Below are 54,474 nucleotides of genomic sequence, written 5' to 3'. Positions count from 1 at the left end.
CAGCTCCTCGGCGAGGAGGTAGCGGTGCGCGTCGGCCTCGGCGCGGTCCTCGTGGACGTCGGCCGCGCCGGCCGGACCGCCGGGCAGCACGACGTAGCTGATGTCGGGGCCGACGGCGAGGGCGAGGTTTGTCGGCAGAGTCCACGGCGTCGTCGTCCACGCGAGAGCGCGCACACCGGTGAGTCCGAGCGACTCGGCCTTGGCGCCCACGAACGGGAAGGTGACGGTTACCGAGGGATCCTGGCGCATCTTGTAGACGTCGTCGTCCATGCGCAGCTCATGGTTCGACAGCGGCGTCTCGTCGCGCCAGCAGTAGGGCAGCACGCGGTGGCCCTCGTACGCGAGGTCCTTGTCCCACAGCTCCTTGAACGCCCAGAGCACCGACTCCATGAAGCCCGTGTCGAGCGTCTTGTATCCGCGCTCGAAGTCGACCCAGCGCGCCTGGCGGGTGACATAGTCCTCCCACTCGCGCGTGTACTCGAGCACGGAGGAACGCGCCTTGTCGTTGAAGGCGGCGATGCCCATCGCCTCGATCTCGCTCTTCTCGGTGATTCCGAGCTGCTTCATCGCTTCGAGCTCAGCCGGGAGACCGTGGGTGTCCCAGCCGAAGACGCGGTCGACCTTCTTTCCGCGCATCGTCTGGAAACGCGGGAAGACGTCCTTGGCGTACCCGGTGAGGAGGTGACCGTAGTGCGGCAGGCCGTTGGCGAAGGGCGGGCCGTCGTAGAAGACCCACTCGGGTGCCCCCTCCCGTCGCGCGATCGAGCTGCGGAAGGTGTCGTCGCGCTCCCAGAACGCGAGCACCTCCCGCTCGACGTCGGGGAAGCGGGGGCTGGGCACGACGCTGTCGGCGGCGGGGCCGAAAGCAGAGGACTTCGGATAGGTCATAGCTTCTCTCGCAGGGTCGGACTTCCTGCGAGGACGATCGTGCGACCGCGGTACCACCCCGCTTGCCCCGGAGGGCCACTCTCCCAGCGGCTGTCACGGGCCTGCCCCGCTCGGTTCTACTGGGCGGATGGCCGCCGTTCTTCCGAGAGCTCCCCGGTGATGGCCGGATCGGTGCTGATGACCCCATCATACCGTCGGCATACGCTGAAGGTATGGCCCGCCCGCGCTCCCGCCCCGCTCCGCCTCGCGCGAGCGACCCCGACCTCCCCCGTCACCTCGAACCTGCCGTCCTGTCTCGGCATGCGGATCTCGTCGGGTCCTCGATCACGGTCGGGGCCGGGCCCGTCGACGGTGCCCACGCACGCGTGAGCGAGAGCGTCGTCGGGCCGGGGACCCCCGACCGGCTCGATCTCACCGGTGCGGTGCTCGCCGACGTCGCGCTCATCGACCTCGCGACGGCCGAGTTCCGCTCGGGCGACGGCAGCTGGCGCACCGTGACACTCAACGGCGGGCGGATCGGCACCCTCGATGCTCAGCGTGCTCGCTGGGACGGCGTCATCCTCCGCGGCATCCGGATCGACTACCTCTCGGTGCCCGCCGCGACGCTGCGGGACGTCCTCATCGTCGATTGCCGCATCGGCACGCTCGACGCCCCGGGTGCGGTGCTCGAGCGCGTCGGTTTCATCGACACCACGGTGGATGAGTTCGACACACGTGCCCTGTCGAGCACGGATCTCGACCTGCGCGGCCTGGAAGCGCTCGCCTTCACCGACATCCGTGCGCTGGCCGGAGCGACGGCCTCCCGTCGGCAGGTCGAGGCGCATGCCCCCGCGTTCGCCGCTGCGCTCGGATGGGACGTGCGCGACGAGGCATCCGCCCCGGAGTCGAACCGATGATCGCCCGCACCGAACGCCTGGTCCTGCGGCTGATGACGGAGGATGACCTGGGCCCGCTCCGCGAGATACTGACCGACCCCATCGCGATGACCGCCTACGAGGGGGCCTTCGACGACGACGAAAGCGCGCAGTGGCTCGCGCGCAATCTTCGTCGCTACGAGGAGGACGGTTTCGGACTCTGGGCCGTCGACCTCCCCGGCGTGGGCATGATCGGGCAGTGCGGCATCACGCGACAGTTCGTCGGCGACGAACAGGTTCTCGAGGTCGGCTACCTGTTCCACAGGGCGCACTGGCATCGGGGATACGCGACAGAGGCCGCGACCGCGGCGCGGGACTGGGGGTTCCGCGAGCTCGGTGCCCCCGCCATCTGGGCCAAGGTCCGTGACACCAACATCGCGTCCATGAACGTGGCCATCCGGCTCGGCATGACCGTTCGCCGCCGATTCATGGTGCACTACCGAGGCGTGGACATGCCTCACCTCGGCTTCGCCGTCGATCGCTGAGCGGCCTCGTCAGATCGCCGACCAGGCCTCGCCACGCACCTCGGCCAGCGGCGAAGCCTGCAGCAGGCGCGAGATCGGGCAACGCGCGTGCGCAGCGACGGCGAGGCTCGAGGCATCGCTCTCGTCCAGCCCCTCGCCCGAGACGAAGGCGGTCACGACGAACTCGTATCCCTCGCGGCCTTCGGCGTCGCGCAAGGCGACCTCGACGCGCACGGCGGTGCGATGCGCTCCCGACACGATCGCCTGCGCCGTGGCGTTCAGGCACGTCGCCCATGCCAGGGCGAGGAGCTGCTCCGGGTTGCTCGCGCGCGTGTCGTGCCCCGGCTGCAACGGGTTGGATACCGCGACCTCCAGACCATCCGGCACACGACTGACCCCCGTCCCGCCGTCGTCGTTCAGAGCTGAGGTGCGGTACCGGGTGGCCATGCGTCGACTATAGTTGAACGTCGTCCAACTATTGGAGGATGCGGCGTGCGCCCGACCGACGATCCGATCTCCCTGAGCGGGGTCGGCGTCACGTACCCTGGCGGCACCCACGCCCTGTCGGGCGTCGATCTCACGGTCGCGCCGGGCGAGATCTTCGGAGTCATCGGCGAGAGCGGCGCGGGGAAGAGCACGCTTCTCGCCCTGCTCACGGGCGAGATCAGCGCGACGGCGGGCGCCGTCCGGGTGCTGGGACAGGACCCGCAGAGACTCAGCCGGGCGGCGCTGCGCACGCTCCGCCGGCGCATCGGAGTGGTGTTCCAGGGCGTGCACCTTCTGGCGAACCGGACCGTGCTTCAGAACGTCTCGATCGCTCTCGATCTGAGTGGCCGCGAACACGCGCGAGAGCGACGGGCCTCGGTCGACGAGGTGCTGCGCTTCGTCGGCCTGGGCGGCCGCGAACACGCGTACCCCGCCGAGCTGAGCGGAGGCCAGCGCCAGCGCGTCGGCATCGCCCGTGCGCTCGTCGCGCGCCCGGACATCCTGCTGTGCGACGAGCCGACCTCGTCTCTCGATGCCAGCACCACCGACGGCGTGCTCGCACTGCTCCGCGCGGCCCGCGACCGGTTCGGCACGACGGTGGTCGTCGTGACACATGATCTCGCCGTCGTCCGGCGGGTCTGCGACCGTGTCGCCCTGTTCGAGGACGGGCGAGTCCACGACATCCTGCGGGTGCAGCCCGAGCCCGACCTCGGCTCGGAGAGCTATCTCGACCGCGCCCGACGGGAGCTCGGCGCATGAGCGGTCTCGCCGACTCGCTCGGCCGCCGGGGCGAAGACCTGCTCGAGGCCCTCGGCGAGACCGGCTACATGCTTCTGGTCTCTCTCGCGGCGGCGGTGCTCCTCGGACTGCCGCTCGGCATGCTCGTATACCTGACCCGCCGGGGCGGCGCCGCACCGAATCGCGCGGTGTGGTGGACCGGGAACCTCTTCATCAACGTCGTCCGCTCGTTCCCGTTCCTGCTGCTCGTCGTGTTCCTCGTGCCGGTGACCCGGCTCGTCTACGGGACGACATTCGGCACGCCCGCGGCGACGTTCTCGCTCTGCTTCGTCGCCGTCGCGATCTACGCGCGTCTGGTGGAGCAGATCTTGCGTGAGATCAGCCCCGGAATCCCGCGGGTCGCTCGCACGATGGGAGCGACGCTTCCGCAGACGATCGTGCGTTTCCTCCTCCCGGAAGCCTTCCCCGGCCTCGTCTACGCCCTGACGTCGGCGACGATCAGTCTGCTGTCGTACTCCACCGTGCTCGGCGTGGTGGGCGGCGGCGGGATCGGCGACTTCGCCCTGCGCTACGGCTACCAGGAGTACGACTATCCGCTGATGTACTTCACGATCGCCGTCATCCTGGTCGTCGTCCTGGTCATCCAATCGATCGGTCACCGCCTGTCGATCCGTCTCGACCACCGTTGACTCCTGCCCATCGACTCTCACAAGGAGAACCCATGTCCTTCCGCTCCGTTCGCGCTCGCCTCGTCACGGCGGCGGTCGCCACGCTGGCGACCGCCGGGCTGCTCGCCGGCTGCGCCGGCTCACCGGGCGACGCCGAGTCCGGCGTCACGACACTGCGCGTGGGCGCAGTGACCGCCCCCGCGACCGACATCGTCGAGGCCGCCGGAGCGGCGATCTCCGACGGGTACGAGATCGAGCTCGTACCGGTGTCGGACTACGTCACGGTCAACAACATGCTCGCCGCCGGCGACATCGACGCGAACTTCTCGCAGCACGAGCCGTACATGCAGGAGTTCAACGAGAAGAACGGGGCCTCACTCGAGGCGGTCCAACCCATCTACAACTTCGTCATCGCGTTCTATTCGAAGACCCTGACCGACATCGATCAGCTCCCCGACGGTGCGACGGTCGCCATCCCGAACGACTCGTCGAACACCGCCCGTGCGCTCAAGCTCCTCGCCGACGCCGGCGTGATCGGACTGACCCCGGGCATCGACCCCTACACCGCGACGCTCGACGATGTCTCAGAGAACCCGAAGAACCTGCAGTTCCTCTCGCTCGAGATCAATCAGCTGAACACGGCGTACGACGAGGCGGACCTGGTCTTCCAGTGGCCGTCGCACATCGCCGCGCTCGGCCTGACCCCTCAGGACGACGGCCTGCTCACCGAGCTCGACGACCGCTTCGCGCTGCAGCTCGTGGTGCCCTCGGCCGAGGCGGACTCCCCCGCCACGAAGGCACTCATCGACGCGTTCACGAGCGACGAGGTGCGCAAGGTCATCGAGGGCAACGAGACCATCGAAGCCGCCTTCTGACCACACGGGTGGGGCACCGATGCGGCGCCCCACCCCCGGTAGACTCGGACGACGCACACTCAGGCACGCTCACACAGTGCCGCACATATCGTCGAGGAGTTCCCATGACAGCGCACATTCCCGAGAAGCCCGCTCTGGAAGGCCTCGAGCAGAAGTGGGACGCCGCCTGGGCCGAGCAGGGCACCTACTTGTTCGATCGCGCGCGCGCCGCTGAGACGGGCCGTGGCGGCGTCTTCTCCGTCGACACGCCTCCCCCGACGGCATCCGGCTCGCTGCACATCGGCCACGTGTTCTCGTTCACGCACACCGATCTGAAGGTGCGGTTCGAGCGCATGCGCGGCAAGAGCGTGTTCTACCCGATGGGCTGGGACGACAACGGTCTTCCCACCGAGCGCCGTGTTCAGAACTACTACGGCGTGCGCTGCGACCCGACCCTCCCGTACGACGAGTCGTTCGTCCCGCCGTTCGAGGGCGGCGACAACAAGTCGAGCCGCGCCGCCGACCAGGTGCCCATCAGCCGTCGCAACTTCATCGAGCTGTGCGAGAAGCTGACCATCGAGGACGAGAAGCAGTTCGAGTCGCTCTTCCGTCAGCTCGGGCTCTCCGTCGACTGGACCCAGACATACCGGACCATCTCCGACGAGACCATCCGCACCAGCCAGCTCGCGTTCCTGCGCAACCTCGAGCGGGGCGAGGCGTATCAGGCGCTCGCTCCCACGCTGTGGGACATCGACTTCCGCTCCGCGATCGCTCAGGCCGAGCTCGAGGATCGCGAGCAGCAGGCGTCGTACCACCGGATCGCGTTCCACAAGACCGACGGCAGCGGCGACATCCACATCGAGACGACGCGCCCGGAGCTGCTGCCGGCGTGCGTCGCCCTCGTCGCGAACCCGGACGACGAGCGCTATCAGCCGTACTTCGGCAAGACCGTGCGCACACCGCTCTTCGACGTCGAGGTGCCGGTTCTCCCGCACCACCTCGCTCAGCCCGACAAAGGCTCGGGAATCGCGATGATCTGCACCTTCGGTGACGTGACGGACATCATCTGGTGGCGCGAGCTCGACCTGCCCAACCGCACGATCCTCGGTCACGACGGCCGCATCGTCGCCGACGCGCCCGACGTCATCGTCGCGGATGCCGCGCGCGCCGCATACGCGGAACTCGCCGGAAAGACCGTCTTCAGCGCCAAGAAGCGCATCGTGGAACTCCTGCAGGAGTCCGGGGAGCTGCTCGAGGTGTCCAAGCCCTTCAGCCACCCGGTGAAGTTCTTCGAGAAGGGCGACCGTCCGCTCGAGATCGTCTCGACGCGCCAGTGGTACCTGCGCAACGGAGCCCGCGACGAAGAGCTGCGGTCGCGCCTCATCTCGCTCGGCCAGGAGATGTCGTGGCACCCCGACTTCATGCGGGTTCGCTACGAGAACTGGACGAACGGACTCACCGGCGACTGGCTCGTGTCGCGTCAGCGGTTCTTCGGCGTGCCCATTCCGATCTGGTACGGACTCGACGAGAACGGCGAACGCGATTACGAGCGCGTCATCACCCCCGATGCCGCTCAGCTCCCGATCGACCCGACCACCGATGTCCCCTCGGGCTACACCGCCGAGCAGCGCGGGGTGCCGGGCGGGTTCGACGCCGAGCGCGACATCTTCGACACCTGGGCGACGTCGTCGCTGACCCCGCAGCTGGCGGGCGGGTGGCAGCGCGACGACGAGCTGTGGCAGCTCGTCGCGCCGTTCGATCTGCGACCGCAGGGGCAGGACATCATCCGCACCTGGCTGTTCTCCACGATGCTCCGCAGCGCTCTCGAGGACGGCCGCGCGCCGTGGTCGGATGCCGCGATCTCCGGATTCATCGTCGACCCCGACCGCAAGAAGATGTCGAAGTCGAAGGGGAACGTGGTCACTCCGGCCGACATCCTCGCGCAGCACGGCACAGACGCGGTCCGCTACTGGGCAGCCTCGAGCCGCCTCGGCTCCGATGCCGCGTTCGACCCGCAGAACCCGACGCAGGTGAAGATCGGCCGCCGTCTGGCCATCAAGGTGCTCAACGCGGCGAAGTTCGTGCTCTCGTTCCCCGTGCCCGACGGCGCGGCCGTGACCCACGACCTCGACGCCGCGATGCTTGCGACGCTCGACCGGGTGATCGTCGACGCCACGCGCGCGTTCGAGGCGTACGATCACGCTCGCGCACTGGAGATCACCGAGGCCTTCTTCTGGACGTTCTGCGACGACTACCTCGAGCTCGTCAAGGAGCGCGCGTACGACCGCTCCGACGCGGGTCAGGCCTCGGCGGCCCTGGCACTGCGCCTCGCGCTGTCCTCGCTGCTGCGTCTGCTGGCCCCGGTCCTCGCCTTCGCTGCGGAGGAAGCATGGTCGTGGTTCGAGGAGGGCTCGGTGCACACCGCATCCTGGCCCGAGGCGAGCGGTATCGCCGGCGATCCCGACGTGCTGACCGCGGCCAGCGCCGCGCTCATCGGGATCCGACGGGCGAAGACCGAGGCGAAGGCCTCGCAGAAGACCCCCGTCTCGGTTCTCTCGCTTCGCGCGGATGCCGCGACGATCGAGCGCCTGCGCCGCGCCGAGGGCGACCTGAAGGCGGTCGGACGCATCACCGAGCTCGAGCTCCTCGACGGCGCGGGCGACCTCGTCGTGGAGCGCGTCGAGCTGGCCCCGCAGGAGGTCTGAGATGCGTCTGGGAACCCGGTGGACCAGCGGCGATGAGCCGCCGGCCTCTCTGCCGGCCGCATTCCGTGATCAGGTCCGCGCCGTGGATCGCGTGCTCGACGTCGATCCGCGTCCGAAGTGGACGCTGACCTGGCTCGAGGGGCGCCCCGTCGCCGAACTGGAGAACGGCGTCGTCGTCTCGCTCGATGCTGCCGGTGTTCCCGTCGTCGGCCAGATAGACGACGACACGTTCTGACGCCCCGCTCTCCCGCCGCTCAGTCCGGGGTGGCGGCGGGAGAGCCCTGTCCGGTCGCGGATCGGATGAGTCGCGTGCAGACCGCCGTCGCGACGATGCACACCGCCCCGGCGGCGATGAAGGGCAGTCGCAGGTCGACGGACGCGACCAGCCCGCCCAGGATCGTCGCCACCGGAAAGAGTCCCCAGGTCAGAGTGCGGATGATGCCGAGAGTGCGCCCGAACAGCGCCGGCGGGATGATCTGCTGCCGCAGCGCACCCCACGGAACGTTCCACAGCGACACCGCGAAAGCCATTCCCGCGTAGGCGATGACCGCGACGACGATGTTCGGCGCGAGCCCGACGGCGACCATGCATGCGGCCGCGGCCAGGTTCGCTCCCCACATCACGTTGCCGCGCCCCCATCGCGCGACGAGACGAGCAGCGACGAGCGAGCCGCCGAGTGCGCCGACTCCGACGCCCGCCGTGACGAACCCGATGGCGATCTCGGGTACCCCGTGGACATCCAGGAAGTAGAGCAGCGTCGGTGCCTGCGCGAAGGCGAAAGCGCATCCGACGACCGAGGTGAACACGACCAGCGCCCGCAGGAACCGGTGTCGCCAGAGGTACCGCAGCGCCTCGCCGGCGGGGACCGTCGCAACGGTCGGAGCGGGCAGTGGCTCCGGCACGGTGCCGGCGACGACCTCGCCCTGGTCGGCGCCGACGACGGTCGAGGCTCGGGACCGCGCCGCCGCGAGCGGAAGGACGAGCGCGAGTGCGATCGGAACGATGTACCCGGCGGCGCCCAGCCACAGCGGGAGCGCGAGCGACACGGCGAACAGGACGCCGGCGACCGGCTGCGCGAGGAAGCTGTCGATAGTGATCTGCGCGGCCTGGATCCGTCCGTTGGCTCGATCCAACTGGTCTCGGCCGACGACGCTCGGGATGACCGCGTTGGTGGCGTTGTCGAAGAGCGTCTCGCCGAAGCCGAAGACCAGAGTGCCGATCAGCAGCCACACGACATCGAGCCCGCCCGTGACAGTGAGCACCGCCAATCCGACCGCGGCCGCCCCGCGCACGGTGTTCGCCAGGGCCATCACGCGACGCCGGTCGAACCGATCGACGATCATGCCGGCCGGCACGCCGAAGACGAGCCACGGAACGAAGGCCGCCGCACCGAGCAACGAGATCAGCAGCGGGTCGCGCGTGAGCGTCGTTGCGATGAGCGGAACCGCGGTGCGGCCCAGTCCGTCCGCCAGATTGCTGAAGGCGGCGGCGGACCACAGTCGGGTGAAGTCCCGCCCGAGGGGCCGCGGGCGCCCGGACCCGCGGGCTTGGGCCGGGGTGTCGGTGACGACGCTCATCATCAGTCGCTCTCTGTCGTGATCGGAAAAGCTTCGGCGCGCAGCGAGACGATGCGGCGGTCGACGGAGGGCGCCGCATCCGCGGCTTCGTCCACGCGGTACTCGTCGACCACATCGTCGATCACACGCTGGATCCTCGCGTTCACCTCGCCGAGCTGCGCGGCCGTCAACGAGACCGTGGCAGACGTGATGAGGGCGTTCTCCGCCCACGGATCGAGCTCATCGCGCAGTGTGGTCCCGACGAAACGCATGAGCTGCTCGTGACGGCGGTCGAGGAACTCGCCCATCACGACCTGCGTCGCGGCACGCCCCGCGGGCGTGCGCAAGGAGTCCGGTCCGGGGAACGAGACGCCCCCCGAGGGTCGCTCCCACCACCGCTCGCGCGCGGTGCCGCGATCCGGGATCTCGCGGATCAGGTCGTGCTTCGCGAGGGCGCGCAGGTGGTAGCTCGTGGAACCGGACGACTCCCCCGTCATGGCCGCCAGCGAGCTCGCCGTCTGAGGGCCTTGCTGACTGAGGATGTCGTACAGCCGCACGCGGACGGGATGCGCAAGGGCACGCAGCGCGCCGGAGTCGAGCGTGCGGACGTCGCGCCGCGTCTTCTCCTCGTCGTTGATCTCGGTCATGAGCACAAAGATAGCTTTGCAAATAGCTCTTTGCAACTACTTCTTTGTGTTGCGCGTAGGCTGAGCACATGCCGGCATCATCGAATCCGCTCCTGACCGCTTCGGCCCTCCCCTGGGGCCTCCCCGACTACCGCGAGATCGAGCCGGATCACTATCTGCCCGCGTTTGAAAAAGCGTTCGCTCAGCAACGCGCCGAGATCGACGCGATCACCGCCGATCCCGAGCCGCCCACCTTCGACAACACCGTTGCGGCATGGGAGAACAGCGGACGGCTCCTCGGTGACGTCGCGCGCACCTTCTTCACGATCAGCTCCGCCGACGCCACCCCGGCAGTCCAGGCAGTCGATGAGAGGCTCGCGCCGATGATGTCTGCGCACTCCGACGCCATCCTTCTCGATCAGCGCCTCTACAGCAGGATCGAGAGTCTGCATGCCGCACGGGAGGAACTCGGACTCACCGCCGAGCAGCGGTATCTGCTGGAGCGGCGGTTCGTGCAGATGACGCACGCCGGCGCCGGGCTCGACGCCGACGCGAAGCGACGCCTGACCGAGCTCAACAGCCGCCTCTCCGTGCTCACCACGACGTTCGAGAAGAACCTCCTGGCGGACACGAACGATCTCGCCGTCGTCTTCGCATCGCGCGAGGAGCTCGACGGTCTGAGCGGGGGCGAGATCTCCGCCGCTGCGCGTGCGGCTGCCGATCGTGGACTGAACGGCGCCTACGTGGTCACGCTCACGCTGTTCACGGGCCACCCGTCGCTCGCTTCGCTCACCGACCCGCAGTCGCGTCGGCGGATCCTCGAGGCGTCGCGTGCGCGCGGTTCACGGCCCGGCCCGCACGACAACCGCCCCGTGCTGCTCGAGATCGTCCGGCTGCGTGCCGAGCGCGCCGAGCTGCTGGGCTTTCCGTCTCACGCGGCCTACGTCACCTCCGATCAGACGGCGGGCAACCCGGAAGCGGTGACGTCGCTGCTGCGCCGACTCGCCGCCCCCGCGGCCCACAACGCGCAGCAGGAGAAGCAGGCACTTCGGGCCGTCCTGGGCGACGAGGTGGGTCCCGCTGACTGGGCGTTCGCGACCGAGCGCGTGCGCGCGACCACGCTGGAGATCGACACGACGGCCCTGCGCCCGTGGTTCGAGGCCGAACGCGTGCTGCGCGACGGTGTCTTCTTCGCCGCGACACAGCTGTACGGCGTCACGTTCCGTGAGCGCGGGGACCTTCCGGCATACCACGAGGACGCACGAGTGTTCGAGGTGTCGAACGCGGACGGCTCGCACCTCGGGCTCTTCATCCTCGACCTCTACACCCGCGACACCAAGCGGGGCGGCGCCTGGATGAACTCCATCGCTTCGCAGTCGGAGCTGCGCGGCACGACGCCGATCGTCGTCAACAACCTCAACGTCCCCCAGCCGGCGCCGGGTACACCGACGCTGCTCACGCTCGATGAGGTGACGACCCTCTTCCACGAGTTCGGGCACGCACTGCACGGGTTGTTCGCCACCGTCACCTATCCGACCTTCGCCGGGACGAACGTGTTCCGAGACTTCGTCGAGTTCCCGAGCCAGGTCAACGAGATGTGGATCTACCGCCCCGAGGTGCTGGCGAACTACGCTCGCCATGTCGAGACCGGCGAGCCGATCGGATCCGACGTCGTCGACCGACTCGAGGCCTCCGGAACGTTCAATCAGGGATTCGCGACGAGCGAGTATCTCGCCGCCGCGTGGCTCGACCTCGCCTGGCACTCGCTCAGCGCAGACGAAGCGGCGGCCGTCACCGACGTGGCCGCCTTCGAAGCCGCAGCGCTCGCGGACATCGGCCTCGACGACCCCGCGGTGCCGCCGCGCTACTCCTCGGCATACTTCGCGCACATCTTCTCCGGCGGGTACAGTGCCGGGTACTACTCCTACATCTGGAGCGAGGTCCTCGACGCCGACACCGTTGAGTGGTTCGCGGAGAACGGCGGCCTGACCCGCACGAACGGCGACCGGTTCCGTCAGCGGCTGCTGGGGGTCGGCGGGTCGAAGGACCCCCTGGAGGCATACCGTGACTTCCGTGGTCGCGATGCCCGCATCGAGCCGCTCCTCGTGCGCCGCGGCCTCAGCGTCTAGGACGCACCCTCCTGAGGGCCACCGTCGGCGGGCGCTATGTCGTACACCAGACGCGCGAAAGCGCCCACCTGCTCCGCGGAACGCAGTGAGAGCCGGTCGGACTCGATGCGGCGCGGGAGCACGGGCGCTCCCCCGCCGAGGGTCGCGGGCGCGACCGATACCGCGATCTGATCGAGCGCGTCGGCGTCGAGAAATTGCCCGGCCAGATCTCCGCCGCCCACGACCCAGACGTCGCGATCACCGGCTGCCTGCCGGATGCGAGGGAGGACGGCCGGCACGGGCCCCGAGACGAACCTGACGTCCGCGCCGGCCGGCCGGGGCAGATCACGAGAGGTGAACACGAACGTCGGTCGATCACCGTGGAACTCCTGCCACCGCTCGGGGTGCGCGAGCAGATCCGACTCCGCGAGGAGCCATTCGTACGTCGTCGACCCCTCGACGAGAACGCCCGCGTCGTCCGGGATCAGACTCGCATCGGGCTCGTCGCCTCCGTCGACCGCGAACAGCCAGGAGAGCGAACCATCGGCGTCGGCGATGAAGCCGTCGAGCGAGGTCGCCGCGTCGTAGATGATGCGTTGCATGTCGGCAGGCTAGCCCGGGCCTCCGACATCACGGTGGACGGCGTCGCGCTGCCTCCGCGCGTCAGGCGCTCTTGCGCTTCTGCCGTAGTACCAGGGTCGGAGCGGCGCCATCGTCGACGGCCGCACGGGTCACGATGACCTTATCGACATCGTCGGCGGACGGGATCTCGAACATGATGGGCCCGAGGACGTCCTCGAGAATCGCGCGAAGGCCGCGGGCACCGGTCTTCCGGGCGACGGCGAGATCGGCGATCGCACGAAGTGCGTCTTCTTCGAACTCCAGCTCGACGCCGTCAAGCTCGAACATCCGCTGATACTGCTTCACGAATGCGTTCTTCGGGCCCGTGAGGATCTCGATGAGCGCCTTCTGGTCGAGCGGCGAGACCGAGGTCACGACGGGAAGACGGCCGATGAACTCGGGGATGAGACCGAACTTGTGCAGGTCTTCGGGTTCGACCTCACGGAAGAGGTCGAGCTCCTTGTCCTTCTCCTGCAGCGGAGCGCCGAAGCCGACGCCGTGCTTTCCGACGCGGGACGAGATGATCTCTTCGAGGCCCGCGAAGGCGCCGGCCACGATGAACAGGACGTTCGTCGTATCGATCTGGATGAACTCCTGGTGAGGGTGCTTGCGCCCTCCCTGCGGCGGAACCGACGCGACCGTGCCCTCGAGGATCTTCAGCAGTGCCTGCTGGACTCCTTCACCGGAGACGTCTCGCGTGATGGAGGGGTTCTCGGCCTTGCGGGCGATCTTGTCGACCTCGTCGATGTAGATGATGCCGGTCTCAGCACGCTTGACGTCGAAGTCGGCCGCCTGCAGCAGTTTGAGGAGGATGTTCTCGACGTCCTCGCCGACGTACCCGGCTTCCGTCAGCGCAGTCGCGTCGGCGACGGCGAAAGGCACGTTGAGTCGCTTTGCGAGCGTCTGCGCGAGATAGGTCTTGCCGCAGCCGGTGGGCCCGAGCAGCAGGATGTTGCTCTTGGCGATCTCGACGTCGTCGGCGCGCTGCTCGGCAGGCTGAAGCGTCGAGTGAGCGCGCACGCGCTTGTAGTGGTTGTACACCGCGACCGAGAGAGCGCGCTTGGCCGGGTCCTGCCCGACGACGTACTCCTCGAGGAAGGAGAAGATCTCTCGGGGCTTGGGAAGGTCGAACTCCGCCACCGACTCGTCGCCGGACTCGGCCATGCGCTCTTCGATGATCTCGTTGCACAGCTCGACGCACTCGTCGCAGATGTAGACGCCGGGTCCTGCGATCAGCTGCTGGACCTGCTTCTGACTCTTTCCGCAGAACGAGCACTTGAACAGGTCGGCACTCTCACCGATGCGAGCCATGTACCCCTCCTGGATGCCGGAAACCGTCGCTCACCTGAGAGCGTGGTGCTCCGAGCCTAACCTCTCCCGCAGACATCCCCGCGGATTTGCGCACGGTTCGGGTCGAACCGCCGCAGTGACGCGTATGGCCCCGGCTGCTCGCCGGGGCCATACGCGATGCACTCGCGCCCGTCAGGACGTGATCGCGGCGGGGGTGCGCTTGCGCGACGTCAGCACCTGGTCGACGATGCCGTACTCCATCGCCTCGTGCGCCGACAGGATCTTGTCGCGGTCGATGTCCTTGTTGACCTGCTCCTGCGTGCGATTGGTGTGGCGCGCCATGGTCTCCTCGAGCCACGTCCGCATGCGCAGGATCTCGGCGGCCTGGATCTCGATGTCCGACGCCTGACCGTGACCGGCCTCGCCCACGGCGGGCTGGTGGATCAGGATGCGGGCGTTCGGAAGGGCCAGGCGCTTGCCGGGAGCGCCCGCCGCGAGAAGCACGGACGCAGCCGACGCGGCCTGACCCAGCACGACCGTCTGGATCTGGGGCGACACGTACTGCATCGTGTCGTAGATCGCCGTCATGGCCGTGAACGAGCCGCCGGGCGAGTTGATGTACATGATGATGTCGCGGTCGGGGTCCTGCGACTCGAGCACGAGCAGCTGAGCCATCACGTCGTCGGCGGACGCGTCGTCCACCTGCACGCCGAGGAAGATCACGCGATCCTCGAACAGCTTGTTGTACGGGTCCTGACGCTTGTAGCCGTAGGCTGTGCGCTCCTCGAACTGCGGCAGGATGTAGCGGCTCGAGGGCATCGCTGCGCCGTGGGGAAGGCCGAAGGCGGGTGTGTTCATCGTTGTCTTTCTCCTTCGGTCGATCAGTTCTCGGTACCGCCGCCGCCGACCACGTCCGTGGCCGACTCGCGGATGTGGTCCACGAAGCCGTACTCGAGCGCCTCCTGAGCGGTGAACCAACGGTCGCGATCGCCGTCCGCGTTGATCTGCTCGACCGACTTGCCGGTCTGCGCCGCGGTGATCTCGGCGAGGCGGCGCTTCATGTCGAGGATCAGCTGCGCCTGCGTCTGGATGTCGCTGGCCGTGCCGCCGAACCCACCGTGCGGCTGGTGCAGAAGCACCCGCGCGTTGGGCGTGATGTAGCGCTTGCCCTTGGTGCCGGCGGTGAGCAGCAGCTGCCCCATCGAGGCCGCCATGCCGATGCCCACGGTGACGATGTCGTTCGGGACGAACTGCATCGTGTCGTAGATCGCCATGCCGGCGGTGATCGAGCCACCCGGCGAGTTGATGTAGAGGTAGATGTCCTTCTCGGAGTCCTCGGCGGCGAGCAGGAGGATCTTCGCGCAGATCTCGTTCGCGTTCTCGTCGCGCACCTCCGACCCGAGCCAGATGATGCGGTCCTTGAGCAGTCTGTCGAAGACGCTTGTTGCGATGAGGGGGTCAGCCATGTGTGCTCCTGATCCGAAGTTTCGTGACGTGTCGAATCTACCGACGCCGCCGCGCGCGTCCGGCCGTGTTCGCCGTGGGCATAGCCCGTGTCACCGCGCCCGTCGAGACGCAGCGTCCTCGCGGATAACAGAAGGGGCGGATGCCGCAGCATCCGCCCCTTCATTCCGGTCAGGCGACCGTCGAGATCAGAAGATCACTCGGCGGCAGCCTCGTCGGCGGCCTTCTTCTTGGCCGGAGCCTTCTTGGCGGGGGCCTTCTTCGCGGGAGCCTTCTCCTCGCCGGCGGGAGCCGCGTCTGCCGCATCCGCCTTCTTCTTGGCGGGAGCCTTCTTCGCGGGAGCCTTCTTCGCGGGCTTCTCCTCCGCCTCGGCGGCGTCGGCGTCGGCGGCCTCGTCGGCGATCTCCTGCGCCTCCTCGACGACCTCGTCAGCGGCGGACTCCTCGCCCTCGACGGTGATGAAGCCGGTCAGGTCGACCGACTTGCCGTCGGTGTCGACGACCGTGACCTTGCCCAGGGCGATAGCGAGCGCCTTGTTGCGGGCGACCTCGCCGACCATCACCGGGAGCTGCCCGTTCTGCTGGAGAGCGTTGACGAAGTCCTGCGGGGCCATGCCGTACTGCGCGGAGGCCTGGATCAGGTACTGGGTCAGCTCGTCCTGCGAGACCTGCACCTCGTGGGTCTCGGCGATCTTGTCGAGGACCATCTGCGTGCGGAACTGCTTCTCGCTCGCCTCGGTGACCTCGGCGCGGTGCACGTCATCCTCCAGACGGCCCTCGCCTTCGAGGTGCGCGTGGACCTCGTCCTCGACGAGTCCGGCCGGAACCGGGATCTCGACCTTCTCGAGGAGGGCGTCGACGAGCTTCTCGCGAGCAGCGGCGCCCTGCGTGAAGACGCTCTGCTGAGAGACCCGCTCCGCGAGGCTGTCGCGCAGCTCGGCGATGGTGTCGAACTCGCTCGCCATCTGGGCGAAGTCGTCGTCGGCCTCGGGAAGCTCGCGCTCCTTGACGGCCTTGACCGTGACGGCGACCTCGGCCTCTTCGCCGGCGTGGTCGCCGCCGACCAGCTTCGAGCGGAAGGTCGTGTCCTCGCCGGCGGTGAGCGACTCGATGGCCTCATCGATGCCCTCGAGCAGCTCGCCGGAGCCGACCTCGTACGACACGCCCTCGGCGCGGTCGATCTCGTTGCCGTCGATCGTCGCGACGAGGTCGAGCTCGACGAAATCGCCCTTCGCAGCGGGACGGTCGACGGTGACGAGCGTGCCGAAACGACCGCGCAGGCGGTCGAGCTCTTCGTCGATCGCGGCGTCGTCGGTGGCGACGGGCTCGACCTCGATGGTGATGTCCTCGTAGGCGGGAAGCTCGAACTCGGGACGGACGTCGACCTCGACCTCGACCTTCAGGTCGCCGGAGAAGTCCTTGTCGCTGGGCCAGTCGACGACCTCGGCCGACGGGCGCCCGAGGACGCGCAGCTCGTTCGCGGTGACGGCTTCGCGGTAGAAGCCGTCGAGGCCCTCGCTGACCGCGTGCTCGATGACCGCACCGCGGCCGACACGCTGGTCGATGATGGGAGCGGGCACCTTGCCCTTGCGGAAGCCGGGGATCTGCACGTCCTGAGCGATGTGCTCGTACGCGTGGGTGATGCTCGGCTTCAGCTCGTCCGGGCTGACCGTGATGTGGAGCTTCACCCGCGTGGGGCTGAGCGTCTCGACGGTGCTGGTGACCATGCCTGTCGTTCTCCTTTATCCGGCCGCGCACACGCGCGGCCGTTCGGTGGTCTGGGTTCGTGGGGCCGTTGTCGGGGCGACAGGATTTGAACCTGCGGCCTCCCGCTCCCAAAGCGGGCGCTCTACCAAGCTGAGCTACGCCCCGGGCGCGCAGCACACGTGCGTCGGAAAACGGCCGTGGTCAGTCTAGCCGACGGAGTCCGCTAGACTGTTCGAGTTGCCAGCGCTGGACACCGTTCTCAGCGCAACGGCGATCCACATCCGATCCAGGTCGGATGCGGGGCTGTAGCTTAGTGGTAAAGCCTCTGTCTTCCAAACAGATGATGCGAGTTCGATTCTCGTCAGCCCCTCTCATACTCCTCCTCGTCTCAGGCGAGGAGGAGTTTCTTCATTCGGCCCTGGCGGCCCCGTGCTCGGCGGCCAGCTCCAGGTAGGTCGCAGCGTTCCATCGGAGCCCGTCCCGCTCGTCCTCCGTCAGAGCACGGCGCACCTTCGCGGGCACGCCGGCCACGAGAGACCCCGGCGGGACGACCGTCCCCTCGAGGACGACAGCTCCCCCGGCGACGAGGGACCCGGCCCCGATCACGGCTCCGCTCAGCACTGTGCTGTTCATACCGATGAGGCAGCCGTCCTCCACCGTGCATCCGTGGACGACGGCGTTGTGACCGATGGAGACGTCATCACCGATCCGGGCGGGCGATCGCGCATCGACATGGATCACGACGCCGTCCTGAACATTGCTGCGGTCACCGATCGCGATGCGCGAGCGATCACCGCGGACGACGGCGTTGTACCAGATGCTCGACAGCTCGCCGACGGTCACATCGCCCACCAGCCGAGCTCCGTCCGCGACGAAGACCGTCGGATGCAGACGAGGCCGGGACTCGCCCAGCGGCAGGATCGTTGCGCTCGGTGAGACGACCATGGCCTCACGTTACCCCTGGTGAGCCCAGCCTTCTCTTGCTTGCGGAATGTTCCGGCGTGAGTAGCGTTTGGACAGATGCAGGCCACGACCTGCCAGAAGGAGCGCAGACATGACCGACACCAACATCACCACCCCCGCCCTCACCGCCGACCCCGAGGTCGCCGCCGCTGCCGCGCAGTTCCTCACCCCGGTCGTGCACAAGATGCAGGCGCTGGTCGTCAACGGCAAGCAGGCGCACTGGAACGTCCGCGGCTCGAACTTCATCGCGATCCACGAGCTGCTCGACTCGGTCGTCGCCCACGCGCAGGACTACGCCGACACCGCCGCCGAGCGCATCGTCGCCCTGGGCCTGCCGATCGACTCCCGAGTCTCGACCATGGCCGACAAGACCAGCACCGCCGTCCCCGCCGGTTTCGCGCAGTGGCAGGACGAGATCAAGGCCATCGTGTCCGACATCGACGCAGCTCTCGTCGACCTGCAGGCCGCGATCGACGGCCTCGACGAGGTCGACCTGTCGAGCCAGGATGTCGCGATCGAGATCAAGCGCGGCGTCGACAAGGACCGCTGGTTCCTGCTCGCGCACCTCGCCGAGTAATTCCCGGCGCCGACGGAACGGCGCGTCGATCGGACCCGGGCAGCACAGCGCGCTCCACCGATCGCCGCGCCGTTTCGTCGTTCTCGCGGCAGATCCGGTCGAGCCGGCGTCAGCCGATGTGCGTCACGCGACCGGCGAGCAGAGTCGCTTCCACGGCGGTCGCCCGCAAGGCGGCCGGGGTGGAAGCGGCGAGCGGGTCGCGGTCGACGACGACGAGATCGGCGACGGCACCGGGCTCGATCGCAGAGCCGGTCTCGGAGCCGCCCGCGGTGGAAGCCGCGAGAGCAACCGCGGCGGAGATCCGCTGGTGGGGTCGCCACGGCTCGCGTTCGTCTCGCGTGCGGAACACCGCGTCGGACATCGTGGTCCACGGGTCGAGGTGAGCGACCGGCGCGTCCGAGCCCAGCAGCAGATTCGCGCCCGCATCGACGAGCTCGCGCATCGGGTAGCCGACCGCGGTCTGCCCGGCCCAGAATTCCTCGGCCATCTCGCGGTCGTCCACAGCGTGCGAGGGCTGGATGCTGGCTCCGACACCGAGACGCGCGAAGCGAGGCATATCGGCGTGGGCGACCAGCTGAGCGTGCTCGATCGTGCCGGTGGCGCCCGTCGTGGCGAAGGCGTCGAGGGCGTGGGAGTTCGCGACGTCGCCGATCGCGTGCACCGCGCAGGAGATGCCGGCGCCGGTCGCCCGCCGCATCAGCGCGACGAGCTCGTCCGGAGGCACCGTCATGACCCCGAAGTCGGTCTCGGCTCCTGGGTAGTGATGGGAGCACGCCGCGGTCCGCGTGCCCAGCGAACCGTCGGTGATGACCTTGAACGGCCCCATCCGTACGAGCCCGGCCGGGTCGATCGTGTCGCCGGTCTCCAGGCCGGCGGAGATCGCCCTCTCGAGCATGCTGGCGTAGACGCCGAACGACACGCGCACGGCGTCGAATCCGCGTGCGAGGCGACGAGCCCAGGCCTCGGCGTTCCACGCCATGTCGAGGTCGACGATGCCGACCACGCCGCGGGCGGCCGCGGCGGACATCGCTTCCATCACCGCCGCGTCGGCAAGAGACGGGTCGAGGGCGTTCAACCGGCGTGAGATCTCGAACGCGGGTTCCTCGCGCAGCACACCGTCGGGTGCCGACATCCCCTCGCGTCGGAGCGCCGCGCTGTTGAGCCACACGCTGTGCACATCGGAGTTGATCAGATACGTCGGCGCGTCGCCGGTCACCGCGTCGAGCATCTCGAGGGAGGGCCGATCCGGCCAGAGTGCGTCGCGGAAACCCGAGCCGATCCGCCGACCATCGTGGTCCGGGCCCGTACGTCCCATCACGGCGGCCGCCTCGGCAGCGCTCGAGATGCCCTCGAGATCGACGCGCCGGGCCGCCAGCGCCCACTGAACGGTGTGGACATGGTGGTCCCAGAGCCCGGGAAGCAGCCATCCGCCGGACGCGTCGAGCACCACACCGCGCCTCGGCAGAGCACCGGCGGGCGCGATGTCGACGACGGTTCCTCGCGCGAGGTGCACGTCGACCGGGTCCGAGCCGAAGGGGTCTGTCCTGCCGGGTCCTGTCAGCCGGACATCCGCGATGACGTCGACCTCATCACCGCGCGCGGGAGCGCTCACGATGACTTCTCCCGGCCAGCCCGAATCGCATCGTGCGCGCGGCGCATCTCGCCGGCCAGCCGCGGGTCCGCGTATGGCGTCGCGCCCTCCTCCAGCTGCGCGATGATGGTGTCGACCACGGCATCCGACCGGTTCTGGCTCAGCTTGCGCTTGGCCTCGACGCGCGACGGCGAGAGGCGGAATCCGACCGTGCCGCGCTCGAGACGCCCGACGAAGTCGGCGTCGTTCGGAGCCGACCACATGCCGCGCGGTGTGCCGACGCCTGCCTCGAATCGGTCGACGAGACGCTCGAGCACGCGCAGGTTCTCCTCCGCTGTGAGGATCTCGGGCACGCCGGAGAGGTGAACCGATACGAAGTTCCAGGTCGGGACCGCCGGCACGTCGCCGTACCACTGCGGCGACACGTATCCGTGCGGCCCCTGGACCACGACCAGCATCTCGGTCTCGCCGAGCCCGAGAAGCGCGTCGTCCGGGCGGCCGACGTGCCCCACGATCGTGAGGTCGTCGCGTTCATCGTCGAGGAGGACGGCGTAGTGCGAGGCGACGAGCCCGCCGGCTGCCGCGCTGACGATCGTGACCCAAGGGTTCTCATCGATCACACGGCGCAGCTCGGCGACATCCGTCATCGCGAAACTCGGGTTCTGTCTCATGCGCTCATCTCTGGCAGTTGGGGCACCAGTACAGCTTGCGCGATGCCATCTCCTCGAGGACGATCGCCGTGCCGCAGATGCGGCACGGCAGGCCCGCGCGGTGGTAGACCCAGTGCCGATCGTCGCGGTGGGCCATCGCGCGGCGCCACGCCTCGGGGTCCAGATCATCCATCGTCATCATCTGGCCGGTCTCGACGCCGATCGCGAGCAGCCGGACCCAGTCGCGCCACAGCTGCCGGACGGTCTCCTCCGGAACGTCGCGCCCCGGTGTATGAGGATTCACACGGGCTCGGAAGAGCATCTCGGCGCGGTACACGTTCCCGATCCCGCTCACCACGCTCTGGTCCATGAGGAGCAGGCCGATCGGCGTCGGCTTCCGGCGGACCGTCGCGGTGAACCGCTCCTCGCCCTCGGCGAGGTCGTCGACCAAGGGATCGGGCCCGAGCTTCGCGATCGTCGCCTGCACTTCCTCGGGCGTCTGCAGCTGGCAGGCCGTCGGCCCCCGGAGGTCGGCGCAGGTCGCATCGGTGAGCAGGCGCAGGCGCACCTGGCCGACCACAGGCGGAGGCCACTCCTCGTCACCCGCTGCGGCGCCGTCGTCACCGAGACCCGTGGTCTGTTCGCTCATGCGGACCCGCCCGCGCGCTCGTCTCGGCGCTCCGATCGAGCTGAGGGAGTTCTCCCCCGCGCTGTCGAAGATCGGTGCGACCTCGGTGCCGCGCTGGTTCGTGTGCCCCATCCGCCCGTTCGCAGACGCGATCGTCGGGTCGACGACGATCTCGCCTGCGAAGTCCCACGCGCCGTACATGCCGAGGTGGACGCGCAGCCAGACGTCGTCCTCGAAGGCGAGGAACATCTGCTTGCCGACCGCTCGCGCCTCGATCGCCTCGCGACCGTCGAGGACCGCCGCGCCCTCCGCGAACCGGCCCTGCGGGCTCGACGCACTGACGACGCGTCCGACCACGTTGCGCTCGAACTGCCGGGCGATGCGGTGGACGGAGTGGCCCTCGGGCATCAGCCCGCTTCCGGATCGAACGAGTCGGTGGCCGGGAGGGGCGAGGTGGTGCCCTCCGCACCCGCTCGCGGGTCGGGCAGCAGGCTGCCGTCGGCCTCGTACGCCGCGAGCTGACCGATCCGGCGCGCGTGACGCTCCTCGCCGCTGAAGGGAGTCGCGATGAAGCGGTCGATGAAGGTCACCGCCTCGTCGAACGTGTGCTGGCGGGCGCCGATCGCGATCACGTTCGCGTCGTTGTGCTCTCGTGCGAGTTCTGCGGTCGGGATGTTCCACACGAGCGCGGCGCGGACCCCGTGCACCTTGTTCGCCGCGATCTGTTCGCCATTGCCCGAACCGCCGAACACGACGCCGAGAGCCTCGACGCCGGCCTGCTGGTCGCGCACCACGGCCTGTGCCGCGCGAATGCAGAATGCCGGGTAGTCGTCGAGAGGGTCGTACTCGATCGGGCCATGGTCGACGACGTCGTGACCCGCCTCGGCGAGATGGTGCTGGAGCTGAGTGGAGAACTCGAGACCGGCGTGGTCGGTCGCGATGTGGATGCGCATGGCACCATCCTATGAATGTGCGAGCCCCGAAAGCGTAGGCTGGCACGGTTGCCGTCGGCGCCAGCAGCGCGCGGCCCCGAATCCTCACCCCGACCCTGGGAGCAGAACGCACGTGCCTGGAGAGAACCTCACCCGCAACGAGGCGCAGGAGCGCCGCGCGATCGTCGACACGCAGAGCTATGACGTCGCACTCGATCTGACCGTCGGCGCGGAGATCTTCCGCTCTCGCACCGTCATCCGCTTCGCCGCCGCCGAGGGCGCCTCGACCTTCGTCGATCTGATCGCGCGCGACGTCCGCGAGATCACGCTGAACGGGCGCGCGATCGACCTCGCGGCCTTCAGCGACTCGCGCATCGCGCTCGACGGCCTCGCGGCGCAGAACGAGCTCATCGTCGACGCGGACTGCCTCTACACCAACACCGGCGAGGGCCTGCACCGGTTCGTCGACCCCGTCGACGGCGAGGTCTATCTCTACTCGCAGTTCGAAGTCCCGGACTCGCGTCGTGTCTTCGCCGTCTTCGAGCAGCCCGACCTGAAGGCGGAGTTCCGCTTCACGATCACCGCCCCCGCCGAGTGGAAGGTCGTCTCCAACTCCCCCACGCCCGAGCCGGTTCCCGGCGACGGCGGGACGGCCACGTGGGCCTTCGAGCCGACTCCCCGGATCTCCTCGTACATCACCGCACTCGTCGCCGGTCCGTACGAGCAGGTCTTCTCCGAGCTCACCAGCGCGGACGGCCGCGTCATCCCGCTCGGTGTGTACGCGCGCAAGAGCCTGTGGCAGTACCTCGACGCCGACTACGTCTTCGACAAGACGCGTCAGGGCTTCGCGTACTTCGAGGAGAAGTTCGGCGTGCCCTATCCCTTCGCGAAGTACGACCAGCTCTTCGTGCCGGAGTTCAACGCCGGCGCCATGGAGAACGCGGGTGCGGTGACCTTCACCGAGACCTACGTCTTCCGCTCCAAGGTCACCGACGCCGTTAAGGAGCGTCGTGTCGTGACGATCCTCCACGAGCTCGCGCACATGTGGTTCGGCGACCTCGTCACGATGAAGTGGTGGAACGACCTCTGGCTCAACGAGTCGTTCGCCGAGTGGGCGTCGACCATCGCGACGGCCGAGGCCACCGAGTGGACCGAGGCCTGGACGACGTTCAACGCGATGGAGAAGACCTGGGCCTATCGCCAGGACCAGCTTCCGTCGACGCACCCCGTCGTGGCCCGGATCAACGACCTCGAGGACGTGCAGGTCAACTTCGACGGCATCACATACGCCAAGGGCGGCTCGGTGCTCAAGCAGCTCGCGGCGTGGGTCGGTGTCGAAGCCTTCTTCGCCGGTGTCTCGGCGTACTTCCAGAAGCACGCGTGGGGCAACACCGAGCTGTCGGACCTGCTCGCCGAGCTCGAGGCCACCAGTGGCCGCGAGCTGGAGACCTGGTCGAAGAAGTGGCTCGAGACCGCGGGCGTGAACACGCTCGAGCCGGAGATCGCAACGGATGCCGACGGGGTCATCACCCGCTTCGCCATCGTCCAGACAGCACCGGCCGACTACCCCACCATCCGTCCGCACCGTCTCGGCGTCGGGTTCTACTCGCTCAAGGACGGCGCACTCGTGCGCACGCACCACGTCGAGCTCGACGTGGACGGAGACCTCACCGAGGTGCCCGAGCTCAAGGGACGTGTGCAGCCCGACCTCGTGCTCTTGAACGACGAAGACCTCGCCTACGCGAAGATCCGCCTCGACGAGCGCTCGCTCCGCACCGCGGTGGAGCACCTCGCGAAGATCAGCGACCCGCTCGCGCGGTCCCTGGTCTGGGGTGCGGCATGGGACCAGACCCGCGACGCCGAGGCATCGGCGACCGATTACATCGACCTGGTGCTTCGCAACATCGGCACCGAGACCGAGTCCACCACGGTGCGTACCACGCTCGGACAGCTCCAGCTCGCCGCGAACTCGTACGTCGATCCGCGCACCCGCGATGCCGCCCGTGCGCGCGTCGCCGACGGGCTGTGGGAACTGGCTCAGCGGGCCGAGGCCGGAAGCGACAGCCAGCTGCAGTTCGTGACCGCCTTCGCGTCGGCCGCATCGACCGCCGCCCACGCGGACGTCGTCCGCGCTCTGCGCTCGGGCGACACTGTCCTGCCGGGGCTGGAGATCGACGCCGACCTGTCCTGGGCGCTTCTGGTCTCGCTCGCCGCGTCGGGCGCCGTCTCGGCGGCGGACATCGACGCCGCGCTGGCGGCCGACAACACCGCGAAGGGCGGGGAGTTCGCCGCGCAGGCCCGGGCCGCGCTCCCCACGGCCGAAGCGAAGAAGGCCGCGTGGGCCTCCCTCATCGAGAACGACGATCTGCCCAACACCGTCGTGCGCTCGGCGGCCGCCGGCTTCACCCACCCGGCGGGCGCGGCACACCTCGGGGACTTCGTCGACGAGTACTTCCGGATGCTGCTCCCGGTGTGGGAGTCGCGCACCTACCAGATCGCGCAGTACCTCATCGTCGGCCTGTACCCGGCGGCCCTCGCCAACACCGACCTGCGCGACGCGACCCGTGCGTGGCTCTCGCAGAACGCCGAGGCGCCTGCGGCCCTGCGCCGTCTCGTCGCCGAGAACCTCGCCGGTGTCGAACGGGCGCTCGCCGTGCAGGAGCGCGACGCCCAGGACTGACGTCATTCGCAATGCTGATGGGCGTCGTACTCCGGTACGACGCCCATCGTCGTTCTCGGCACTCCCGGCGGACGACGGCGGCATGCGCCCGTCGATAGCGTGGGGCGCATGATCGTTGCAGAAGGCCTCACGAAGAGGTACGGAGACAAGACAGCCGTCGACGGGGTGAGCTTCACCGTGCAGTCGGGCAAGGTGACCGGCTTCCTCGGCCCCAACGGCGCAGGCAAGTCCACCACGATGCGGATGATCGTCGGGCTCGACCGGCCGACATCGGGCCGGGTCACGATCGACGGTCGCGACTACCGCTCGCTGCGCTCGCCCCTCACCGAGGTCGGCATCCTCCTCGACGCGAAGGCCGTGCACACCGGTCGGAGTGCACGCAACCATCTCCGCGCCATGGCCGCGACCCACGGCATCCCGCGTTCCCGTGTCGACGAAGTGATCGAGATCACCGGTCTCGCTTCGGTGGCGGGCAAGCGGGCCGGCAAGTTCTCCCTCGGGATGGGGCAGCGCCTCGGCATCGCCGCCGCGCTCCTCGGCGATCCGCAGACCCTCATCCTCGATGAGCCGGTGAACGGCCTCGACCCCGAAGGCGTCCGGTGGGTGCGGCAGTTCGTGCGCGGGCAGGCTGCGCAGGGGCGTACGGTCCTGCTCTCGAGCCACCTCATGAGCGAGATGGCCCTCACCGCCGACCACGTCATCGTCCTCGGCCGCGGCCAGGTGCTGGCCGACGCCGCCATCGACGACCTGGTCCGCTCGTGGACGAGCAACTCGGTCGTCGTCCGCACACCGCGCGCCGACGAGCTCACCCGCCTCATCGCCGGCCCCGACGTCGCCGTGACCACGGGCGAACCCGGGCTCCTGCAGGTCGCGGGGCTCAGCGCCGCAGCGATCGGCGACGCCGCTGCGGCACATGGGATCCCGCTCCATGAGCTCACGCCGCGCGCCGGATCGCTCGAAGACGCCTATCTCGCGCTGACCGAGGGATCGGTCGAGTACCAGACCAAGGGAGCCGTCAGATGACCGCCACCGCCGTGCAGACCCCGGCGCGCCCGCGCGCCACGCAGCCGAACGTGCGTCTGTCGTTCGGCAGGCTTCTCCGCAGCGAGGCCATCAAGCTCCTCACCCTGCGCTCGACCTGGTGGTCTCTGGGCGTCACCGCGGTCCTGGCGATCGGGATGTCGCTGCTCATGGCATGGGCGTCGCAGGACTTCGCCGGAGACTTCCCGCCGGTGAACGCGATCGTCGCACCGATGCAGTTCACGATGCTCGTCGCGGGCATCCTCGGGGCCATGGCGATCACCGGGGAGTACTCCACCGGCATGATCCGGTCGACCCTGACAGCCGAACCGCGCCGTGGCGCCGTGCTGCTGGCGAAGGCGGCGGTGCTCGCGTTGCTCCTCGCGGCGACCACGGTCGTGACGACGATCATCTCCGTCATCGCGTCGGCGCCCATCTTCGGCGACCGGGCCATCGACTGGTCGGATGCTGACTCGTCGGTCATCCCCCTCGCATTCGGCGTCCTCGCGATGGCCACGTTCGCCCTGCTGGGGCTCGGGTGGGGCTTCATCATCCGCAGCGGCGCCGGCGCGATCGCAGCCACGGTCGGGCTCCTCTTCGTCGCGCCGATCGTGCTCAGCCTGTTCACCTTCGGCGGCGAGTCGTGGTCGTGGATCGTCGATCTCGCGCAGTACCTGCCCTCGAGTGCAGCACAGACGGTGACGTCGCCGGGAAGCGACGACTTCGCCACGGGGCTCATCACCCTGCTCGCCTGGCCCGCGGCGACGCTGCTCGGCGGCTGGGCGATCCTTCGCGCGACCGACGCGTAGGGTACGAGGGGTGTCCCCCGGAAGCCGCAGTCCGTCGTCTCCAGACGACGAGCTGCGGCTTCCGCGTCCGCCGGGGGTGCTTCGCAGGTTCTGGGCACGGCATCCCGTCTTCGCCGACATCCTCACGGCGCTGCTGTGTCTCGCGTTCTCCCTGGTCCCGGCCACGAGCTTCACCGACCATATCGACGACGCGGTCGGTGTCGGTCGCATGTGGCCGTTCACCGGGCCGGTCGTGATGGTGGTCGTCGTTCTGGCCTGCGCTTCCCTGCTCGTGCGCAGGCGCTTTCCGACCCTGGTGTTCCTCTGCGCGGTCGCCGTCGCCTTCGCGTACCTCCTGGCGCCCGCTCCGACCGGCGGGCCCATGCTCGGGGTCGCGGCGTACACCCTCGCCGTCCATCGCAGCACCCGAGCCTGTCTGATCGGGGTCAGCGTCGCGCTCGGCGCCCTCGCCGTTTCGGTCGCCGCCCTCGCGTTCACCGGCGTCATCGGCCCCACGATCGCGTGGAATGCGCTGGTCGGCGAGGGGCTGGCCGCCCTCATCGGGTCGCTCATCGGAACCAACGTCGGCAACCGCCATCGCTATGTCGCAGCCCTCATCGACAGATCGCGCCAGCTCGTCGTCGAGCGCGATCAGCAAGCCCGCCTCGCAGCGGCGGCCGAGCGCGACCGCATCGCCCGAGAGCTGCACGACATCGTCGCGCATTCGCTCACCGTGATGGTCGCCCTGGCCGAGGGCGTGGCCGCCTCGAGCGACATCGACCGGGCACGGCCAGGCGCCACGGCGATCGCTTCGACCGGTCGCGAGGCGCTGCGGGACATGCGCGCGACCCTCGGCATCCTGCGCGAGGACGATGCCGCTCCGCTCGCCCCGTTGGCCCGGGATACGACCGTCGAGACGGTCGACTCGGCCCGTGCAGCCGGGTTCGACGCCCGGCTGACCGTCTCGGGCGACCGGCCGGAGCTCAGCAGCGCGGTGCAGCTGGCGATCTCGCGGATCGTCCAGGAAGGCGTCACCAACGCGATGCGCCACGCCCGTGGCGCCGAACGCATCGACATCCGCGTCGGATACCGCCCGGATGCCGTCGAGGTCGACATCGTCGACGACGGCGAGCCCGTCGCGCCCGCGCAGACGTCGTCATCGGGGTATGGCCTGCGCGGCCTGCGGGAGCGCGTCGTCCTGGCGGGCGGCACGGTGACGGCCGGCCCAGGAGCCGGCCGCGGCTGGCGCGTCCACGCCCGCATCCCTCTCGGACAGGAGAATCATGACCGCTGATCATCGCTCGCCCATCCGCGTGCTGATCGTCGACGACCAGCAGCTCATCCGGCTCGGGTTCCGGATGGTGCTCGAATCGGCTGAGGGCATCGAAGTCGTCGGCGAGGCCGCAGACGGAGCGGCCGCGCTCGCGGTCGTCGCCGCGTCTTCTCCCGATGTCGTACTCATGGACGTCCGCATGCCCGGGGTGGACGGGATCGAGGCCACCGCGCGGATCCGGGCTGAGCACCCGCGCGTCGCCGTTCTCGTCCTGACGACGTTCGACCTCGACGAGTACGCGTTCGGAGCGCTCCGCGCCGGTGCCGGCGGCTTCCTTCTGAAGGATGCGCGCCGCGACGAGCTGGTGGCGGCGGTCCGCGCAGTCGCCGCAGGCGAGGCCACCCTCGCCCCGCGGATCACTCGGCGGATGATCGAGCTCGTCACCGCGACCGGGCTCCCCGCTCCGGAACCCACCACTCCTGCCGTGCTCACGGCGCGGGAGGCGGACGTCCTGGCAGCGATGGCCCGAGGGCTGACGAACCTCGAGATCGCCGCCGAGCTGTTCCTGAGCGAATCGACCGTGAAGACCCACGTCGGCCGCATCCTCACGAAGTTGCCCGCGCGGGACCGCGTGCACGCCGTGCTCATCGCGCACGGGCTCGCCGAGCCCGGCGTCGACGTCTGACGGCCTTCTCGGGAACGTCATGGCTGGGCTCGTTACTATCGGATCGATGACCACCGTGACCGCTGCCGTCCCGCTCGCCTGGGAGTTCCCCGTCGAAGAGTTCTGGAAGTTCCTCAGCGAGGCGGGATGGAACATCGTCGCGGTCGCCGGGATCGTCCTGGGTGCGTTCGCGCTGTCGTGGCTGATGCGTCGTCTGATCGCGCGCATCGTCGACCGCATCGTGCGCGGCGCGAAGACACGCGCCGAGGCAGAGGACACGAGAGCGATCGACATGTCGCCCCTGGCACAGGTGCGCATCGTTCAACGCACTCGAACGCTCGGGTCGATCCTGACCAACATCGTCAACGTGACGATCGTCATCGTCGCGCTGCTCATGGTGGTCGGGGTTCTCAGCCCCGGCATCCTCGGCTCGTTCACGCTCCTGTCAGCCGCCATCGGCGCGGGTCTCGGTTTCGGAGCGCAGAACATCGTGAAGGACGTTCTCAACGGCATGTTCATCGTCGCCGAGGACCAGATCGGCATCGGTGACGTCGTCGACCTCGGCCTCGCGACCGGCATCGTCGAATACGTCAGCGTGCGCGTCACGCACGTCCGAGACGTCAACGGCACCCTGTGGTTCGTCCGAAACGGCGAGATCACCCGTATCGGCAACATGTCGCAGGGCTGGTCACGAGTCATCATCGACCTCGCCGTGCCGACGGACGCCGACGTGGAGGTGGTGGAGAAGACCGTGCTCGACGCCGCCAAGGACCTCGCTCGAGAGCCCAAGTGGCGCAGCCGCATCATCGAGAAGCCCGAGCTCTGGGGCCTCGAATCGATCAGCGGCGACGCCCTCGTCATCCGTGTCGTCGTCAAGACCCGGCCCAATGCGAAGGACGACGTCGCACGAGCCTTGCGCGTGCGACTCAAGCAGGCGGTGGACGAACTGGGCGTGAAGATCCCTCAGTTGAACTCGACCATCCTGACGGGTTTCGAGGGCGCCCAGAGCGTCCGAGGCGCGAACCCGCCGCGGACGAAGCCGCAGCCCGTGGCGCCGCCGCAGGTGAAGGGGCGTCCGCAGTGGCGGCCGAAGCGCAAGGGCTCGACTGCGGCGACGGGGTCGCCCGAAGCTCGCGACTCCCACGCCGAAGACGGCGATTCACCCGACCATCAGAAGGGCACTCCGTGAACGACCCGGTCAGCTTCTACGACGAGGTCGGCGGGCACGACACCTTCGTCCGCCTCGTCGACGTCTTCTACCGGGAGGTCGCCGCAGACGACGTGCTGCGGCCGATGTACCCCGAGGCCGACCTCGCTCCCGCAGCGCGCCGGCTCACCATGTTCCTCGAGCAGTACTGGGGCGGTCCGAGCACCTACGGCGAGGAGCGGGGTCACCCGCGGCTGCGTATGCGTCACCGCCCGTTCCACGTCGATCCCGACGCCCGCGACCGTTGGCTGCGCCACATGCGCACCGCCCTCGACGAGCTCGCCCTCGCCCCGCTGCACGAAGCCACCCTGTGGGATTACCTCGAGCGTGCCGCGTACGCGATGGTGAACACGTTCGAGCCCGCCGGTATCGGTCCGCAGGGCTCCGAACGGCGGCCGACGTTCGATCTGAGTCCGGCACCAGCCACGGACACGTCCCGGCCGGGCTGACTCACCGTGCCGGCCCGGTCGCGCGCACCGGGGTGAGTCCCATGGCGACGGGTCCCCGGGTCAGCACGTGGCCGCGAGCGAACGACACGCGCGTCCACACATCGGTCCGGCGGACGACCGGCTGCTCGGCGCCCGCGATGAAGCCCATCCCGACCGCTGCGAACGCCACGCCGAGCGGCAGCCCGGCGACGTCCTCGTCGGGGGCGCCCCAGACCGACGACCGGACGCGGTGAACGACGTCGTCGCCGGCTCCCGTCGGCAGTTGGCGAGCGACGGCGGCGATCCCCCACTGGGCGCGCAGCGAGACCCGGGCCGAGTCGAGGCTTCCCGCCTCGCGCCACCCGGCGCGGGGCGGCGACACCCCGGCCCATGCCGCCGTGACGCCGCTGTCGGGGAGCCGGACGGCACGACCGTCGTCGGCATCCGGAGCCAGAGCGGCGGCATCGACGGTGAGGTCGCACTCGAGCTCGGGATCGACTCGGGCGGTCCGCAGCGCCAAGACGAAAGGCGTCGGGTCGGTGAGCGAGCGCGGCGACAGCGGTGCGCACGAGAGGGCCAGGAGACCGCCACGTGCCTGCAGCCGCACGATCCCGTCGCCGTGCCGGGCCGCGCGGCCGGCGAAGGTCAGGACGTCGCGGGCGACCTCGGGATGCGGGAAGAGGAGACGCTCGGACATCCGTCCTAGACTACCGAGCGATGCCCGCACACAGCTCAGAGCCCCGGTCCGACAGCCCCGCAGAAGAGACGGATCCCGTCGCTGCGATGCTCAGGGTGCTCGATCTCTCGTCGAGCGAGGCGCGGACGACGGAGGACATCTTCACCGGCAGGTCGCAGGTGATGCCCCAGGGCCGTGTGTTCGGTGGACAGGTGCTCGCCCAGGCGACGATGGCCGCGATGCGCACCGTGCCCGCTGAACGGGTACCGCACTCGATGCACGGGTATTTCCTCCGTCCGGGCGACTCGTCACGGAACATCACGTTCTCCGTCGACCGGATCCACGACGGCCGATCCTTCTCGACCCGGAGGACCCAGGCGTTCCAGAACGGGATGCCGATCTTCTCGATGATCGCCTCATTCGAGGACGAGGATCCCGGCGTCGAGCACGCGGAGCCGATGCCCGACGGTATGCCGCAACCCGAGGACCTGCCCGCTCTGGAGGAACAGCTGAGCGGGATGCATCCGCTGAGCCGGCGCATCTTCTCGGCCAGTCCCATCGAGCTGCGTCACGTCACGAGGCCGATCTACCTGGAGCCCGACACTGCCAGGACACCGAACCAGGCGGTGTGGGCGCGCACGCGGTCCGCCCTGCAGGACGATCCCGCGGTGCACCGGGCGGCGCTCGCGTTCCTCAGCGACCTGACGATCCAGGAGCCGGTGCTCCGGGCGCACGGGCTGGCGTGGGCCACCCCGGGCCTCAAGGTCGCCAGCCTCGACCACGCGATGTGGTGGCACCGTTTCGCGCGGGTCGACGAATGGCTCCTCTACGTCCAGGAGTCGCCGAGCGCCCGGGCCGGCCGCGGCCTCTCGAGGGGACGCATCTACGACCGTGCGGGCACCCTGATCGCGAGCGTCGCGCAAGAGATCATGGTGCGCGTACCCGCTCCTGGCGATGCGGAAGACGATCAGCGTCGGTGAGCGTAGGCGATGGGCTCCCCGACGATCGGAGTCCAGGCCCGGCGCATGTCGTCCGTGAGCCGCACGGGTCGGCCGGTCTCCGTCGAGACCATCACCACGACGGTCGTCGAGCGGGCGTAGCACGTCTGCACGTCGTCGCCTCGAGGACTATAGACCTCGTAGCAGACGTCGATGCTCGAGCCGCCGATACGCCCGATCCACAGCTGCACGTCCAGCGGACGCTGACCGTACGGGACCGGTGCGAGGTACTCGATCTCCTGCCGGGCGATCAGCGTCATCGTCTCGGCCGACAGGCTCAGCGCGTCGAGGATCGCCGTTGACGGCCCGGGCAGCCCGATCTCGGGCTTCCAGAACGCGCGCAGGCGCGCTTCCTCCAGGAGCTTGAGCATCGAGGTGTTGTTGACGTGCCCGAGAACGTCGAGGTCGCCCCAGCGAAGATGAATAGGGATCCGGACGCGGGTGGCCCCGGCGGTCGTCACCACCGAGGCCACCGTCTCCGACGTGAACTCAGTCACGTGTGAGCTTGCGGTACGTCGACTTGGCGGGGTTCGCGGCATCCGCGCCGAGCCGCTCGACCTTGTTGGCCTCGTACGCCTCGAAGTTGCCCTCGAACCAATACCACTGCGCAGGGTTCTCCTCGGTGCCCTCGTACGCGAGGATGTGCGTCGCGATGCGGTCGAGGAACCACCGGTCGTGGGTGATGACGACGGCGCAACCGGGGAACTCCAGCAGTGCGTTCTCCAGCGAGCTGAGGGTCTCGACGTCGAGGTCGTTGGTCGGCTCGTCGAGGAGCAGGAGGTTGCCGCCCTCCTTGAGCGTCAGCGCGAGGTTCAGGCGGTTGCGCTCACCGCCCGAGAGCACGCCGGCCTTCTTCTGCTGATCGGGTCCCTTGAACCCGAACTTCGACACGTAGGCACGCGAGGGGATCTCGGTCTTGCCCACCGTGATGATGTCGAGACCGTCCGAGACGACCTCCCACAGGGTCTTCTCGGGGTCGATGTTGCCGCGTGACTGGTCGACGTAGCTGATCTTGACGGTCTCGCCGATCTTCAGCTCTCCGCCGTCGAGCGGCTCCAGACCCACGATCGTCTTGAAGAGCGTGGTCTTGCCCACGCCGTTCGGACCGATGACCCCGACAATGCCGTTGGGCGGGAGGTTGAAGCTCAGTCCGTCGATCAGCACGCGGTCGCCGAACGCCTTGTGGAGCTTCTTCGCGTCGATGACGACGCTGCCCAGGCGCGGACCGGCCGGGATCTGGATCTCCTCGAAGTCGAGCTTGCGCGTGCGCTCGGCCTCGGCGGCCATCTCCTCGTAGCGCGCGAGACGTGCCTTCGACTTGGTCTGGCGGCCCTTCGCCGAGCTGCGCACCCACTCCAGCTCGTCCTTCAGACGCTTCGCGAGCTTGGCGTCCTTCTTGCCCTGGATGTCGAGGCGCTCGGCCTTCTTCTGGAGGTACGTCGAATAGTTGCCCTCGTAGCCGATGAGGCCACCGCGGTCGACCTCGGCGATCCACTCGGCCACGTTGTCGAGGAAGTACCGATCGTGGGTGATGGCGATCACGGCGCCCTTGTAGGCCTGGAGGTGCTGCTCGAGCCACAGGACGCTCTCGGCATCGAGGTGGTTCGTGGGCTCGTCGAGGAGCAGCAGGTCGGGCTTCTGCAGCAGCAGCCGCGCGAGCGCGACGCGCCGGCGCTCACCGCCCGAGAGGGGGGCGACGGAGGCATCCGCCGGCGGGGTTCGCAGCGCTTCCATCGCCTGATGCAGCTGGGAGTCGAGGTCCCACCCGTCAGCGGCGTCGATCTCTTCCTGGAGTGTGCCCATCTCGGCCAGCAGCGAATCGAAGTCCGCGTCGGGATCGGCCATCAGCGCCGAGATCTCGTTGAAGCGATCGAGCTTGGGCTTGATCGCGACGCCGGCCTCGATGTTCTCGAGCACGGTCTTGGTGTCGTCGAGCTCCGGCTCCTGCATCAGGATGCCGACCGAGTAGCCCGGCGTGAGCTTCGCCTCGCCGTTGGAGGGCTGATCAAGGCCCGCCATGATCTTCAGGATCGTCGACTTACCGGCGCCGTTGGGGCCGACCATTCCGATCTTGGCACCGGGAAGGAATGCCATCGTGACGTCGTCGAGGATGAGCTTCTCGCCGACGGCCTTGCGGGCGCGGACCATGGAGTAGATGTATTCGGCCATAACGCCTCGAGTCTAGTCCGGGAGGGCGAGGAGTCCGTCCGCTCGGAGTCCGCGATTCACCAGTCGATGGGGCGGGTCTGCCCGATCAGGCAGCCGCCGCTCGGCAGTTCGGGGAGGACCATCGCGGTGGGCGCGGGCGTCGAGGGACCGACCTGCCCGACGAGGCACTCCCCCGCCCAGAGCACCGAGAACTGCAGGCTGTCGACGGGATCGTCGACGGAGGTGCGGTCGGCCGTCACCTGCATCGCGGACTTGTCGAAGCCCACCGCCACCAGCGCGTCGATGTAGGCGCGGCCCGCGACGCTGTCGGAAGACTCCGCGACCTGAGTCATCACCTGGGTGAACAGGGGCAGATTGTCGGCTGCCGTGCTCTCGGGCGACAGGGGCGCGGGCCCCGCCGTCGCCGTCGGCTCAGCCGTGGGCGCGGCGGGTGCGACGGGGGGCTCCTCCGGGAAGAGCATCGAGCATCCGGTGAGGGACGCCGCGACGACGACGGCGCCGACCGTTCCCACGACAGAGCGAGCCGACGGAGAACGGAGCAGGCGCATGCCCGAATTCTAGACGGCGGGGCCCGTCGCCCCTCGCGTCAGAACGGCGCCGACCCGGCGGTGTCCGAGGCGGCTACCGGCGCGACAGCCCACTCTCCCCCATCGGTCACGGGGTCGACCGCGGCCGGGAGGCTCGCCGTCGCGACCGCGGGTTCGGCACCGGCGGCATCCGCGCGCGGGTTGCGCTGGAACGTCGCCGTCCCCCACTTGAGATCGGGACCGATCGCGTCGGCGTCGATCTCGATCTCGATGCCCCGTTTCTCGCCCGCCTCCCATTCCTTCAGCCGCAGCCGCCCGTCGACGATGACGCGCTGCCCTTTGCGCAGGGATGCGAACGCATTCTCGCCGAGCGCGCGGAACACGCTGATCCGGTACCAGTTGGTCGTGCCGTCGACCCACTCGCCGGACTGCGCGTCTCGATAGCGCTGGCTGCTCGCGAGGCGGAAGCTCGTGACCGGGATGCCGGTCCCCGTGCGGCGCTGCTCGGGCTCGGTGGCGATGTTGCCGATGACGGTGATGCGATCTGACATGAGTGCTCCTCAGCAAGGCACGGAAGGGGACGCTTCGGCACCCGAGTGCCCGTCGAGTGCCGAAGCGCTTCCAGCTTCACCGCCGGTCCTGGAACGACGTGGGCGGTTCCGCACATCCGTGCAGAACCGCCCACGTGCGACGCTGGGGAGGAGTCAGCTGCGGGCGTACTCCGCGAACCGAGCGCGCACCTTGTTCACCTTCGGAACGGCGACCGCGAGGCAGTATCCCTGCCCCGGGTTCTTCGCGAAGAAGTCCTGGTGGTACTCCTCGGCGGGGTAGAACGTGTCGGCGCGCTCCATGGTCGTCACGACACCACCGCCCCACATCTCGTCGGCCCGGTCGCGCGCGGCGGTGAACAGCTCGAGCTGAGCGTCATCGAGCGGGAACATCGCCGAACGGTACTGTGTGCCGACGTCCGCGCCCTGGCGGTTGAGCTGGCGCGGGTCGTGCATCGTGAAGAAGGCATCGAGGATGACGTCGGCCGGGATGACGTCGGGGTCGAACGTCACCGACACCGCCTCGGCATGACCGGTCGTTCCCGTGCAGACCGCCTCGTAGCTCGGGTTCGCAACGTGCCCGCCGATGTATCCCGACACGACCTCTGACACACCATCGAGCGCGCGATACGCCGCATCGAGGCACCAGAAGCAGCCGCCGGCGAGGATGAATGTGGTGGTCATGGAAAGCTCCGTTCTCCCGCTTGCGCGAGGTCTCACCCTAGCCAACCACTGCCACCGCCCGCGTGTTCCCGCAGATGTCGGACCCCCTTCTTAGCCTCGATCTCGAGGAGGAAGTCATGTCGTCGATGCAGGCGCAGATCGATCAGCCCCCGGCCGCCCGGGCGCAGCCGCGAAGCAGGCTCGTCGCGCTCAGCGCCGATCGCTGGCGCGTCGTCGCGGCCGACGGCCACGTGCACGGTCTCGTCGAGCGCGTGCAGACGCCTGCCGGAGACCGGTTCCGCGCCCTCCGCTTCCACGCGCCGTCTCGCGCTTTCCGAGCCATCGGTGAGTTCTGGCGAATGAGCGAGGCGTCCGACACCCTTCGCCTTTCCCGCTGACCGCCGCCGGCGCCCCTGATGACCGGGGCTCACACCAGGGCATCCACCGGCTCCGGGCCCGCCGTGCGAGCTCCGCTCGCCACGTGGTCCCAGACCGAGGCCAGGACCTCGACGGCACGCTCGAGATCGGCGGGCGACGCGGTGAACGGTACGCGCAAGCGGTTCTCGTGTCCGCCGTCGACGGCGAAACGCTGGCCGGCGCTGAGATAGACCCCCGCCGCGCGGGCTCCCAGAACCAACGGCCCGCTGAGCGGCGCCGGTAGACCCACCCACAGGGCGACACCGCCGGACACCTCGGGGACGTCCCAGTCAGGCAGCCGGTCACGCAGGGCAGCTCGTGCTGCACGGTAACCCTGCGACAGCAGTTCGGCGCGCTGGGGCAGGATCTCCGTCATCCGTGGGATCAATCGCGCCGCGACTTCCTGCTCGAACTCCGGCGTTCCGAGGTCACGGGCCGGCCGCGCCGCGTGCAGCCGTCGGATCACCTCGGGCCGAGCGCGGACCCACCCGACGCGCAGGCCACCCCAGACGGTCTTGCCCAGCGAACCGATACGAACGACATCGTCACCGCGCAGCGCCACGGGCGCCTGCGCGCCGAACGACAGCTCGGCGGTCGTCTCGTCGACGACGAGCGTGCAGCCCCGCTGAGCCACGTCCCGCAGCGCATCCTGCTCCGCGGTCGTCATGGAGCGACCCGTCGGGTTCTGCAGGGTCGGCATCAGGTATGCCAGCGCCGGTCGCGTCCGTCGCGCAGCTTCGTCCAGACGATCGAGGTCCCAGCCGCGCTCCGTCGTGACGGGCACGGCCACCAACCGCGCTCCCGCTGCCCGCAGGGCCTCGGCCGCATGCGGGTAGGTCGGAGTTTCGACCAGCACCCGATCCCCACGAGCCACGAGCACCTCCGCGATGAGATGGATGGCGCTCTGCGCGCCCGCTGTGACGAGGATCTCCTCGCGCGACGTCGGGATGCCGCGCACGGTGTAGCGCTCGGCGATCGTGTCGCGCAGGCGCCCCGACCCCAGCGTGTCGTATCCGGTCCGCGACACGAGCCGCGCGGCATCCGACGCCGTCTCCGCCATGACACCGGCCAGGCCGGGCCAGGCACTCGGGCTCGCCTGCTGCAGGTCGATCGACCCGGGTTCGGCGAACACCGTCCCGCCACCGCGCGACGGCTGGGCTGTGGTCACGCTGCCCGACCCCCGCAGGCTCTCGATGTGACCGCTCGCGCGCAGGCTCGCGTAAGCGCTCGCCACCGTCGTGCGACTCAGCCCGAGCGTCTGGGCCAGGGCACGCTCGGCGGGCAGCAGCGTGCGCGCAGCGATGCGGTTGTCGAGGCACAGCAGTCGGATGCCGTCCGCGAGCGCTTCGTAGGCCGGTTCGCGAGTGCGCCATCCTCCGAGCGCCGCTTCCAATGACCTGGCGGAGATTCGCGAGTGCATATGGCCACAGTACGGGAATTGGCCTCTTTCGCTATGGCCAATCTCAGGATGCAATGGACGAGTGACCCTCCGCTTCTCGCAACTCGTCGTCGGCCTCATCCTGTTCGGCATCGGGTGCGCCGTCATGGTGGATGCCGGCATCGGCCTGGACCCGTGGACGGTCTTCGCCGAGGGAGTGAGCAAGAACACCGGCATCGGGATCGGCTGGGTCGTCAGCATCACCGGTTTCCTGGTGCTGCTCCTGTGGATCCCGCTGCGTCAGAAGCCGGGTGTCGGCACCGTCGCGAACATCCTCGTCGTGGGCGCCGCCATGCAGTTCGCCCTCCCGCTCATCAGCACACCCGATGGGTGGCCGGCACAGCTGGTCATGTTCATCGCCGGCACCATCCTGGTCGGCGTCGCATCGGGGATCTACATCGGGGCTCGCCTGGGTCCGGGCCCCCGCGACGGACTCATGACCGGCATCCACCGACGCTGGGGCTGGCCGATCTGGGCCGGCCGGCTGATTGTCGAGGCGACCGTGCTCGTGACCGGCTGGCTGCTCGGAGGAACGATCGGTCTCGGCACGGTGCTGTTCGCCGTGCTCATCGGGCCGATCGTGCATGTGAGCCTGCCGCTGTTCGACCGAGGCGCACGTGCCCGGATGCGTCGGGCACCCGACCCGCGTGCCAGCGACGCGACGGCGGCGGCCCGGCTCAGTGCTCCCGGAACGTAGGCCAGTCCGCTCCCGGCGGCATGTGGGCGTGCAATGCGTTCTTGGCGATCTCCATCGTGGGGTAGGTGCCGAGCTCGGCATCCGCACCCGCCATCGTCACGATGTACTCATCGCCGCGGTGGCGGATCATCCCCGCCACTCCGCCGGCGCCGTACGCCACCCACAGTGCTGTCGATCGTGTCTGCGCGTTCATCATCGAACCCCTTCCGACACCCGCAGGCTACGCTTCCGAGCGCCGCGGAGCCAGGGGTGTGCGGCAGCCGGACCGACACGGACCTCGGCGCGCGATAGCGTAGAAGCATCTGCCTCCGTAGCTCAGTGGATAGAGCAGCGGCCTTCTAATCCGTTGGTCACAGGTTCGAATCCTGTCGGGGGCGCTCGAATGCTGTTGCGGACCGGCGTGTGAACCTGCGCTCGGTGTCGGCCACCACGGGTCGCGCCATGAGCGCGAGCAGGCCGGCGAACGCCCACAGCAAGAGCAGCACGGCGGCCTCGCTCACCACGATCGCGAGGAACACCGCCACGATGAGCAGCGACAGGACACCCAGCGTGAAACGCCACTGGGAAGCGAGCTGCGCCACGGCGACGCGGATCGCATCGCGCGCGCGGAAATCGAATCCCGCCGTCAGGACGACCATGTGCCCACCCCAGACGAGGATGAGCAGTCCGAGAACGCTGTACAGCGGGCGAAGCGCCGCACCGCCGTCGACCCCGTCGAGATGGATGAGGTTGAAGGCGAGCACAGCGAGGGCTGCGGTCGCCGGCACCGCCCACCGGAGGGTCGGTACGAGGTCACGTCGGTAGGCGCGGAGGAAGTGCCGACCGGGCGACAGGTCGGTGTGCGGCACCATCGCCGCCGCCACGCCCGCCACGAAGGCGGGAGCCAGCGGCAGGAGGGCGAGCACGAAGAGGGGGATGTTCGACGGATCCCGGTCGAGCAGCATCACCGCGACGACGGAGGGCAGTGAAGCGATCAGCAGTTGCGCCTCCAGAACCATCTGCCGGTAGACGAACGCGGCGCCTCGGGACAGCGGACCGCGTCCGACCTCGTCGGCGGGATCGCTTCGACGAATCGTGGTGGTGTCGACATCCATCTTCCTCGGCTCCTTCGCTCGGGGGGTGGGGGGGATGGGGCGGCCGGCCGCGGTGACGTGACCGGCCGCCTCTGCTCATCCCTGATTCTGCGTGCGCTCGAGCGCGGTGTTGAACGTCTCGATGAGCTGGCCGGATCCCAGGCCCTCGAGCTCGGCGACGTACGCGTCCCAGTCGTCCTCGATGGAGCGCTGGCCCGTGATGAACGACGCGGTCGCCGCGTGGACGGCATCCGTCAGCTGCGTCTGCAGCAAAGACGTCTGCTCGAGCTCGATCTCGTTGAGCAGCGGGGCCGGTGCGGTCGGCAGCTGCTCCTTCTTCTCGAGTTGCTCGGCGGTCCATTCGGCGATCTCGTCGGTCATCATCGAGAGCACCAGCTCTTGCGACGAGCCGTTCGCGAGCAGGAAGACCCCGTTGCTGTAGCCGTAGTCGGCGTTGAGGAGCTGGGGCGCGCCGGCGTTGATCGAACTCCATGCGATGTCGTCCATGAGCTTGCGCGTGCCGTCGGCTTCACGCGTGAACGTCTCGCCCTCCACGCCCCACTGAGCGAACTCGAGGCCCTCGTCGGAGTAGTAGAGCCAGTCGACGAACTGCAGCAGCGCCTTGAAGTACGGCTTCTCGGCCGCGCCGCTCGAGATCAGGATGCCGGAGGTGAAGCGACCGCTCGGCAGCTTGTCGCCCGCCGGCCCGCCGGGGAGCGAGAGCAGACGGATCGGGACATCGCCCTGGCCCGAGTCGGCGAACTTCTGCCGGTATTCCGCGATCGTCTGGGTGTTCCCGGAGATGGCGGCCGACTTGCCCGAGATGAACTTCTGTACCGCCTGGTCATCGCTCTGGGTGATCTCGGGGTCGAGCACGCCGGCCTCGACGAGGGCGGCGGCATCCGACACGACCCGCTTGTACCCGTCCGAGGCACCTGTGAACACGTACTCGCCGGCGTCCTGGTCGTACCACGTGTTCGCGTAGCCCCAGCCCGCTGCCGTCGGATAGTTCGGCGCCATGATGCTCAGCAGCGAGCCGAGCGGCGTCGCGTCCGTCCAGCGATCCGACATCGCGTAGTCGAGCTCCGGATTCGCCTGCTTGACCTTCTGGAGCTGCTCGAGGTACTCGTCCCAGGTCGCGGGGTCCTCGGCAATACCCGCTTTCTGCCACAGGTCCTCGCGGATGGCTACCGAGTACTGGACGTCGGGCACTTCGCGCAGGCCCGGCAGGTGGTAGATCTTCCCATCCTCCTGCCGGCGGTTCTGCAGGTCGTCCTCGAGGTCCCAGTCGGCGATCTTCTGCTGGAAGTTCGGCATGTAGTCGAAGTAGTCCGAGACCGGAAGGATCGCGCCGCCCGAGACGAACTGCGTCTCGGAACCTGCGTACGTCGAGGAGATGATGTCGGTCGCCTCGCCGCTGCCGATGAGGAGCGACTTCTTCTGATCGAAATCGGCCATCGGGATGTCCGTGCGGGAGAACGTGACGTTGTGGTCGTTCTCGAGATGCTGGAAGAACGACCAGTCGTCCTTCACCGGATAGTTCGGGTGGTCCCGGTACATGAGCGAGAACTGCACCGGCTCGGTCGCGGCGAAGGTCACGCCGGCCTCGAAGTCCTCCATCGCGCCGACGGACTGCGCTTCTCCGATCGTGGCGGCGCCGTCGCCGGCGGGATCGTCGGTGGCGGGGCCGGAGCAGGCGGACAGCACGACGGCAACGGCTGCCAGTCCCGCGGCACCGGCGAGGGTGTGGCGAGTGATTCTCATTGTGTTTCTCCTCTGTGTGAACGTCGTCGTTCGACGTAGGGGATTCAGCCCTTGACCGACCCGAGCATCACGCCCGAGACGAAGTAGCGCTGGATGAAGGGATACAGGCAGATGATGGGGAGCACCGTGAGCAGCATCGTGACGGCCTGGATGTTCGAGGCGACCTGCGCGGACTCGCCGCCGATCGCCTCCTGCACGCCCGTCGCGGCTGCGATGAGATTCCGCAGATAGACCGTCACGGGGAACAGCGTCTTGTCGTCCAGGAAGAGGAACGCGTTGAACCACGAGTTCCAGATGCCGACGGCGTAGAACAGCGTCATCGTCGCGAGCACGGCCTTGGACAGCGGCAGCACGATCCGGAAGAAGATGCCGTAGGTCGTGAGGCCGTCGATCGCCGCGGCCTCTTCGAGTTCCTCGGGGAAGTTCTCGAAGAACGACTTCATGACGAGCAGGTTGAACACGCTCAGCGCTCCCGGCACCACGACGGCCCAGATGCTGTTGCGCCAACCCAGGTAGTTCGCGATGAGGATGTAGTTGGGGATGAGGCCGCCGCCGAAGAACATCGTGAACACCGCGATGCCGACGAAGAAGGTTCGTCCCTTGAGATACGGCTTGCTCAGCGCGTAGGCATACGTCGTGGTGATCGCCATCGCTATGACGGTTCCGACGATCGTGTAGAGGAACGTGTTCCCGTAGTTCGTCCAGAACGTCCCGTCGTTCATGACCACGCGGAAGGTGTCGATGTTGAAGCCTCGCGGGATCAGATTCACCTCGCCGGCGGCGATGTACCCCTCGGACGAGAACGCCTTCGCGACGAGGTTGATGAACGGGTACAACGTCACGACGCACACGAGTACGAGGGCGACGGCGTTGACCACCCGGAAGGCCCGGTATCCCGGCGACTCCCGGATGATGCCGGTCTCGCGGCGCACGCGTGCACTGTCGGGTTTCGGGGGAAGGGCTTCGGTCACCACAGCGAGGTACCAACCAATCGACGAGAGAGGGCGTTCGCGCCGAGGACGAGCACGAGGCCGATGACCGCCTCGAACAGGCCGATGGCCGTTCCGTACGAGAACTGGGCCGACTGGATGCCGACGCGATAGAGATAGGTCGAGATGACGTCGGCCGTCGAGTAGATGAGCGGATTCTGCAGGAGCAGCACCTTCTCGAATCCGACAGCCATGAACGAGCCGATGTTGAGGATGAGGAGCACCATCATGGTCGGGCGGATCCCCGGCAGCGTGATGTGCCAGGTCTGCTGCCAACGATTCGCACCGTCGATCCGAGCGGCCTCGTAGAGCTGATCGTCGATCGTGGTCAGCGCGGCGAGGTAGAGGATCGTTCCCCACCCGACGGTCTGCCACACCTCCGAGGAGACGTAGATCGAGCGGAACCACTCGGGCCGTTGCATGAACGGGACGGGGTCGCCGCCCATCGCCTCGACGACCTGATTGACCGTCCCGTTGAGTGCCGTGAGCTGCAGCACGAGACCGGCGACGATGACCACCGACATGAAGTGCGGAAGGTACGAGATCGTCTGAACGATGCGCTTGAACCGACGCGAGCGCAGTTCGTTGAGCATGAGCGCGAGCACGATCGGAAGGGGGAACGTGATCAGCAGGGTGAGCCCGCCCAGGACCACCGTGTTCCAGAACACCGTCCAGAACTGCTGGTTGGAGATGAACGCCTCGAAGTAGTAGAAGCCCACCCACTCGTCGCCGAAGATCGAGCCGCCGGGACGGAACCGCCGGAAGGCGATCACGTTCCCGAGCATCGGGATGTAGCGGAAGACGAGCAGGAAGACGACCGGCGCGAGCAGGAAGGTGTACAGGCGCCAGTCGCGGGCGAGCGCCCGGCGCCAGGTCTGCTTCGCGCGGGGCGTGCGATCGCGCCGGAACGGGCGCCGCTTGGGCCGCGCTGTGGTGATCGCTCGCGTCGCGGTGCCGGCGGGTGGGGCATCCCCCAGCCGCACCGGCGTGTGAACGGATTGCGTCATTCGGAACTCCACATCCTTGTGGTTCTCGTGAGCGGGTCGCCGCTAGGGGGTCAGGAGGGGCACGCGGGCGTCCGAACCGATCACCGTCGCCCCCGCCTGTGCGTGCAGGCTGAGCTCCGCCGCCATCAGAGCGTGGGCCTGGCTCATCGCGGTCTCGGTGCCGTCGAGGCAGTCGCGGATCAGCTGCCCGAAGTACGGGAAGCCGGTCATGCCGTTGGCGTTGAAGCGGCGCTGTGTCTCCTGATTGACCAGGAGCACCTGACCGCCCCCGTTGTCGGTGGTGATGTCGATGTACTTCCGCAGCTCGATGTACCCGTCGGTACCGAGCAGCAGTGTGCGCCCGTCGCCGAAGACGCCCAAGCCGTCGGGCGTGAACCAGTCGACCCGGACGTAGCCTGTCGCACCGTTGTCCAGCACGACGTGCGCGTCGCCGAAGTCCTGCAGGCCAGGGGTGTCGGGATGCGCGTAGTTCGCGATCGTCGAGGTCGAGACGCGACCATTCGTCGCACGCGTGTAGTGGAGGATCTGATCGAAGTTGTGGCTTCCGATATCGCACAGGATGCCGCCGTACTGCGCCGGGTCGTAGAACCAGTCGGGCCGGCCGCCGCCGATACGATGCGGGCCGAAGCACACCACCTGGATGACCCGGCCGATCGCACCACGCTCGACGAGCTGGTCGGCGAGGATCGCCGCCTCGGAATGCACGCGCTCGCCGTAGTACACGGCATATCGCAGGCCGGTCCGCGCGGTCGCTTCCCGAACGGCATCCAGCTGGGCGAAGGTCGTGAGCGGGGCTTTGTCGACGAAGGCGTGCTTGCCCGCCTCCATGGCCCGGAGACCGATCGGAGCGCGCTGCGACGGAATCGCGGCCGTCGCGACGAGCCGAACCGCGGGGTCGTCCAGCACCTCCTGCTCGCTCGCGGCGATTCGCGCCGTCGGATACTGCTTCGCGAAGGCCGCCGCGCGTGCGGGGTCCTCGTCGAAGACCCAGGTCACGGTCGCGCCGGCGCCGATCAGGCCGTCGGTCATTCCGAAGATGTGGCCGTGATCGAGACCGACGGCGGCGAAGGCGAACTCGCCGGGCTCGACGACCGGACGCGGGAGGGGGTCGAACGTGTAGGAATGGCTCATCGGGGGATCTCCTGGTCTGTCAGGTCGTAGGCGCGGATGCGTCCGCACATGCCGAACGCGCGATCGCTGGCGGCTTCCGGGGCCTCGTGGGCCCGCGCACCGCGGAGGTGGCCGACATCGCCGCGGGCGATCGCTTCGGCGAGCCTCAGCGAGTCCTCGGCTTGGGCGAGGGCTCGCTCGCGCACGATCCGTCCCCAGGCGGCGGCGCGGTGCCGGACCAGTGCGCCGGCGCTCTCGTAGAAGTCGTCGAGGGGGGTGCGATCGCCCGCGACGACCGCAGCACGGAGCGCCTCGAATCCCGTGACGGCGAGGTCGCGACGCCGGGCGGCGCGGACCGCCCGGCCCTCCCCCTCGCCAAGGGCCACCGCGTCCGCATACGCGTCCGGGTCGCCGACGACGGACGGGGGGAAGGTCATCACCGCGTCGCCCGCCTCCGGAAGGCCTGCGTTGCTCATCAGCACGAGGACCTTCAGTCCGCCGCGGTTCACCGCCCGATGGATCGTGCCCGGGGTGAACCAGACCACCGAGCCGGCCGACAGGCTCGTCTCCCGGTATCCGTGACGGTCGATCGTCTGAAGAGCTCCGTGCCCCTCGACGACGAGATACGCCTCGGTCGAGACGAGGTGGATGTGGGGACTTCCGCCGCAGACGCCGTCGGGAGCGGCATCGGGGTAGATGTCGAGGTGCGACAACGAGGTGCCGCCGGGGAACGATGACGCGGTCACGACGCCGCCTCCACGAGGGAGGTCTGCTTCTCGTAGAAGTGCGGCGCGCGCTCCACGAGGTGGCCGGAACGGTAGTAGGGGTCGTCGGCCGCGAGCGGAAGGTCCACGAAGGTGCGCTCGATGCCCGCCTTGTAGATGGCCGCGACGACCTCGATCGCGTTTCGGCCGTCCCGCCCTCCTGCGATGGGCTCACGGCCGTCCCGGATCGCGCTCAGTACATCGGCAATCTGCCCTGTGTGCCCGGCGTGCGCGAGAGGCTCTCGCGCGGCGACGACGCCTTCGATGGCCGCCACCAGATCGGCATCGCCGCCCTTCGCAGGGAATCCGCCGCCGTCGGCGCGCTCGGCGATCACCCGCCACGGCTGCGACACCCGCGCCTTCGCGCCCTGGATGACGATCTGCTGCTCCTCGCCGTGATGGACGACGGAGCTCGTGAGCTGCGCAAGACCGCGTTCGTAGCGCAACACCGCGACGGAAAGGTCTTCGACCTCGCTGTTGTCGTGCTGCGCGTTCGCGAGCATCGCCGTGATCTCCGTCGGCCGACCCAGGAGCCACAGGAGCAGGTCGATGTGGTGGATCGCATGGTTGAGGGTGCAGCCGCCCCCTTCCTTCTCCCAGGTGCCACGCCACCAGAGGTCGTAGTACGGCAGCCCCCGCCACCACGCCGAGTCCACGCGCACGGACGAGATCGACCCCAGCAGCCCCGAGTCGACGACGGCTTTGAGCGTCGCGAGGTCGTCGCGGAACCGGTTCTGCGCGACCACCGAGAGCACCTTGCCCGAACGCTCCTGAGCCGCGAGCATCGCGTCGCATTCCTCGAGCGAGGGCGCCATCGGCTTCTCGACGAGAACGTTCACGCCCGCATCCAGAGCCGCGATCGAGAGGGCGGCGTGGGTAGACGGAGGAGTCGCGATGCTGACGAGGTCCAGCTCGGCCTCCGCGATCATCCTGAGGGGGTCGTCGTACCCGACCGCGCCGGCGATGCCGAACTCCTCGGCCTTCTGCGCAGCCTTCCCCGGCGAGACGTCGGCGAGGGCGACGATCTCGCAGTCCTCGGGGAACGCGAGATACCCGCCGATGTGGGCACTGGCGATGCCGCCCGTGCCGATGATGCCGATTCTGAACATGCTTCCTCGCACTTCTACTACGTATTACTACGACGTAGTAGTCATGATGGTCGCATGTGCGGCGCGCGGTCAACGATTTTCTAAAACGACCGTGTCGCGGCCGCTCACTAGGATGGACGACATGGTGGGAACAGCCGAGAACGACCGTCTCGTATGGATCGATTGCGAGATGACGGGGCTGGATCTCAGCGTCGACGAGCTCGTCGAGGTGGCGGTCATCGTCACCGACTACGAACTCGTGCCGCTCGACCCGGGCTTCCAGCTCGTCATCCGGCCCAGCGAGGCCGCCCGCGCGAACATGGGCGACTTCGTCACCGCGATGCACGAGACCTCGGGCCTGATGTCCGAGCTCGACTCGGGCGCGCCCCTCGCCGACGCCGAAGCGGCAGTGCTCGAGTACATCCAGCGCTTCGTGCCGGAAGGCAAGGCCGCCCTCGCGGGCAACACGATCGGCACCGACCGGATGTTCCTCGCGAAGTACATGCCCCGGGTGGACTCCTGGCTGCACTACCGGAACGTCGACGTCTCCAGCATCAAGGAGCTGTCGCGACGGTGGTTCCCCCGCGCGTACTTCCAGGCGCCGACCAAGGACGGCGGGCACCGTGCGCTGGCCGACATCCGGGAGTCGATTCGCGAGCTCGCCTACTACCGCTCCGCGGTGTTCGTGCCCGCGCCCGGCCCCACCAGCGACGAGGCCCGAGCAGCCGCCGAGGCCGCCGTGTCGTCGTATGCCCCATCCGTGTAATACAATCGTCTGGTTGCCCGGTTTCACCGGGAGACATGGTGGCTATAGCTCAGTTGGTAGAGCACCGCGTTGTGGTCGCGGGGGTCGCGGGTTCAAGTCCCGTTAGCCACCCCACGTAAACACCCCGGTCCGGGAGTGCAGATGATCGAGATGGATGTCGAGGAGTTCGAGCTCCTCGTGACCGCCGAACTCGATCGCCTCCCCGACGACATGGTCGACGGACTCGACAACGTCATCTTCGTCGTGGAAGACCGCCCGGAAGACGGCAGTCTCGACCTGCTCGGCCTCTACGACGGTTACGCCCTCACCGAGCGCGACCGCTACGGGCAGGGCGAGCTGCCGGACCGGATCATCGTGTACCGCGAGCCGCACCTGCACGCCTGCGATGATGTCGCGAGCCTGAGCGACGAGATCCACACCACCCTCGTCCATGAGATCGCCCACTTCTACGGCATCGACGATGACCGCCTGCACGAGCTCGGATGGGCGTGATGAGCACCGCCCTTCCCGACCTCGACCGCGAGACCGATCTCCGCGCCGCCCCCGACGAACCGTGGCAGACCGTCGTGTGGAACGATCCCGTGAACCTCATGTCGTACGTCGTCCATGTCTTCCGGACCTACTTCGGATACTCGCGCGATCGCGCGACGCAGCTCATGCTCGCCGTCCATCACGACGGGCACGCGATCGTCGCCGAGGGGCCGCGCGAGGCGATGGAGGCCCACACCCGCGCGATGCACGAGTTCGGCCTCTGGGCGACCGTGCGGCGAGCCGGCGCATGACCGCCTCCGTCGCGTTCGCGCTGCCCCCAGCCGAGGCGGATTATCTCCAGGAGCTGGTCGACCAGTACCTCGAGCTGGTCACCGCGCCCGACGATCCCCGCGACCCTGCCGCCAAGCGCCTCTCCCCCGACGCGTACCCCGACGATGCGGATGCCGCGGCGGAGTTCCGCGCGCTCACTCGAGACGATGTCGCGGCGACGCGCGCCTCCGACGCGCGTCTCGTGCTCGCCACGCTCACGAGAGCTGCACAGGGCCGCTCGGTCGATCCGGCATCCGGCGATGGGCTCACACTCGGTCCGCAGGAGCAGACCGCGTGGCTTCGGACGCTCGCCGGCCTCCGGCTCGTGCTGGCGGAACGCATCGGCATCAGCGACGAGAGCATCATGCCGGTGGGTGACCCGCGCTTCGACGTCTACGAGTGGCTGGGATACCGTCAGGAGATGCTGCTGCAGGCACTCGACGGCTGATCAGACGAGCTCGACGACGTGCGTCGCGAGACCTCGAGGATCGTTTCGAGCGATATGGTCCTCCTCCTGCGCGGCCCAGCGATCCCAATGCGGACGGTACGCCTCACCGTCGCGGTCCAGGGCACGCCGCTTACGCAGCTCGCTCGGGGCGTCCAACCAGATACTGACCGTCGCGAAGGCTGCGGCCGCGGCGGTGAGCGCTCCGCTGCCTTCGAGGAGGATCGTCTCGTCAGCGCCGACGGCCCGTTCGGGTCCGTAGCGGTCCGCCGTCCAATCCCACTGCTGCCAGCGCGCCGTAGCGCCCGTGCGACGAGGGGCGAGCACACGCGCGACGGCGTACTCGGCGCCCGCCGCGAGGCCGTCCCAGCCGGGATACAGCTCGTCGAGTGCCACCAGCTGCGGCGTTCGCGGGCCGCTCCACTGCCGCTGCAGCTCGCGCGCGAGCGTGGACTTTCCCGCGCCGCTGCGCCCGTCGATGATCACGACATCGCCCGGCGAGGTTTCGCCGAGCACGGTACGGATGAGCGCCGCAGTGGTCAGACGCGCGGCGACCCTACTTCTTGAGGGCGCGGATGACACGGCTGAGAGCGCGTCCCACGACCCAGACGAACGGGATGCCGACGGCGACGAGAGAGACGAGGTTCGGCTCGAATCGCAGATCGTCGCCCTTGCGCACGTACGCCCCGACGGGGATGGCATAACCGCCGCCACCGCCACCGCTGTTCCCCTCGTCGTCCTCGCCGGCCCCGAAGCCGCTCCACGTCAGCGCGACGGGGATCAGCGTGATGCCGTCGACATCCTGCTGTTCGCCGTAGACGCTGGTGACGCCGAGGTTCGCGGTCTGCTTGCCGAGTTCGAGTGCGAGGTTGGGCATGGACCCACCGTACCCTTCTCCGGGTGCCGCGGTACAGGTGTCAGTGTTCGTGGCCGGGGCGTGGATTGGTCGGCATGGCGCCGACGTCTCGGCGGGGTCCGAGCACGCTCGCTCGCGTCACCGCGCCCCGGCCGAAACGGGCCCGGGCTCCGTCGAGCGCATCGTCGACGCGCCGCCATTCCTCGTCGTCGTCCCAGAGCGTCAGGCCGCCGGTGCCGTCCGGACGCAGCTTCTCCGCGCGGACGCCGATGAGTCTCACCGGTTGCGACAGCTCGACCGTCGAGAGCAGCTCGATCGCCGCCGACCCGATGCGCTGCCCGACATTGGTCGCCAAGGGCAGGGTCTGCGAGCGGGAGTACGTCGAGAAGTCGCTCAGGCGGACCTTGATCGATACGGTCCCGGCCTCCCAGCCCCCCGCACGCAGTCGCGCGCCGACGCGGTCGGCCAGACGCCTCAGCTCGGACCGGAGCACCGTGAGGTCGGAGACGTCGCGCGAGAAGGTCTCCTCGTGCGAGACGCTCTTCTCCGCGCGCTCGGTCTGCACCTGGCGCGCGTCGTGTCCGCGCGAGAGGTGCCAGACGCGCTCACCCATGGCCGGCCCGAGCGCTCGATCGAGGACGGGCCTCGGAGTGTCCCAGACGTCGGCGACCGTCCGGATGCCGCGGGCGAGGAGCGCCTCGGCCGCCTTCGGTCCGACGCCCCACAACGCGCCGACCGGCCGGCCGCCGAGGAAGCGGAGCGTCTGGTGCTCGGCGACGACGAGCAGACCGTCGGGCTTGGAGATCGTCGACGCCATCTTCGCGACGTGCTTGGTCGCCGCGACCCCGACGCTGCACGTGAGGCCGGTCTCGCTCAGCACGCGGGCGCGGATGAGCTGCGCGATCTCGCGTGGACTCCCCCAGAGCCGACGAGCACCGCTCACGTCGAGAAACGCCTCGTCGATCGACAGCGGCTCGACCAACGGCGTGATCGATCGGAAGATCTCCATCACGCGCTGCGAGAGCTCGGCGTAGCGTTCGAACGTCGTCGGGACCACGATCGCCTGCGGGCACAGTTGCAGGGCGCGTGCGACCGGCATCGCCGACCGGACGCCGAAGCGCCTCGCTTCGTACGAGGCGCTCGACACGACGCCCCGGCGCTCGACGCCGCCGACGATGATCGGCTTTCCCGCGAGCGACGGATCGTCCAGCACCGCGACGGCCGCGTAGAAGGCGTCCATGTCGACATGGAGGATTCGCGTGCCCGCGTCGTCCGCATCCGGCGGCGACACGATGCGTCCTGTCCCGTCGCCTCGTCCCATGCCTCTATTCTCGCCTCTGCCGCGGACACCGGAGCGGTCGTCCGACGACGAGGCGGCGCCGCCGGCCCTCGTCGCGCGAGGATGCCGGCGGCGCCGCCTGTGGTGCGCGCGGTGGCGCCGCCTACTGCGCCGCGCGCTCGAGGATCAGCTCGCGCACGCGCGCCGCGTCGGCCTGCCCCTTCATGGCCTTCATGACCGCGCCGATCACCGCTCCCGCGGCCTGCACCTTTCCGTCCTTGATCTTCGCCAGGACGTCGGGCTGGGCGGCGAGGGCGTCGTCGATCGCGGCGATCAGCGCGCCGTCGTCGGACACGACGGCCAGGCCGCGCGAATCCACGACCTCCTGCGGCGACCCTTCGCCGTCGATCACACCTTCGAGCACCTGACGCGCCAGCTTGTCGGTCAGCGTGCCGGCATCCACGAGCTTCTGCAGCGCAGCCACGTCGGCGGGCGACACCAGTGCCTGCGGCTCGGCGCCACGCGCGTTCGCGACGCGGGTGATCTCGCCGGTCCACCACTTGCGCGCCGAGGTCGGCGACGCCCCTGCTGCGACCGTCGCATCGACCTCAGCGAGCAGACCGCCGTTGACGACGTCCTGGAACTCGAGGTCGGTGAAGCCCCATTCCCCCTGCAGCCGTCGTCGCCGAGCGGCCGGCGGCTCGGGAAGGGCCGCGCGGAGCTCCTCGATCAACTCGGGCGACGGCGCGACCGGCAGCAGATCGGGCTCGGGGAAGTACCGGTAGTCGTCGGCGTCCGACTTCGGACGACCCGGCGAGGTCGTCCCGGTGTCCTCGTGCCAGTGCCGGGTCTCCTGCGTGATGGTTCCACCCTCGGCCAGGATGGCGGCCTGACGCTGGATCTCGTAGCGCACCGCGCGCTCGACGGAGCGCATCGAGTTGACGTTCTTCGTCTCGGTGCGCGTGCCGAGCTTGTGCTGACCCCGAGGACGAAGCGACACGTTCGCGTCGCAGCGCAGGTTGCCGCGCTCGAGGCGCGCCTCCGAGATGCCCAGGCCGATGACGATGTCGCGAATGGTGCGGACGTAGGCTTTCGCGATCTCCGGCGCACGGTGCTCGGCGCCGAAGATCGGCTTGGTCACGATCTCGACGAGCGGCACTCCTGCCCGGTTGTAGTCGACCAGCGAGAACTCGGCGCCCTGGATACGGCCGGCCGCGCCACCCATGTGGGTGAGCTTGCCGGCATCCTCCTCCATGTGCGCACGCTCGATGTCGACGGTCACGGTCGTGCCGTCGGAGAGCTCCACCTCGACCGCGCCCTCGAACGCGATCGGTTCGTCGTACTGTGAGATCTGGTAGTTCTTGCCGAGATCCGGGTAGAAGTAGTTCTTCCGCGCGAAGCGGCTCGACGGCGCGATCGAGCAGCCGAGCGCGAGGCCCAGGCTGATCGATGACCGGATAGCCGTCTCGTTGACGACCGGCAGCGCCCCGGGCAGGCCCATGTCGACGGGCGCGACGAGCGTGTTCGGAGCAGCGCCGTGGTTGTCGGGGTGAGCCGGGTTCGCAGCCGGCGAGAACATCTTCGTGCGCGTGTTGAGCTCGACGTGCACCTCGAAGCCGAGCACGGGCTCGAAGAGCTCCAGCGCCTTGTCGAAGTCCATCAGTGCGACCTTGGCAGCCATCAGCGTGCCCCTCCCAGGATCGGTGCGCGGTCGAGCAGGGGGCCGCCCCAGCTGTCGACGAGCAGGGTCTCGAGCGCGGCGCCCACACGGTACAGCTGTGCGTCCTGGCGCGCAGGAGCGATGAACTGGATGCCGACCGGCAGCCCGTCGTCATCCGACAGTCCCGACGGGATGGAGATCCCCGGGACTCCGGCGAGGTTGACGGGGATGGTCGTCACGTCGTTCAGGTACATCTGCAGCGGATCGTCGATCTGCTCGCCGAGCCGGAACGCGGTGGTGGGCGCGGACGGAGTAGCGATGACGTCGACCTGCGCGAAGGCCTCGTCGAAGTCGCGCTGGATGAGCGTCCGCACCTTCTGGGCGCTGCCGTAGTAGGCGTCGTAGTAGCCCGCCGACAAAGCGTAGGTGCCGAGGATGATGCGGCGCTTGACCTCGTCGCCGAAGCCGGTTTCGCGGGTCGCCGACATGACGTCCTCGACGGTGCCGCCGGGCACGTCGACGCGAAGTCCGAAGCGCACCGAGTCGAACTTCGCGAGGTTGCTCGACGCCTCGGCCGGGAGGATCAGGTAGTACGCCGCGACCCCGTACTCGAAGTGCGGTGCGCTGATCTCGACGATCTCGGCGCCCTGCGCCTCCATCGCTGCCAGCGACGCACGGAACGACGCGCTGACGCCGGGCTGGAAGCCGACATCGGCGAGCTCGCGGATGACGCCGACCTTGAGTCCGCGCAGCACATCCCCGCGCGCGCCTTCGCGCGCTGCAGCGGCGAAGGAGGGCCACCGGTCCGCGAGCGACGTCGAGTCGTGCGGGTCGTGGCCGCCGATGACGTCGTGCAGCAGAGCCGAGTCGAGAACGGTGCGGGAGACAGGACCGACCTGGTCGAGGCTCGAGGCGAGGGCGATGGAACCGTAGCGGCTCACGCCGCCGTACGTCGGCTTGACTCCGACCGTGCCCGTCACGTGCGCGGGCTGGCGGATCGAACCGCCGGTGTCGGAACCGAGGGCGAGCGGCGCCTCGAACGCGGCGACAGCGGCGGCGGAACCGCCGCCGGAGCCGCCGGGGATGCGGTCGAGGTCCCACGGGTTGCGGGTCGGTCCATACGCGGAGTGCTCCGTCGAGGAGCCCATCGCGAACTCGTCCATGTTCGTCTTGCCGAGCGGGACCAGTCCCGCGGCGCGGGCGCGCGAGACGACTGTCGCGTCGTACGGCGACATGAAGCCCTCGAGGATCTTCGACCCGCTCGTCGACGGCATGTCCGTGGTGACGAGCACGTCCTTGATCGCGAGGGGAACGCCCGCCAGCTCGCCGAGCTCCTCACCGGCAGCACGGCGAGCGTCGATCTCGCCCGCCACCTCCAGGGCGTGGTCGGAGACGTGCAGGAACGCATGCACGTCTCCATCGACCGCCGCGATGCGGTCGAGGTGCGCCTGCGTCACCTCGACACTGCTGACGCTGCCGTCGGCCAGGCGCGCGGCGAGCTCGGCCGCACTGAGACGGATCATGTCGCTCACTGCTCCTCCCCCAGGATCGCGGTCACGCGGAAGCGGTCGTCAGCGCGTTCGGGCGCGTTCCGGAGCACCTGCTCGACCGAGAGCATCTCCCCGGGGACGTCCTCGCGGAAGACGTTCTCCAGAGCGATCGGGTGGCTCGTCGCCGGGACATCCGGCGTCGCCACCTCCGACACCTTCGCGATGTTGTCGACGATCGCGTCGAGCTGTCCCGTGAGACGCTCGACCTCCTCGTCGTTCAGCTGGATCCGGGCGAGCACGCCGAGGTGGCGCACGAGATCGGGGGTGATTTCAGACACCCCACGATTCTAGTTGGGGGCCGATCGCCCGCGAGACCCGTAGGGTGTCAGCGTGACGACCTACGACCCGCCACGTCCCTGGATCGCCAGCTACGCCGACGGGGTGCCGGAGGATCTCCCGCCCATCGAGGGCTCGCTCGTCGACATCGTCGCGACGTCGGCACGGGAGCATCCCGACGCCCCGGCTCTGGAGTTCTTCGGCCGCACGGTCTCGTACCAGCAGCTGCAGGACCGGATCGAACGAGCGGCGGCGTACCTGCGGGATGCCGGAGTGCGCCGCGGCGACCGGGTGGCGATCGTTCTGCCCAACTGCCCGCAGCACATCGTGGCCTTCTACGCCGTTCTGCGCCTGGGAGCCGTCGTCATCGAGCACAACCCGCTCTACACGCCACGTGAGATGCGCAAGCAGTTCGAGGACCACG

General features: G+C 68.8%; 59 protein-coding genes and 4 tRNA genes (2 of these 63 running past the window's edge). 27 read left to right on the top strand and 36 right to left on the bottom strand.

The features are described 5' to 3' along the window. A protein-coding gene (gene ileS / locus CBF90_RS03590) for an isoleucine--tRNA ligase (protein ID WP_088379941.1) crosses the window boundary here: on the bottom strand, positions 1-888 show its 5' portion. The gene continues 2,490 nt to the left of window position 1, outside the view; the window shows 888 of its 3,378 coding nt (coding positions 1-888); its start codon is at positions 886-888; its stop codon lies beyond the left edge, outside the window. A gap of 212 nt (positions 889-1,100) precedes the next feature. Between ileS and CBF90_RS03585 the strand changes: the two genes are divergently transcribed. Both CBF90_RS03585 and CBF90_RS03580 read left to right on the top strand, forming a co-directional pair. Beyond that, complete coding sequence (locus tag CBF90_RS03585) at positions 1,101-1,784, top strand: hypothetical protein (RefSeq protein ID WP_036304582.1); 684 nt, start codon at positions 1,101-1,103, stop codon at positions 1,782-1,784. Then, positions 1,781-2,287 carry a GNAT family N-acetyltransferase gene (locus CBF90_RS03580; RefSeq protein ID WP_023950805.1) on the top strand — a complete coding sequence of 169 codons (507 nt, stop codon included), beginning with the start codon at positions 1,781-1,783 and terminating at the stop codon, positions 2,285-2,287. The genes CBF90_RS03585 and CBF90_RS03580 overlap by 4 nt, the downstream gene beginning before the upstream one ends. Positions 2,288-2,296: 9 nt before the next feature. On the opposite strand, the gene CBF90_RS03575 is transcribed toward CBF90_RS03580, so the two are convergent. Continuing rightward, on the bottom strand, positions 2,297-2,713 hold the full coding sequence (locus CBF90_RS03575; protein ID WP_088379940.1) for an OsmC family protein: 417 nt from the start codon (positions 2,711-2,713) through the stop codon (positions 2,297-2,299). 45 nt (positions 2,714-2,758) lie between these two features. Between CBF90_RS03575 and CBF90_RS03570 the strand changes: the two genes are divergently transcribed. The 5 genes from CBF90_RS03570 (at position 2,759) to CBF90_RS03550 (ending at position 7,952) form a co-directional block, all read left to right on the top strand. Then, a complete protein-coding gene (locus CBF90_RS03570) occupies positions 2,759-3,511 on the top strand; it encodes an ATP-binding cassette domain-containing protein (protein WP_088379939.1) in 753 nt (250 codons plus the stop codon). Further along, positions 3,508-4,179, top strand: a complete 672-nt coding sequence (locus CBF90_RS03565) for a methionine ABC transporter permease (RefSeq protein WP_023950811.1) — start codon at positions 3,508-3,510, stop codon at positions 4,177-4,179. Before CBF90_RS03570 ends, CBF90_RS03565 begins: the two co-directional genes overlap by 4 nt. A 32-nt stretch (positions 4,180-4,211) precedes the next feature. Further along, positions 4,212-5,033: a MetQ/NlpA family ABC transporter substrate-binding protein gene (locus CBF90_RS03560; protein ID WP_023950813.1), complete on the top strand. Its 822-nt coding sequence runs from the start codon at positions 4,212-4,214 to the stop codon at positions 5,031-5,033. 104 nt (positions 5,034-5,137) lie between these two features. Continuing rightward, positions 5,138-7,717, top strand: a complete 2,580-nt coding sequence (gene valS / locus CBF90_RS03555; RefSeq protein WP_023950816.1) for a valine--tRNA ligase — start codon at positions 5,138-5,140, stop codon at positions 7,715-7,717. Between the two features lies 1 nt (position 7,718). Continuing rightward, on the top strand, positions 7,719-7,952 hold the full coding sequence (locus tag CBF90_RS03550; protein WP_023950818.1) for a hypothetical protein: 234 nt from the start codon (positions 7,719-7,721) through the stop codon (positions 7,950-7,952). 19 nt (positions 7,953-7,971) lie between these two features. On the opposite strand, the gene CBF90_RS03545 is transcribed toward CBF90_RS03550, so the two are convergent. Both CBF90_RS03545 and CBF90_RS03540 read right to left on the bottom strand, forming a co-directional pair. After that, a complete protein-coding gene (locus tag CBF90_RS03545) occupies positions 7,972-9,294 on the bottom strand; it encodes an MFS transporter (RefSeq protein ID WP_088380049.1) in 1,323 nt (440 codons plus the stop codon). A gap of 2 nt (positions 9,295-9,296) precedes the next feature. After that, complete coding sequence (locus CBF90_RS03540) at positions 9,297-9,920, bottom strand: helix-turn-helix domain-containing protein (RefSeq protein ID WP_071919371.1); 624 nt, start codon at positions 9,918-9,920, stop codon at positions 9,297-9,299. Between the two features lie 68 nt (positions 9,921-9,988). Between CBF90_RS03540 and CBF90_RS03535 the strand changes: the two genes are divergently transcribed. Beyond that, on the top strand, positions 9,989-12,028 hold the full coding sequence (locus CBF90_RS03535) for a M3 family metallopeptidase (RefSeq protein ID WP_088379938.1): 2,040 nt from the start codon (positions 9,989-9,991) through the stop codon (positions 12,026-12,028). Here CBF90_RS03535 and CBF90_RS03530 read toward each other — a convergent pair. From CBF90_RS03530 to CBF90_RS03505, 6 genes are all read right to left on the bottom strand, one after another. Continuing rightward, on the bottom strand, positions 12,025-12,609 hold the full coding sequence (locus CBF90_RS03530) for a dihydrofolate reductase family protein (protein WP_088379937.1): 585 nt from the start codon (positions 12,607-12,609) through the stop codon (positions 12,025-12,027). The two genes, CBF90_RS03535 and CBF90_RS03530, sit on opposite strands and share 4 nt — an antisense overlap. A 61-nt stretch (positions 12,610-12,670) precedes the next feature. Continuing rightward, on the bottom strand, positions 12,671-13,939 hold the full coding sequence (gene clpX / locus CBF90_RS03525) for an ATP-dependent Clp protease ATP-binding subunit ClpX (RefSeq protein WP_023950828.1): 1,269 nt from the start codon (positions 13,937-13,939) through the stop codon (positions 12,671-12,673). Positions 13,940-14,110: 171 nt separating this feature from the next. Further along, positions 14,111-14,776 carry an ATP-dependent Clp protease proteolytic subunit gene (locus tag CBF90_RS03520; RefSeq protein ID WP_023950830.1) on the bottom strand — a complete coding sequence of 222 codons (666 nt, stop codon included), beginning with the start codon at positions 14,774-14,776 and terminating at the stop codon, positions 14,111-14,113. Between the two features lie 23 nt (positions 14,777-14,799). Next, positions 14,800-15,384 carry an ATP-dependent Clp protease proteolytic subunit gene (locus CBF90_RS03515; RefSeq protein WP_023950833.1) on the bottom strand — a complete coding sequence of 195 codons (585 nt, stop codon included), beginning with the start codon at positions 15,382-15,384 and terminating at the stop codon, positions 14,800-14,802. A gap of 194 nt (positions 15,385-15,578) precedes the next feature. After that, positions 15,579-17,108, bottom strand: coding sequence for a trigger factor (gene tig / locus CBF90_RS03510; protein WP_023950835.1), 1,530 nt, complete (start codon positions 17,106-17,108; stop codon positions 15,579-15,581). A 71-nt stretch (positions 17,109-17,179) separates the two neighbouring features. Next, positions 17,180-17,253 (bottom strand) — tRNA-Pro (locus CBF90_RS03505). A gap of 134 nt (positions 17,254-17,387) precedes the next feature. On the opposite strand from CBF90_RS03505, the gene CBF90_RS03500 reads away from it, so the two are divergent. Then, positions 17,388-17,458: transfer RNA gene (locus CBF90_RS03500), tRNA-Gly, on the top strand. Positions 17,459-17,496: 38 nt separating this feature from the next. On the opposite strand, the gene CBF90_RS03495 is transcribed toward CBF90_RS03500, so the two are convergent. Further along, positions 17,497-18,033 carry a gamma carbonic anhydrase family protein gene (locus CBF90_RS03495; RefSeq protein WP_088379936.1) on the bottom strand — a complete coding sequence of 179 codons (537 nt, stop codon included), beginning with the start codon at positions 18,031-18,033 and terminating at the stop codon, positions 17,497-17,499. 109 nt (positions 18,034-18,142) lie between these two features. Between CBF90_RS03495 and CBF90_RS03490 the strand changes: the two genes are divergently transcribed. Then, positions 18,143-18,628: a DNA starvation/stationary phase protection protein gene (locus CBF90_RS03490; protein ID WP_023950842.1), complete on the top strand. Its 486-nt coding sequence runs from the start codon at positions 18,143-18,145 to the stop codon at positions 18,626-18,628. 109 nt (positions 18,629-18,737) lie between these two features. Here the strand turns inward: CBF90_RS03490 and CBF90_RS03485 are convergent, their stop codons facing one another. From CBF90_RS03485 to CBF90_RS03470, 4 genes are read right to left on the bottom strand one after another with little or no spacing between them, the layout of a single operon-like run. Further along, positions 18,738-20,243 carry an amidohydrolase gene (locus CBF90_RS03485; RefSeq protein ID WP_088380048.1) on the bottom strand — a complete coding sequence of 502 codons (1,506 nt, stop codon included), beginning with the start codon at positions 20,241-20,243 and terminating at the stop codon, positions 18,738-18,740. Next, a complete protein-coding gene (locus tag CBF90_RS03480; RefSeq protein WP_088380047.1) occupies positions 20,237-20,890 on the bottom strand; it encodes an FMN-binding negative transcriptional regulator in 654 nt (217 codons plus the stop codon). Before CBF90_RS03480 ends, CBF90_RS03485 begins: the two co-directional genes overlap by 7 nt. Positions 20,891-20,894: 4 nt before the next feature. After that, complete coding sequence (locus CBF90_RS03475) at positions 20,895-21,905, bottom strand: Fpg/Nei family DNA glycosylase (protein ID WP_023950845.1); 1,011 nt, start codon at positions 21,903-21,905, stop codon at positions 20,895-20,897. Then, the gene (locus tag CBF90_RS03470; RefSeq protein WP_023950846.1) at positions 21,905-22,450 is read right to left on the bottom strand and encodes a ribose-5-phosphate isomerase; all 546 of its coding nucleotides are present in this window, start codon (positions 22,448-22,450) and stop codon (positions 21,905-21,907) included. The genes CBF90_RS03475 and CBF90_RS03470 overlap by 1 nt, the downstream gene beginning before the upstream one ends. A 112-nt stretch (positions 22,451-22,562) precedes the next feature. Between CBF90_RS03470 and pepN the strand changes: the two genes are divergently transcribed. The 7 genes from pepN to CBF90_RS03435 all read left to right on the top strand — a co-directional run bounded on the left by pepN (position 22,563) and on the right by CBF90_RS03435 (position 30,510). Continuing rightward, positions 22,563-25,109 carry an aminopeptidase N gene (gene pepN, locus CBF90_RS03465; protein WP_071918125.1) on the top strand — a complete coding sequence of 849 codons (2,547 nt, stop codon included), beginning with the start codon at positions 22,563-22,565 and terminating at the stop codon, positions 25,107-25,109. A gap of 108 nt (positions 25,110-25,217) precedes the next feature. Continuing rightward, complete coding sequence (locus CBF90_RS03460) at positions 25,218-26,132, top strand: ABC transporter ATP-binding protein (protein ID WP_023950848.1); 915 nt, start codon at positions 25,218-25,220, stop codon at positions 26,130-26,132. Beyond that, positions 26,129-26,938 (top strand): ABC transporter permease, encoded by an 810-nt coding sequence (locus CBF90_RS03455; RefSeq protein WP_064956605.1) that lies wholly within the window; start codon positions 26,129-26,131, stop codon positions 26,936-26,938. Before CBF90_RS03460 ends, CBF90_RS03455 begins: the two co-directional genes overlap by 4 nt. A gap of 10 nt (positions 26,939-26,948) precedes the next feature. After that, positions 26,949-28,211 carry a sensor histidine kinase gene (locus CBF90_RS03450; protein WP_242435576.1) on the top strand — a complete coding sequence of 421 codons (1,263 nt, stop codon included), beginning with the start codon at positions 26,949-26,951 and terminating at the stop codon, positions 28,209-28,211. Then, positions 28,201-28,875, top strand: a complete 675-nt coding sequence (locus CBF90_RS03445) for a response regulator transcription factor (RefSeq protein ID WP_023950854.1) — start codon at positions 28,201-28,203, stop codon at positions 28,873-28,875. The genes CBF90_RS03450 and CBF90_RS03445 overlap by 11 nt, the downstream gene beginning before the upstream one ends. 46 nt (positions 28,876-28,921) lie before the next feature. Further along, the gene (locus CBF90_RS03440; RefSeq protein WP_088379935.1) at positions 28,922-30,043 is read left to right on the top strand and encodes a mechanosensitive ion channel family protein; all 1,122 of its coding nucleotides are present in this window, start codon (positions 28,922-28,924) and stop codon (positions 30,041-30,043) included. Next, positions 30,040-30,510: a globin gene (locus tag CBF90_RS03435; RefSeq protein WP_071918129.1), complete on the top strand. Its 471-nt coding sequence runs from the start codon at positions 30,040-30,042 to the stop codon at positions 30,508-30,510. Before CBF90_RS03440 ends, CBF90_RS03435 begins: the two co-directional genes overlap by 4 nt. Position 30,511: 1 nt before the next feature. Here the strand turns inward: CBF90_RS03435 and CBF90_RS03430 are convergent, their stop codons facing one another. Further along, a complete protein-coding gene (locus CBF90_RS03430) occupies positions 30,512-31,186 on the bottom strand; it encodes a hypothetical protein (protein ID WP_088379934.1) in 675 nt (224 codons plus the stop codon). 20 nt (positions 31,187-31,206) lie between these two features. Between CBF90_RS03430 and CBF90_RS03425 the strand changes: the two genes are divergently transcribed. After that, on the top strand, positions 31,207-32,145 hold the full coding sequence (locus tag CBF90_RS03425) for an acyl-CoA thioesterase II (RefSeq protein ID WP_088379933.1): 939 nt from the start codon (positions 31,207-31,209) through the stop codon (positions 32,143-32,145). Here the strand turns inward: CBF90_RS03425 and CBF90_RS03420 are convergent. From CBF90_RS03420 to msrA, 5 genes are all read right to left on the bottom strand, one after another. Further along, complete coding sequence (locus CBF90_RS03420) at positions 32,133-32,660, bottom strand: thioesterase family protein (RefSeq protein WP_242435575.1); 528 nt, start codon at positions 32,658-32,660, stop codon at positions 32,133-32,135. The genes CBF90_RS03425 and CBF90_RS03420 overlap by 13 nt on opposite strands. Continuing rightward, entirely contained in the window at positions 32,653-34,332 is a 1,680-nt protein-coding gene (ettA, locus tag CBF90_RS03415) for an energy-dependent translational throttle protein EttA (protein ID WP_088379932.1), read from the bottom strand. The genes CBF90_RS03420 and ettA overlap by 8 nt, the downstream gene beginning before the upstream one ends. 56 nt (positions 34,333-34,388) lie before the next feature. Next, positions 34,389-34,880: a hypothetical protein gene (locus CBF90_RS18750; RefSeq protein ID WP_242435574.1), complete on the bottom strand. Its 492-nt coding sequence runs from the start codon at positions 34,878-34,880 to the stop codon at positions 34,389-34,391. A 38-nt stretch (positions 34,881-34,918) separates the two neighbouring features. Next, positions 34,919-35,410 carry a single-stranded DNA-binding protein gene (gene ssb / locus CBF90_RS03405; protein ID WP_088379931.1) on the bottom strand — a complete coding sequence of 164 codons (492 nt, stop codon included), beginning with the start codon at positions 35,408-35,410 and terminating at the stop codon, positions 34,919-34,921. A gap of 153 nt (positions 35,411-35,563) precedes the next feature. Continuing rightward, complete coding sequence (msrA, locus tag CBF90_RS03400; RefSeq protein WP_023950873.1) at positions 35,564-36,091, bottom strand: peptide-methionine (S)-S-oxide reductase MsrA; 528 nt, start codon at positions 36,089-36,091, stop codon at positions 35,564-35,566. Positions 36,092-36,207: 116 nt separating this feature from the next. Between msrA and CBF90_RS03395 the strand changes: the two genes are divergently transcribed. Next, entirely contained in the window at positions 36,208-36,468 is a 261-nt protein-coding gene (locus CBF90_RS03395; RefSeq protein WP_023950875.1) for a 5'-3' exonuclease, read from the top strand. 29 nt (positions 36,469-36,497) lie between these two features. On the opposite strand, the gene CBF90_RS03390 is transcribed toward CBF90_RS03395, so the two are convergent. Beyond that, the gene (locus tag CBF90_RS03390) at positions 36,498-37,907 is read right to left on the bottom strand and encodes a PLP-dependent aminotransferase family protein (RefSeq protein ID WP_036304584.1); all 1,410 of its coding nucleotides are present in this window, start codon (positions 37,905-37,907) and stop codon (positions 36,498-36,500) included. 61 nt (positions 37,908-37,968) lie between these two features. On the opposite strand from CBF90_RS03390, the gene CBF90_RS03385 reads away from it, so the two are divergent. Beyond that, positions 37,969-38,622, top strand: a complete 654-nt coding sequence (locus tag CBF90_RS03385) for a YitT family protein (RefSeq protein WP_088379930.1) — start codon at positions 37,969-37,971, stop codon at positions 38,620-38,622. Here the strand turns inward: CBF90_RS03385 and CBF90_RS03380 are convergent. Next, the gene (locus CBF90_RS03380) at positions 38,603-38,815 is read right to left on the bottom strand and encodes a methyltransferase (protein WP_233494886.1); all 213 of its coding nucleotides are present in this window, start codon (positions 38,813-38,815) and stop codon (positions 38,603-38,605) included. The two genes, CBF90_RS03385 and CBF90_RS03380, sit on opposite strands and share 20 nt — an antisense overlap. A 111-nt stretch (positions 38,816-38,926) precedes the next feature. Here CBF90_RS03380 and CBF90_RS03375 point away from each other — a divergent pair. Then, positions 38,927-38,999: transfer RNA gene (locus CBF90_RS03375), tRNA-Arg, on the top strand. Here the strand turns inward: CBF90_RS03375 and CBF90_RS03370 are convergent. From CBF90_RS03370 to CBF90_RS03340, 7 genes are all read right to left on the bottom strand, one after another. Beyond that, the gene (locus CBF90_RS03370; protein ID WP_088379929.1) at positions 38,973-39,716 is read right to left on the bottom strand and encodes a hypothetical protein; all 744 of its coding nucleotides are present in this window, start codon (positions 39,714-39,716) and stop codon (positions 38,973-38,975) included. The two genes, CBF90_RS03375 and CBF90_RS03370, sit on opposite strands and share 27 nt — an antisense overlap. Positions 39,717-39,791: 75 nt before the next feature. Beyond that, positions 39,792-41,459 carry an extracellular solute-binding protein gene (locus tag CBF90_RS03365; RefSeq protein WP_064956611.1) on the bottom strand — a complete coding sequence of 556 codons (1,668 nt, stop codon included), beginning with the start codon at positions 41,457-41,459 and terminating at the stop codon, positions 39,792-39,794. Between the two features lie 44 nt (positions 41,460-41,503). Next, a complete protein-coding gene (locus CBF90_RS03360) occupies positions 41,504-42,391 on the bottom strand; it encodes a carbohydrate ABC transporter permease (protein WP_233494887.1) in 888 nt (295 codons plus the stop codon). A 35-nt stretch (positions 42,392-42,426) separates the two neighbouring features. Beyond that, the gene (locus CBF90_RS03355) at positions 42,427-43,455 is read right to left on the bottom strand and encodes a sugar ABC transporter permease (RefSeq protein ID WP_083990662.1); all 1,029 of its coding nucleotides are present in this window, start codon (positions 43,453-43,455) and stop codon (positions 42,427-42,429) included. 42 nt (positions 43,456-43,497) lie between these two features. Next, the gene (locus tag CBF90_RS03350; RefSeq protein ID WP_064956612.1) at positions 43,498-44,586 is read right to left on the bottom strand and encodes a Gfo/Idh/MocA family protein; all 1,089 of its coding nucleotides are present in this window, start codon (positions 44,584-44,586) and stop codon (positions 43,498-43,500) included. After that, positions 44,583-45,311: a cupin domain-containing protein gene (locus CBF90_RS03345; RefSeq protein WP_088379928.1), complete on the bottom strand. Its 729-nt coding sequence runs from the start codon at positions 45,309-45,311 to the stop codon at positions 44,583-44,585. Before CBF90_RS03345 ends, CBF90_RS03350 begins: the two co-directional genes overlap by 4 nt. Beyond that, positions 45,308-46,438 (bottom strand): Gfo/Idh/MocA family protein, encoded by a 1,131-nt coding sequence (locus CBF90_RS03340; protein WP_023950896.1) that lies wholly within the window; start codon positions 46,436-46,438, stop codon positions 45,308-45,310. The genes CBF90_RS03345 and CBF90_RS03340 overlap by 4 nt, the downstream gene beginning before the upstream one ends. 121 nt (positions 46,439-46,559) lie before the next feature. Here CBF90_RS03340 and orn point away from each other — a divergent pair, with 121 nt between their 5' ends. From orn to CBF90_RS03315, 5 genes are all read left to right on the top strand, one after another. Continuing rightward, entirely contained in the window at positions 46,560-47,183 is a 624-nt protein-coding gene (gene orn / locus CBF90_RS03335; RefSeq protein ID WP_064956614.1) for an oligoribonuclease, read from the top strand. Between the two features lie 38 nt (positions 47,184-47,221). After that, positions 47,222-47,297, top strand: a tRNA-His gene (locus CBF90_RS03330). Positions 47,298-47,324: 27 nt separating this feature from the next. Continuing rightward, positions 47,325-47,675 (top strand): metallopeptidase family protein, encoded by a 351-nt coding sequence (locus CBF90_RS03325; RefSeq protein ID WP_064956615.1) that lies wholly within the window; start codon positions 47,325-47,327, stop codon positions 47,673-47,675. Then, a complete protein-coding gene (gene clpS, locus CBF90_RS03320) occupies positions 47,666-47,965 on the top strand; it encodes an ATP-dependent Clp protease adapter ClpS (protein WP_064956616.1) in 300 nt (99 codons plus the stop codon). Before CBF90_RS03325 ends, clpS begins: the two co-directional genes overlap by 10 nt. Further along, the gene (locus CBF90_RS03315) at positions 47,962-48,432 is read left to right on the top strand and encodes a DUF2017 family protein (RefSeq protein ID WP_088379927.1); all 471 of its coding nucleotides are present in this window, start codon (positions 47,962-47,964) and stop codon (positions 48,430-48,432) included. The genes clpS and CBF90_RS03315 overlap by 4 nt, the downstream gene beginning before the upstream one ends. On the opposite strand, the gene CBF90_RS03310 is transcribed toward CBF90_RS03315, so the two are convergent. The 6 genes from CBF90_RS03310 to gatC form a co-directional block, all read right to left on the bottom strand. Further along, complete coding sequence (locus CBF90_RS03310; RefSeq protein ID WP_064956618.1) at positions 48,433-49,011, bottom strand: AAA family ATPase; 579 nt, start codon at positions 49,009-49,011, stop codon at positions 48,433-48,435. It abuts the gene before it with no gap. Next, positions 48,986-49,306 carry a hypothetical protein gene (locus CBF90_RS18745; RefSeq protein WP_064956619.1) on the bottom strand — a complete coding sequence of 107 codons (321 nt, stop codon included), beginning with the start codon at positions 49,304-49,306 and terminating at the stop codon, positions 48,986-48,988. Before CBF90_RS18745 ends, CBF90_RS03310 begins: the two co-directional genes overlap by 26 nt. A 40-nt stretch (positions 49,307-49,346) precedes the next feature. Continuing rightward, positions 49,347-50,606, bottom strand: coding sequence for a DNA polymerase IV (gene dinB, locus CBF90_RS03305; RefSeq protein WP_064956620.1), 1,260 nt, complete (start codon positions 50,604-50,606; stop codon positions 49,347-49,349). A 121-nt stretch (positions 50,607-50,727) separates the two neighbouring features. Beyond that, positions 50,728-52,245 (bottom strand): Asp-tRNA(Asn)/Glu-tRNA(Gln) amidotransferase subunit GatB, encoded by a 1,518-nt coding sequence (gene gatB / locus CBF90_RS03300; RefSeq protein WP_023950912.1) that lies wholly within the window; start codon positions 52,243-52,245, stop codon positions 50,728-50,730. Beyond that, complete coding sequence (gene gatA, locus CBF90_RS03295; RefSeq protein WP_071918139.1) at positions 52,245-53,756, bottom strand: Asp-tRNA(Asn)/Glu-tRNA(Gln) amidotransferase subunit GatA; 1,512 nt, start codon at positions 53,754-53,756, stop codon at positions 52,245-52,247. Before gatA ends, gatB begins: the two co-directional genes overlap by 1 nt. Further along, on the bottom strand, positions 53,753-54,052 hold the full coding sequence (gene gatC, locus CBF90_RS03290) for an Asp-tRNA(Asn)/Glu-tRNA(Gln) amidotransferase subunit GatC (protein ID WP_064956622.1): 300 nt from the start codon (positions 54,050-54,052) through the stop codon (positions 53,753-53,755). The genes gatA and gatC overlap by 4 nt, the downstream gene beginning before the upstream one ends. Positions 54,053-54,104: 52 nt before the next feature. On the opposite strand from gatC, the gene CBF90_RS03285 reads away from it, so the two are divergent. After that, on the top strand, positions 54,105-54,474 hold the beginning of the coding sequence (locus tag CBF90_RS03285; RefSeq protein WP_088379926.1) for a long-chain-fatty-acid--CoA ligase. 1,328 nt of this gene lie beyond the right edge of the window; the window shows 370 of its 1,698 coding nt (coding positions 1-370); its start codon is at positions 54,105-54,107; its stop codon lies off the right edge, out of view.

The organism is Microbacterium sp. AISO3 (assembly GCF_002204305.1).
Taxonomy (GTDB): domain Bacteria; phylum Actinomycetota; class Actinomycetes; order Actinomycetales; family Microbacteriaceae; genus Microbacterium; species Microbacterium arborescens.
This window is presented reverse-complemented; position numbering and strand designations above follow the sequence as displayed.

What these genes read in the sequence shown, in the direction of transcription:
- CBF90_RS03585 (WP_036304582.1), top strand. Translation starts at nt 1,101, where the DNA reads ATGGCCCGCCCGCGCTCCCGCCCCGCTCCGCCTCGCGCGAGCGACCCC.
- CBF90_RS03580 (WP_023950805.1), top strand. Translation starts at nt 1,781, where the DNA reads ATGATCGCCCGCACCGAACGCCTGGTCCTGCGGCTGATGACGGAGGAT.
- CBF90_RS03575 (WP_088379940.1), bottom strand. Translation starts at nt 2,713, where the DNA reads ATGGCCACCCGGTACCGCACCTCAGCTCTGAACGACGACGGCGGGACG.
- CBF90_RS03565 (WP_023950811.1), top strand. Translation starts at nt 3,508, where the DNA reads ATGAGCGGTCTCGCCGACTCGCTCGGCCGCCGGGGCGAAGACCTGCTC.
- CBF90_RS03560 (WP_023950813.1), top strand. Translation starts at nt 4,212, where the DNA reads ATGTCCTTCCGCTCCGTTCGCGCTCGCCTCGTCACGGCGGCGGTCGCC.
- valS (WP_023950816.1), top strand. Translation starts at nt 5,138, where the DNA reads ATGACAGCGCACATTCCCGAGAAGCCCGCTCTGGAAGGCCTCGAGCAG.
- CBF90_RS03550 (WP_023950818.1), top strand. Translation starts at nt 7,719, where the DNA reads ATGCGTCTGGGAACCCGGTGGACCAGCGGCGATGAGCCGCCGGCCTCT.
- CBF90_RS03545 (WP_088380049.1), bottom strand. Translation starts at nt 9,294, where the DNA reads ATGAGCGTCGTCACCGACACCCCGGCCCAAGCCCGCGGGTCCGGGCGC.
- CBF90_RS03540 (WP_071919371.1), bottom strand. Translation starts at nt 9,920, where the DNA reads ATGACCGAGATCAACGACGAGGAGAAGACGCGGCGCGACGTCCGCACG.
- CBF90_RS03535 (WP_088379938.1), top strand. Translation starts at nt 9,989, where the DNA reads ATGCCGGCATCATCGAATCCGCTCCTGACCGCTTCGGCCCTCCCCTGG.
- CBF90_RS03530 (WP_088379937.1), bottom strand. Translation starts at nt 12,609, where the DNA reads ATGCAACGCATCATCTACGACGCGGCGACCTCGCTCGACGGCTTCATC.
- clpX (WP_023950828.1), bottom strand. Translation starts at nt 13,939, where the DNA reads ATGGCTCGCATCGGTGAGAGTGCCGACCTGTTCAAGTGCTCGTTCTGC.
- CBF90_RS03520 (WP_023950830.1), bottom strand. Translation starts at nt 14,776, where the DNA reads ATGAACACACCCGCCTTCGGCCTTCCCCACGGCGCAGCGATGCCCTCG.
- CBF90_RS03515 (WP_023950833.1), bottom strand. Translation starts at nt 15,384, where the DNA reads ATGGCTGACCCCCTCATCGCAACAAGCGTCTTCGACAGACTGCTCAAG.
- tig (WP_023950835.1), bottom strand. Translation starts at nt 17,108, where the DNA reads ATGGTCACCAGCACCGTCGAGACGCTCAGCCCCACGCGGGTGAAGCTC.
- CBF90_RS03495 (WP_088379936.1), bottom strand. Translation starts at nt 18,033, where the DNA reads ATGGTCGTCTCACCGAGCGCAACGATCCTGCCGCTGGGCGAGTCCCGG.
- CBF90_RS03490 (WP_023950842.1), top strand. Translation starts at nt 18,143, where the DNA reads ATGACCGACACCAACATCACCACCCCCGCCCTCACCGCCGACCCCGAG.
- CBF90_RS03480 (WP_088380047.1), bottom strand. Translation starts at nt 20,890, where the DNA reads ATGAGACAGAACCCGAGTTTCGCGATGACGGATGTCGCCGAGCTGCGC.
- CBF90_RS03475 (WP_023950845.1), bottom strand. Translation starts at nt 21,905, where the DNA reads ATGCCCGAGGGCCACTCCGTCCACCGCATCGCCCGGCAGTTCGAGCGC.
- CBF90_RS03470 (WP_023950846.1), bottom strand. Translation starts at nt 22,450, where the DNA reads ATGCGCATCCACATCGCGACCGACCACGCCGGTCTCGAGTTCTCCACT.
- CBF90_RS03460 (WP_023950848.1), top strand. Translation starts at nt 25,218, where the DNA reads ATGATCGTTGCAGAAGGCCTCACGAAGAGGTACGGAGACAAGACAGCC.
- CBF90_RS03455 (WP_064956605.1), top strand. Translation starts at nt 26,129, where the DNA reads ATGACCGCCACCGCCGTGCAGACCCCGGCGCGCCCGCGCGCCACGCAG.
- CBF90_RS03445 (WP_023950854.1), top strand. Translation starts at nt 28,201, where the DNA reads ATGACCGCTGATCATCGCTCGCCCATCCGCGTGCTGATCGTCGACGAC.
- CBF90_RS03440 (WP_088379935.1), top strand. Translation starts at nt 28,922, where the DNA reads ATGACCACCGTGACCGCTGCCGTCCCGCTCGCCTGGGAGTTCCCCGTC.
- CBF90_RS03430 (WP_088379934.1), bottom strand. Translation starts at nt 31,186, where the DNA reads ATGTCCGAGCGTCTCCTCTTCCCGCATCCCGAGGTCGCCCGCGACGTC.
- CBF90_RS03425 (WP_088379933.1), top strand. Translation starts at nt 31,207, where the DNA reads ATGCCCGCACACAGCTCAGAGCCCCGGTCCGACAGCCCCGCAGAAGAG.
- ettA (WP_088379932.1), bottom strand. Translation starts at nt 34,332, where the DNA reads ATGGCCGAATACATCTACTCCATGGTCCGCGCCCGCAAGGCCGTCGGC.
- CBF90_RS18750 (WP_242435574.1), bottom strand. Translation starts at nt 34,880, where the DNA reads ATGCGCCTGCTCCGTTCTCCGTCGGCTCGCTCTGTCGTGGGAACGGTC.
- ssb (WP_088379931.1), bottom strand. Translation starts at nt 35,410, where the DNA reads ATGTCAGATCGCATCACCGTCATCGGCAACATCGCCACCGAGCCCGAG.
- msrA (WP_023950873.1), bottom strand. Translation starts at nt 36,091, where the DNA reads ATGACCACCACATTCATCCTCGCCGGCGGCTGCTTCTGGTGCCTCGAT.
- CBF90_RS03395 (WP_023950875.1), top strand. Translation starts at nt 36,208, where the DNA reads ATGTCGTCGATGCAGGCGCAGATCGATCAGCCCCCGGCCGCCCGGGCG.
- CBF90_RS03390 (WP_036304584.1), bottom strand. Translation starts at nt 37,907, where the DNA reads ATGCACTCGCGAATCTCCGCCAGGTCATTGGAAGCGGCGCTCGGAGGA.
- CBF90_RS03380 (WP_233494886.1), bottom strand. Translation starts at nt 38,815, where the DNA reads ATGAACGCGCAGACACGATCGACAGCACTGTGGGTGGCGTACGGCGCC.
- CBF90_RS03370 (WP_088379929.1), bottom strand. Translation starts at nt 39,716, where the DNA reads ATGGATGTCGACACCACCACGATTCGTCGAAGCGATCCCGCCGACGAG.
- CBF90_RS03365 (WP_064956611.1), bottom strand. Translation starts at nt 41,459, where the DNA reads ATGAGAATCACTCGCCACACCCTCGCCGGTGCCGCGGGACTGGCAGCC.
- CBF90_RS03355 (WP_083990662.1), bottom strand. Translation starts at nt 43,455, where the DNA reads ATGACGCAATCCGTTCACACGCCGGTGCGGCTGGGGGATGCCCCACCC.
- CBF90_RS03350 (WP_064956612.1), bottom strand. Translation starts at nt 44,586, where the DNA reads ATGAGCCATTCCTACACGTTCGACCCCCTCCCGCGTCCGGTCGTCGAG.
- CBF90_RS03340 (WP_023950896.1), bottom strand. Translation starts at nt 46,438, where the DNA reads ATGTTCAGAATCGGCATCATCGGCACGGGCGGCATCGCCAGTGCCCAC.
- orn (WP_064956614.1), top strand. Translation starts at nt 46,560, where the DNA reads ATGGTGGGAACAGCCGAGAACGACCGTCTCGTATGGATCGATTGCGAG.
- CBF90_RS03325 (WP_064956615.1), top strand. Translation starts at nt 47,325, where the DNA reads ATGATCGAGATGGATGTCGAGGAGTTCGAGCTCCTCGTGACCGCCGAA.
- clpS (WP_064956616.1), top strand. Translation starts at nt 47,666, where the DNA reads ATGGGCGTGATGAGCACCGCCCTTCCCGACCTCGACCGCGAGACCGAT.
- CBF90_RS03315 (WP_088379927.1), top strand. Translation starts at nt 47,962, where the DNA reads ATGACCGCCTCCGTCGCGTTCGCGCTGCCCCCAGCCGAGGCGGATTAT.
- CBF90_RS18745 (WP_064956619.1), bottom strand. Translation starts at nt 49,306, where the DNA reads ATGCCCAACCTCGCACTCGAACTCGGCAAGCAGACCGCGAACCTCGGC.
- dinB (WP_064956620.1), bottom strand. Translation starts at nt 50,606, where the DNA reads ATGGGACGAGGCGACGGGACAGGACGCATCGTGTCGCCGCCGGATGCG.
- gatB (WP_023950912.1), bottom strand. Translation starts at nt 52,245, where the DNA reads ATGGCTGCCAAGGTCGCACTGATGGACTTCGACAAGGCGCTGGAGCTC.